Genomic DNA, 57671 nt, shown 5'->3' with positions numbered 1-57671 from the left:
TCGACCTGGTTGTCGATATAGGCCTTGTCGAACGATTCTTCGCGCCACTCGAGAATCATCTTCTTCACCTTGTCGGTCAGCGCCGCTTCGTCGGGTACGCTGATGTCCAGGGTTCGGGCGATATCGCCGAGTTGCTGGTTGGCCTGGGTGTGGTCGGTGACCATCTGCTGGGCGAACTGCCTGATGTCGGCATTCTGGCTTTTCTCTTTCGCCAGGTTGCCTGTCACCACTTCGGCGATACCCGCCTCGGTGGCCGCATCGACGAAATCATCGGAGGTGGCGGCCTGTACTTGCAGTGACGCCAGGCCCAGCAACAGCGTAAAGCCTGCGAGTATCAACAATGGCGGGTGCATGTCTTACCCCTTCGTACCGTTGGCGCGACGTCAATGTCGCAAGCGGTTGAGCCACGGCGGTGGGCGAAGGTTTAGTTTTTTTCGGCGCGATACGACGACCCGGCTTGACGTGAGCACGCCAGCTTCCAATTATCGGGCATACGCCAACGACGCCCCCGAGACGACCTGATGCTGATCGACGAAGAGCTGACACTGAAAAAGCTGGAGACCTTCCTGACCTTCATGCGCAGCGGCAACCTGGGCCGCGCGGCCGAGGACCTGCAAACCAGTGCTGTCAGCGTGCATCGGGCCATCCACTCGCTGGAGAACGCCTTGCGTTGCCCGCTGTTCAAGCACCAGGGGCGGCAGTTGATTCCCCTGGAAAGCGCCTATGTGCTCGAGAAGAAGGGCCGCCAGCTGATCCAGGATGCCCAGGAGATGGTGCGCCTGAGCCGCGAGGCGGCAGGGTTCTACGCGGACCGTTTTCGCCTTGGCGCGCTCTACTCGCTGACGGTGAAAACCGTGCCCAAGCTGGTGATGGGCCTGAAGATACGGCGCAGCGAGCTGAACATCGACCTGACCCTGGGCTCCAACGTCGAGCTGATGCAGCGCCTGAAGAACCATGAGCTGGACGCGGTCCTGGTGGCGCTGGATGACGCGGTGAAAGATTCGGCCTGCGAGCAGCTGCCATTGTTTTCCGATGACATCTTCCTGGCCGTGCCCACCGATTCGCCGTTCGCCCACCAGGCCTGCGTGGACCTGGCGGACCTTGCCGAATCCACCTTCATCACCCTGACCCAGGGCTTTGCGACCCACCGTGATGGCATGCACGTGTTCGAACAAGCGGGCTTCGAGCCCAAGGTGGCCATGCAGGTGAACGACATCTTCACGCTGCTGAGCATGGTCAGTTCGGGGGTCGGGTTTGCCTTGTTGCCGGGGCGTATCGCCGCGGTGTACGAGAACCGCGTGCGCCTGGTGCCGTTGCAGCCGCGCTACCGGCTGCAACAACACATTGGCGCGGTGTTCCTCAAGGCGCGCGAGCGCGAGCCGAATTTGCTGGCTCTGCTTGCCGAGTGCCGGATGTACAGCATGAACCTGGGCTGAATGCCTAATGCCCGGTCAGCTAGCCTGGGGCTGCTTTGCAAGCACACTGTAGGAGCGGGCTTGCCCGCGAATACCGCCATCAGTTGTGCGAGTTCAATTCCCGACGCAGCAGCGTGTCGACGGTATCGGCACGTGTGTGTTCCAGGGCCACCGCGCGGCCGTGTTCGAACACCCGACTGGCCAGGCCGCTCAATACCGAGCCAGGCGGCATTTCTACCTGCAACCGCACCCCGCGCTGGTAGGCGTTGAGCAGCATGGCCCGCCAGTCGACCCGGCGCGCCATGTTGGCGGCAAGGTCGTCACGCAGTTGCTGCGGGTCATGCAGCGCACGCGCCAGGCTGGCGCTCAGGTAGGTGATGCGTGGGCGCCCGACCGGCACCTCGGCAAACGCTTGGCGCAACTGCTCGGCGGGTGCGTCGAGCAAGGCGCAATGGGACGGGACGCTGACCGCCAGGCGCTGCGCCGCGACCCCGTGATGACGCCGCGACAAGGCCGCCACCTCGGCCATTGCCGCCTCGCTGCCGGCGATGACGATTTGCCTGTCGCTGTTGAGGTTGGCGACATGCACCGGCCCTGAGACCGCGCCAAGCAGTTGCTCGACCTGTTCCAGCTCGAGCCCATTGAGTGCCGTCATGCCGTAGCCACTGGGGTAGGCGGTCTGCATCAACTCACCACGCAGCGCCACCAGGCGCACGGCATCGGCGAACTCCAGGGCTCCGGCCACCACGGCTGCGGGGTAGGCGCCGATGGACAGCCCGGCCACATAATCCGGCTGCGGGCTGCGTTGCATCAGCCAGCGCGCCCAGGCAACGCCGCTCAGTAGCAGGCACAACTGCACCGCGCGGGTGGAACGCAAGGCGTCGGCGCTGTCCAGCGCCAGGACGTTCTGCTGGAGGCAGTCGCTGGCTTGTTCCACCAGCACGTTCGCCTCTTCGGGCAGGCGATGCAGCATGCCGGGCTGCTGGGCGCCTTGCCCGGGAAACACGAACAGGCTGCTCATGCGGCGTAGGCCTCGGCCAACCATGGGTGGCCGACCAGCCGTGCGCCTTGCGCCGTTTTCAGCAGTACCCTCGACGCGCCGCTGGCCCATTCGCGCAGGGCGATGGCGCCGGTGGGCGTTTGCAACTGGACATCCACCCGGCAGGGGGCGCCGTCGAGCTGCTTCAGCAAGGCCCGCGCCTGGCACCGGCTGAGCGGTTCGGGGGCGTGCAGCAGCAGGTCCAAATCGCTTGCCGCATGCAGCACCTCGACCCCGGTGGCGAGCTGGTAGCCCACGCCTCCTGTAGGGCCCCATGCCTGGCCGGTGGCGTCCAGCAGTGCGTGGACATACGCCAGCGCGCGCAGGGCCGGCCAGCCCTCGGCCTGGGTGCAGCGCAGCGCGGGCGGGCTGACCTTGCGGTTGACGCTCGCCAAGGCCATGTCGCAGGCCAGGCGTTGTTCGCGCAGCGCCCCGCGCACCCCGACCGGCACCTGCCCGGGCGCACAGCCTGCGCGGCGTACCACCACCGGCTGCCCACTGGCCAGCACCTCGCGCGCCCACTGTGGCGCATCGTTGGGCAATGCCGAGACGGGCATGCCCCAGAGCAGGTCGTGTGGCCTTGGCGTGTTCATCTCAGGCCCCCTGCCATTGGGCGCGCAGGCGTTCGCGCACCTCACGCGAGGCGCGGCGGTGCTCGCCAGCCAGGCGCGAGCGTAGGTCGCTCGACTGGCTGATATCCTGTACCGCTTCGGCCAGGCAGCGACGCACCTGCGCCAGGTCGGCAACGCTGGGCGCCTGCGCGTTGTCCACCGACAGCTTGCGCCACAGCAGGCCCAGGGAGGCGTAGCTGTCCAGGTCGTAGGCCATGGGCGCTACCTGCGCCGCCAGGGCTTCCAGCTCCTCGACGCTGCGCAAGGTGATACGCGCCGCTGCTGCCTTGCCCATGGCGTGCACCATGACCCCGCTGTCATCCAGGGCGATCAGGCGTTGCGCCTGGTAACCATGGGCGAGGAACGCCCCGGACATCGCCTTGCCCACCAGCAGCCCGATCACCGGGTGCCCGGCCAGCCGCGCCTGGGCATAGGCCTCGACCGCAGCGGCCAAGGCCTGATGAATACCCAGCGCTTCCTCGCGACGACCATAGGCCTGGCTAGGGACGTCGATCACCGCGACGATGGCGCGCTTCTCGCCGTTGCGGTCGGCTTCGATCGCTTCGCTGACCGCCTTGGCCAACCCCCAGCCCTCGAGCAGGCCGACTTCGCCGTTGCGCGCACGGGGGAAGGGGTTCTGCGCATCGGGCAGCACGGCGATGAAGCGCGCCATGCGGTTGTCCAGTTCACCGTCGATCACCCGCAGCGAGGCAGGAAAGCCTGCCAGCGGTTCGCCGTCGGCCAGGGCCGATAGCCAGTTCAGGGCACGGTTCATCAGGCATCTCCTTGGTACAGGGCGCGCACGCCGGCGGCATCCAGTTGCGAAACCTCGGCGCCCAAGCGCGACATCCGCTCGAGGTACCAGGCGTATCGGCTGGCGCGCTTGGCGCTGGGGGCGTCCAGCAGTTGCAGCAAGTGCTGGCGAATGTCGTCGACATCGTCGGCCACATAGCCGTCGACCAGGCCGCTGGCATGGCGTTGCTCGCCACCGGTCAGGCTCCAGATGAAGGGCCGGTCCTTGGCGTCGTATTCATCGATGCCGGCCTCCTGTTCGATCACCTGCGGGCCGTTCAGTCCCAGGCGCGCCTCGCGGGTCACCAGCAACTGGCTGCACAGCCCGGCGGCGATGGACATGCCACCGAAGCAGCCGACCGACCCTGCAATCAGCCCGATCACCGGCTGGTAGCCACGCAGTTCGACGATCGCCGCCTGGATCTCGGCAATCGCCGCCAGGCCCAGGTTGGCCTCTTGCAGGCGCACGCCACCGGTTTCCAGCAGCAGTACCGCGCAGGTAGGGATACCGTTGCGGTTGTCTTCGATAGCCAGTTCCAGGGCACCGGCGATCTTGGCACCGCCCACTTCGCCCATGCTGCCACCCTGGAACCCGCCTTCGATGGCGGCGATCACCGCTGGGCGGCCGCCCAGCGAGCCTTTGGCGATCACCACGCCGTCGTCGGCCTGGGGCACGATGCCTTGGCGCGGCAGCCACGGCGACATCAATCGGTGGAATGGGTCAAGCAGTTCGCGAAAGGTGCCACTGTCGAGCAAGGCCCGGGCACGCTGGCGGGCGCCCAGTTCGACGAAGCTGCGACATTGCAGCAAGTGCTGGGTGTCGGTCATGGGGCAATCTCCTCGAAGCCTTGCTCCAGGCGCAGGCGCACCACGCCGGGGGTGGCGCCGAAATCATGGATGTCGATGCGCACCGCAGGCAGCTCGCGGCCTTCGAACAGGCGCTGGAACAGCTGTGTCCAGCGCGCGCCACCGCCGTTGACCGAGGTGACCACCTGGATCTCCAGGCGATTGGCCGTGCCCGGCTCGATCAGCACCTCGAGGTCACCGGAACTGACGCAGCCCACCAGGGCGCGGCCACGCCCGGGCAGGGCGGCGGGGAATTGAAAGTTGAGGGTTTCCATGTCACAGGCTCCCGGCAGTGTCGAGGAACAGGCAGGCGGCCAGCAGATCGGCGGCGCCGCCCGGTGAGGCGTTGATCTCCAGCAGCTGGGCATCCAGCTGGCGCAGTTGGCGGCGCCCGGCGAGGGTGGCGCTGCCGCCGGCATCGAGCACCGCGCGGGCGCCTTGCTGGGTTGTGAGCAGGCCCTGTGGCCCGGCGCGCCAGAGCACGCAGGTATCGCCCAGGGTGGCCATGATCGCCAGCAAGGCATCCAGGCGCGCGTGGGCTTCGCTGGCGCCGGCGGCGCGGCTGCGGCGCAGTTGCGGCAGGCCATGGCCGACCGCTGCCGGGAAGCCTTGCTGTGCTTGTTCGCGGGCGCCACCGACCGCATGGCGGCGCAGCATCTGCTGGCCGTGGCTGTCCTGGGCGCGGGCGCCAGGGTCTTCTAGCAGTGCGATGCGCCCGGCGCGACTGGCCAGGGTCAGGGCATCGGCGCGAGGGGCCAGTGCACGGGCCGCCACCAGCAGGCCCAGGGCCCAGATCGCGCCGCGGTGGGTGTTGACCCCGCCCGTAGTGGCCAGCATGGCGGCTTCGCCATCGCGACCGATGCGGCCCAGGGCGGCGCGCAGCGGCAGGCCGATTTCGCCGTGGAACAGGGCGGCCTCGGCCATCTGCCGAAAGCACGGCCACAGCGACAAGGCCGAGGCATGCATCAGCGTCAGGGTCATGTCGCGGTGCGCGCCGCTGTCCCGCCGGTCCACCAGGCCTGGCTTGGGCGAGAGGTCGGCCTCGTCGATCAAGGCCTCCACGGCCAGGTCGGCCAGTTGGTCGGCCAGGGCAATACCGTGCACCTGCTGTTTCACCGGTGCTGGCGTGTACCCATGGGGATAGCGCGACCAACGCGCTTGCAGGTCGAGTTGTTCCATCACCAGCTCCTGAACCGTGCGGGCGGGTTGTACAGGCCGCCAGACCACTCCACCAACTCGGCGATGCTGCGCGCGGCCAGCAGTTCGCGGCTGGCGTCGGTGCGGCGAATGCCAAGGTCTTCCGGCAGCGCTACCAGCCCCTGCTGGCGCAGGCGTTGGGTGTCCTTGGGGTCGTGGCGCAGGCCGATGCTGGTGACCCCGGCCACCGCGGCGATCATCTGCTGGCGTTCCTCGAGGCTGCGCGCCTTGTACAGGTAGGCGATGCCTTCCTCGGTGAGCAGGTGGGTGACGTCGTCGCCATAGATCATTACCGGCGCCAGGGGCATGCCGGCTTTCTTCGCCACGGCGACGGCGTCGAGGGTGTCGACGAAGGTGGGCTTGCCGCCTTCCTGGAAGGTCTCGACCATCTGCACCACCAGCTTGCGGCCACGTTCGAGCAAGGTCTCGGGCACGGTCATGTCCAGCCAGGCCGGGGTGGCGTGGCGCCGCCCACGGGGGTCGTGGCCCATGTTCGGCGCCCCGCCGAAGCCGGCCAGGCGGCCGCGGGTGACGGTCGAGGAGTGGCCATCGCCGTCCACTTGCTAGGTGGCGCCGATGAACAGGTCCACGGCGTACTGCCCGGCCAGCTGGCACATCAGGCGGTTCGAGCGCATGGAACCGTCGCGGCCGGTGAAGAACACGTCCGGGCGCTGGGCGATGTAGTCCTCCATGCCCAGCTCTGTGCCGAAGCAGTGCACGCTCTCGACCCAACCGGACTCGATGGCCGGGATCAGCGTCGGGTGCGGGTTGAGGGTCCAGTTGCGGCAGATCTTGCCTTTCAGGCCCAGGGACTGGCCGTAGGTCGGCAGGATCAGCTCGATGGCGGCGGTGTTGAAACCGATGCCGTGGTTGAGCGACTGCACCTGGTGTTTTTCATAGATGCCGCGAATCGCCATCATCGCCATCAGCACGTGCACCGGCTTGATGTGGCGTGGGTCGCGGGTGAACAGCGGCTCGATGTAGAACGGCCGGTCGGCGACCACCACGAAGTCCACCCAGGAGGCCGGGATATCCACCCGTGGCAGGTCGTCGGTGCGTTCCACCAGCTGGTTGACCTGGGCTATCACCAGGCCGTTGCTGAAGGCGGCGGGTTCCACCAGCGCGGGGGTGTCCTCGGTGCTGGGGCCGGTGTAGAGGTTGCCCTCGCGGTCGGCCATGAAGCCGGCGACCAGGGTGACGTTGGGGATCAGGTCGACCAGCAGCCGTGAATAAAGCTCGATGTAGGTGTGGATCGCGCCGACTTCGAGCAGGCCGTCCTCCAGCAGTTGGCCGATGCGCAGGCTTTGCGGGCCGGCGAAGGAGAAGTCGAGTTTGCGCGCGATACCGCGCTCGAACAGGTCCAGGTGCTCGGCGCGGCTGACGCTGGGCATGATCATGTGCAGGTCGTGCAGGCGAGTGGGGTCGGCCTTGGCCAGGGCGCGGGAGAGGAAGTCGGCCTGCTTCTGGTTGTTGCCTTCGAGCACCACGCGGTCACAGGGCGCGATCAGCAGTTCCAGCGCTTCGACGATCCGCTCGGTGGGTAGCACCACGCCGTCGGCCAGGTGCCGGACCCGGTCGAGGCGGCGCTGCTTCTCGGCACGCCGCCGCGACCATTGCGGCGGTGGATTCTTTGTTGTGGTCATGCGTGACTCCACGGTTCGCTGTCGTGGAGTGATCCTAGGGGGCGTGTGGCGAGCCCATCAATCAAGGTCAGTACCGAATCGTTACGATCAGGGTAATGATTTGGGAAGGAGGAGGAATGGGCCACTTCGCGGCCCAAATCCGCCGTCAGAACAGCACCGGGACTGCGCAGGTCATGAAGCGTTGATCCAGATGGTCTTCAGCTCCGTGTATTGGTCATGGGCCCAGATCGACTTGTCGCGCCCACCGAAGCCAGACTCCTTGTAGCCCCCGAACGGCGTCGAGGCATCGCCTTCGCCGAAGCAGTTGACCGTGACCACGCCCGCACGAATTTCCCGCGACAGGCGCAGGGCATTGCGCAGGCTGCCGGTGTAGGCCGAGGCGGCCAGGCCGTAGACGGTGTCGTTGGCCAACTCGATGGCTTCATCGAGGGTCGTGAAGCTGGTCACACTGAGCACCGGGCCGAAGATCTCCTCGATGAACAGCTTGCTGTCGCGGGGGACGCCATCGACGAGGGTCGGCTGCACGAACACGCCTTGCTCGGTCTCGCCGCCGTGCACCACCTTGAGCCCCTGCTCGGCGGCGTGCGCCAGGTACGACCTGACCTTCTCGAAGTGCGCCTTGCTGACCATGGCGCCCAGGCGGTTGTCCGGGTCGAGCGGGTCGCCGAGTTTCCAGTCCTTGAGGTGCTTGGCAATCAGGCCGAGCAACTCGTCCTTCACGTCCTGGTGCACGATCAGGCGCGAGGACGCCGAGCAGTTCTCGCCCATGTTCCAGAACGCCCCGGCGGTGACGAACTGGGCCACTTCGTCGAGGTCTTCGCAGTCGTTCATCACCACCGCCGGGTTCTTGCCACCCAGCTCCAGGACGATGCGCTTGAGGTTGGACTCGGCAGCATATTTCAGGAACAGGCGGCCGGTGTCGGTGGAACCGGTGAAGCTGACCATGGGGATGTCCATGTGGCGGCCGATGGCTTCGCCCACTTCGCGGCCACCGCCAGGCACCAGGTTGAACACCCCGGCCGGAATGCCCGCCTGATGGGCAAGCTCCGCCACGCGCAGGGCGCTGAGGGTGGTTTCCTTGGCCGGCTTGACCACGATCGAACAACCGGCGGCCAGGGACGGGGCGATCTTCCAGGCCAGCATCAGCAGCGGGAAGTTCCACGGCAGTACCAGGCCGACCACGCCGATGGCTTCGCGCACCACCAGGGTCACGGCAGCATTGCCGGTAGGAGCGGTGGCGTCGTAGATCTTGTCGATCAGCTCGGCGTGCCAGCGAATCGTATGGATAGTTTCGGGCACATCGACGTTCTGGCACTCGCTGACCGGCTTACCGCTGTCCAGGCTTTCCAGCACCGCCAGTTCGTGGGCGTTGTCTTCGAGCAACTGGGCGAACTTCAGCAACACGTGCTTGCGCTCGCCGGGTTGCAGCTTCGACCATGAGCCGTCTTCGAACACGCGCTTGGCCGCGGCCACGGCGAGGTTGACGTCATTGACGTCGCAGGCGGCGACTTCGGCCAACGGCTTTCCGGTGGCGGGGTTGGTGGTGACGAAGGTATCGCCCGAAAGGGCATCACGGAACTCGCCGTCGATGAACGCCTGGGTACGCGGTTGCAGGTTGGCGGCGATGGCCGCGTATTGGGCCTTGCTCAGTAGTTCAGCCATGTTCAGACGCCTCCGGTGATCTGTGCGATGTTGCGCTTGAGTTCACTCACGACCTTTGCCAGCGCCGCTTTCTCGCTGGCGTCCAGGTCATGCAGCGGCTGGCGTACGCCACCGGTATGCAGGCCGTTGAGCGCACAGCCGTACTTGATCGACTGGACGAACTTGCCGCCTTCGAGCAAATCCATCAGCGGCATCATGGCGGCCATGATCTGCCTAGCCTTGTCTAAGTTCTTCTCGACCACGCAGGCTTCATACAGGGCCACGTGTTCGCGCGGGATGAAGTTGGAGCCGGCGCAGACCCAGCTCTTGGCGCCCCAGGCGAAAAACTCCAGGGCCTGGTCGTCCCAGCCGCACGACAGCTGGATGTGCGGGCGCTGGGTGGCCAGGCGGTGCAACTGGTTCATGTCGCCGGAGCTTTCCTTGATGGCGACAATATTGCGCACATCGGCCACGGCGTCGAAGAACGCTTCGCCCATGCTCACGCCCATGCGGGCAGGGTAGTTGTAGAGCATGATCGGCAGGTTGGCGGCGGCATCCACCGCCTTGACGTGCAGGGCGATTTCCTGCTCGGTCGGCAGCGCGTAGGGTGGGCTGCCGACCAGCAACGCGTCGGCCTTGATTTCCTTGGCGTGCTTGGCGAAAGCCACCGCGTCTTCGGTGCGTATGCCGCCGGTACCGACGATCAGTGGCAGGCGACCGTTCAGCACATCCTTGGCCTGGGCGGCCAGTTCGAGGCGCTCCTGGGTGGTATGGGCGTAGTACTCGCCGGTGGAGCCACCAATGATGACGCCGTGGACCTTCGACTCGACCAGATACTCGATCACTTCGCTGAACGCCGCCTTGTCGATCGAGCCGTCTGCGGCCAGCGGGGTGATTGCCGGGGTGTAGATGCCTTGGAATTTCACTTCTATCGCTCCTTGTACTGTCAGTAAGAAAAAACAGCGCCAGGGAAGGGCGCCACTGCGGTCTATGCCTCGCGGCCTGCCTTGAACTGCCCCCATTGCAAGTTGAGGTTCACCCCCACCGACACCAGCAGCGACGGTGGGTTGGCGTTGGGGCCGACGGCGCCCAGGACGAAATCGATCAGCTCGTTGCGTTCCCCTGCCAGCCATTCGCCCAGCAACTTGCCGGTGGCGGTGCCACGGGTGACGCCCAGGCCGTTGCAGCACAGGGCGCCGTAGACGTTGGGGCGCAGTTCGCCGAAATAGCCTTCATGGTTGCGTGACAGGGCCAGTGCGCCGCCCCAGGTGTAGTCGAACGGCACGCCCGGCAGCATGGGAAAGCGCCGCTCGAACGACGCCGCATGGCGCTTGACGAAACGCGCGAGGTACCTGGGGTCGCTACGCCCGTTCGGGTTGAAGCTGAAGCTGTTGCGCACCAGGATGCGGTTGTCGGGCGTGCGCCGCACCGTGGTGCCGAACGGGTGGGCGGGGATCAGCCCCCAGTACGGCTTGCCGCCCAGCCGGGCTTGTTCCTCGGCGGTGAGTGGGCGGGTGAGGCTGGCGTAGGTGAACACCGGCAGCATGCGCCCCTTGAGAAAGCCGAAGCTCATGGCGAAGGCGTTGTTGGTGAGGATCAGCTTGTCGGCGGTGATCGAGCCATGGGCGTGCTTGAGAACGCTCTTGCGGCCGTATTCCACCGAGGTGATGGGGGTGTTCTCGAACAGGCTGACATTGCCGGGCAGGGTGTCTGCCAGGCCTTTGACCAGCGCCGATGGCTGCACCAGCGACGTGCCGGGGGTGAACAGCGCCTTGCGGTAGAAGTGGGTGCCGATGTGCGCGGGCAGGTCTTGGGCCTCGAGCATTTCGTAGGGCTGCTCCAGCTTGTCGAGGCCGCTGCGATAGGCGTCGAGTATGGCGATGCCCTTGGGCTCTATGGCGGCTTGGTATTTCCCGCAGTGCTTGAGCTGGCAGTCGATGGCGTGGCGCTGCACCAATTCTTTGAGGTAGGCCTGGCCGCTGAGGTTGAGCTTGAGGGTCTTCTTGGCAATGGTGATGTCGCCGATATAGTCGGGCGCGCCGATGTCGTGGGGCAGGTCGATGGCGAAGCCTGCGTTGCGCCCGGAGGTGCCGAAGCCCACTTCCTGGGCATCGACCAGGATGATGACCTGGTCGGGGAACCGGGTCGCCAGTTCACGTGCCGCTGCCAGCCCCGTGAAGCCGGCACCGACGATCACCCAGGGCGCCTGGCTGTGGCCGCGATGAGCGGCAGTGGGCTGGCGCTGCTGGCTCAGGTGGTACCAGCCACACGAGTTGTCGTCGGCAGGCAATGAAGTGACTGAAGTCATTTGAATGATCCTGGTGTTATCCAAACTTTCGGCAAAGCGCTAACTACCCACGGGTTAAAGGTCATGGCGTAATTCCCGTGACGGTGGATGCCCGAAAAGTGCGTGATAAGTTCGGCTGAAATGGCTGCTGGAAACAAAACCGCAGGCCAAGGCTGCTTCGACGATTGAAAGATTGGAGTTTTGAATCAGGCGCCGCGCTTCGATCATTCGCAAGTGCAAGTAATGTTTTTGCGGCGAGGTGGAAAGTTTATGTCGGAACAGCCGTTCCATTTGCCGCCGAGACAGGCCGGCATAGTGCGCCAGCTGGTCGAGGTCGAGTGGGTCTTCCAGGTTCGACTCCATCAACAGGATGGCTTCGCGCAGCGGGCCGTGCAGGTGGCTGGCATGGGTGCCGCGAAGGCGGGTGCGGTCGTAGTCGAGCACCTCGGCAACCGCGTTGGCCAGCGTGCGGCCAGCGCAGGTTTCCAGCCACTTGAGCATCATCCTGAAGGCCCCGGCGGGGGTGGCGGCGGTGAGGCGGTCACCGTCGAATACCACAGTGTCGAACGACACCTGGGTGCCTGGCGCCTGCTCGCACAGCGCCGTGCGCTGTTCGGGGTGAATAGTGCAGCGGTAGCCGTCCAGCAGGCCGGCCTTGCCCAGGTACCAGGCGCCATTCCACAACCCACCCAAAGCCATGGGCAGCTTGGCCAGGCGGCCCAGCAGGCTGCTCAGCCAGGCCGGCACGGCTCTTGGGCTGCGCAGCCCGCCGCAGATGACCAGCAAGTCCAGGTTGGCCAGGCGAATATCGGTCAGCGGGGTGTCCGGGCGGATCGGGATGGACAGGTCGCTCATCACTTCGGCATGGGTATGGCTGAAGGTATGCACCTGCACGCTGCCGGGAGTGATCAGGTTGGCCGTGACCAGCACGTCGAGTGACTGCGTGAAACAGGGCAATGAAAAATGATCGAGCAACAGAAAGCCGACATGCGAAGTACGGGCCTGGACACTAACGTGCCCTGGCAGTGCGGGTTTTCGAGCGGCGAAAGTTGTACTGATGGTGTTCGTCATATTCTTCATGTTGTCACTCTGCCGCGCAGGCTCGACCGCTCGCTTGAACTTGGCAAGTTGTCGATAAGTTATTGTTCTTGCCCGTGATAGTTGGTGGCGGGCTTGAACAGAATTTATGGCCGGGCGATGGGAGCGTCCAGCAACATTTCCGGGTGCGAATGGATAACCCGGTGTTATCCGTTATTCGAAGAGTCAGTCTTTAAGGAAGCTGTCCTCGAAGGGGTAATGCGTCAGTAATTCATAACCGTTGTAGGTCACCAGCAGTTGGTTTTCCAGCTTGATACCGTCTCGGCCTCCCACCTCACCGACATACGCTTCGACGCACAAGGCCATGCCCGCTTGCAGTTCGCCGTCATAGCCATAGGCCTGGAGGTCTTCCGGGTAGCGGATGCTCGGGTATTCGTCGCACAGCCCCACACCGTGGAAGATGATGCCGTAGCGCTGTGCCCGGTAAGGTTCCGGCAGCCGGTGGGCGAGGGCGGTCATGTCACTGAAGCGCACACCGGGCTTGACCAGCTCGATGTTGTGGGTGATGTGCTGGTGGGCGATGCGGTACAGGTGCTTCTGCTGCGCCGTGGGTTGCAGCCCGCCGCAGATCCAACTGCGGGACATGTCGACGCACATGCCATAGACGCCGATCAGGTCGGTGTCGAACGACACCAGGTCTCCATCGCTCAACACCCGTGGGCCAGACTCCTGGAACCAGGGGTTGGTGCGCGGGCCGGAGTTGAGGATGCGCGTCTCGATCCACTCGCCGCCACGGCGTATGTTGCCCGCATGTAGCACCGACCAGATGTCGTTCTCGGTCAGGCCGGCGCGCATCGCCTGCTGCATCTCGGCCACCGACGCCTCGCAGGACGCCACCGCGCAGCGCATCGCCTTGATTTCATCGGGCCCCTTGATGGCCCGAGCCAGCTCGGTAACCGCCTGGCCACTGCACAGCTCGATACCCAGCGCATCGAGTGCGCGCACCCCGGCCAGCTCGATACGGTCGACCGCCAGGCGCCGGTTGGCCCCGGCATGCTTGCGCAGCAGCTCATCGACTTGGCCGGCGAAGCGGCGCGCATGCTCATCGGTACGCTCGCCGGTTTCGAAGTAGAAGAACGAGGCGCCGCTGCGCAGTTCGCTGACCAAGGGCAGGTGTGCGCTCAGGTGGTCGCAGCCATGGAAGTCCCACAGCACCACGTGGCCGCTGGCGGCGACGAAGCAGGCGCGGGCCGGGTTGTGGGTGGTCCACAGCTGCATGTTGGTGGTGTCGGTGGCGTAGCGGATGTTCAGTGGATCGAACAGCAGCAGGCCGCCCAGGTCGCGTGCCACCAGCTGCTGCTTGAGGCGTTCGAGGCGGTACTCGCGCATCGTCGGCAGGTGCGGTGGTTGCAGGCCCAGGTGTTGCCATTCCGAGAACGCCAGGGGCGTGGGGCCGATTTCGGCACGGTCGTTGTCGTCCACCGAACCATCGGGCTTGAGCGCGCTGGCGCGGCGGCGTGCGGGGTCGATCCGCCGGGCATCGGCGGGTATCGAGTACGGCGATGAATTCATGGCTTCGGCACTCTCACCGGTTGAGCGGGGGCACTTTCGTGCCCCCTGGCGACGGGGCGTTCAGTTGGACTACTCGGCGGCCGAGCGTGCGGCTTGCAGCCATTGGTCGAACTGCTGGCGGTGGGCGGCGACCCACTCCTTGGCGTGGCGCTCGATGTCGGCCGGCTTTTTCTCGCCGTTCTGCATCTTCAGGTTCTGCTCGCTCTCATCCTGGGTGCTGATTTGCACCAGCGACAGGAACTTGACCGCCGCCGGGTTCTTCTCGGCGAAGTCCTTGTTCAGCGCCGCCACGATCTTGTCGATGGCAAAGCCCAGGTTCTTGCCCTGGTACATCGTGTTGACCGTGTTGTCGCCGCCTGGAAGGTCGGTTTTCGGCACTTCCAGCCAGACCACGTCGCGGCCTTCCACCAGCACGCTGGCGATCCACTGCGGGACCCAGGTGAAGTAGAGGATCGGCTTGCCTTCCTTGTAGCGGGCGATGGTGTCGGCCATCAGGGCGAAGTAGGAGCCTTGGTTGACCTGGATGCTTTTCTCCAGGTCATAGGCCTTCATGTGGTGGGCGATCGCCAGTTCGCAGCCCCAGCCGGGGTTGCAGCCGGTCAGGTCGGCCTTGCCGTCGCCGTTGGTGTCGAACAGCTTGGCGATCTCGGGTTTCTTCAGGTCGGTGATGTACTTGATGTTGTATTGCTCGGCGGTCTTCTTGTCGATCAGGTAGCCCTGGAGCACGCCGGGCAGGATCTCGCCGACCTTGACCATCACCTCGTCGCCACCGGCCTGCTGGTAGAACTTGGCGTGCAGGTTCTCCCACAGGTGCACGGTGAAGTCAGCGTCACCATTGGCCAGGGCGACCATCATCACGCCATATTCGGTTTCCTTCGGCTCCTGGACCTTGTAGCCGAGCTCGCGCAGGCCAGCCATGGCCACCTCGCCACGGAAGCGCTCCTCGGCAATGGACGGGAAGATCGGCGTCACCTTGGTGCCTTCGCCGGGGCGCTCGGGCGAGGCGTGGGCGAGCAGGGCGCTGGTTGCCAGGGTGAGTGCAACGAGGCTTTTCAGGAAACGCTGTGGGACAGTGAGCTTTGACATCGTTCGGGCCTTGTCTTCTAGAGGGAGGGAATACGGCGAATCGATTGCTTCAGTGTCAGGAAATCTTGCGGCGCGGCACCTGCGGTTGTGCGCCGAACAGGCGCCACACGGCGCCGACGGGGCCGGTGTGGTACCAGCGCAGGCTGGGGTCGGCGCTGCTGCGGTCGCCCATGGCCTGAGTCAGGCGGTCGAGGAAGATGGCCAGCAACACCAGGCCGACGCCGCCGACGGTGGCCAGCCCCATGTCGAGGCGGCCGATGCCGCGCAATACCATCTGGCCCAGGCCGCCGACGGAAATCATCGAGGCGATCACCACCATCGACAGCGACAGCATCAGGGTTTGGTTGAGCCCGGCCATGATGGTCGAGGTGGCCAGGGGCAGTTGTACCCGCGACAGCATTTGCCACGGGGTGCAGCCAAAGGCGCGGGCCGCTTCGATCTTGTCCTCGGGCACTTGGCGGATACCCAGGTTGGTCAGGCGTACCAACGGCGGCAGGGCGAACACGATGGTCACCAGCACGCCGGGTACGTTGCCGATGCCGAACAGCATCACCACCGGTACCAGGTAGACGAACGCAGGCAGCGTCTGCATGGCATCGAGCAGCGGGCGCACCACCCGTTCCAGGCCGTCGCTGCGGGCGCAGAGGATGCCCAGCGGAATGCCGAGCACCGCGCAGAAGAACACCGAGGTCAGCACCAGCGCGAGGGTGGTCATCGACTCGGACCACACGCCGATCAGGCCCAGCAGGGTCAGGGTAACGAAGCACAGCAGCGCCATGCGCTTGCCCGCCAACTGCCAGCCGAACAGGGTCGAGAGCAGGATACCGATGCTCGGCGGGATGCTCTGCAAGGTGAATTCGATGCCGTTGAGCACCTGGTCGATGGGCCAGCGAATGGCGCGGAACACATCGCGGAAGTTATGCACCAGGAACTCGAGGGTGCTGGTGACCCAATCGCCCAACGGGATGCTGGCGGACTGGAACGGGTCGAGAAGGCTGAACTCGGACATTGCAGGTAACCTCTTCATCGATCGACGCGCAGGGCGCCGAAGCGCAACGGGCGGCGGGCGCGATCAGTTGCGGCTCAGGGTCTGTAGCAGACGGTTCTTGGACAGCGCGCCCTTGAGGGCGCCCTCTCGATCGAGCACGGGCACGGGGTAGGGAAGTGCCGCGGCGATATCCAGGACTTCGTGCAGCGGCGTGTCGGTATAGACCGGCTGCTGTTCGTGCAGGAAGTAGTGGTGGGAGGGCGCCTGGCCCTTGCTGGCGGTGTCGACCACGCTGAGCAGGTGGCCGCGTTCGTCGATCAGGAAATCGAACTCGTCGCAGGCCTTGAAGCGCGGCGCTTTTGCATCGGCCCGGCAGTACTGCTCGGGGGAGCACTGGGCGACGTCGCCGGCCTTGAGGATGCGCGAGCTGTCGAAGCCCTTGAAGAAGGTGCGCACATAGTCGTTGGCGGGCTGGTTGATCAACTCTTGGGGCGTGCCGATCTGCACCACTCGGCCACCTTCCATGATCGCGATGCGATGGCCGATGCGAATGGCTTCTTCAATGTCGTGGGAAATGAAGATGATGGTGCGTTGCTGCTCGGCTTGCAGGCGAATCAGCTCGCCTTGCATCTCGCTGCGGATCAGCGGGTCCAGTGCGGAAAAGGCCTCGTCCATCAGCAGGATGGTCGGATCGTTCGCCAGCGCCCGTGCCAGGCCGACGCGTTGCTGCATGCCGCCGGAAAGCTGGTGAGGGTAGCTGTGCTGGTGTTCGGCCAGGCCCACCTGGGCCAACGCTTCGCGGGCCCGGGCGTGGCGCTCGGACTCCTTGACGCCAGAAACTTCCAGGCCGAAGGCGGTGTTTTCCAGCACGCTCATGTGCGGCATGAGTGCGAACGACTGGAACACCATGCCCATTTCCTTGCGCCGCACATCCAGCAAGGCTTTGTCGCCAAGGCCGGTGATCTCGCGGCCGTTGAGGTAGATGCTGCCGGAGGTCGGTTCGATCAGGCGATTGAACAGGCGCACCATCGTCGACTTGCCCGAGCCCGACAGGCCCATGATGACGAAGATCTCGCCACGCTTTACCGAGAAACTGGCATCGAACACGCCAATGACGTGGCCGGTTTTCTCGAAGACTTCACTTTTGCTGGCGCCCGAGCGCAGCAGGTCCATGGCCAGGCGCGGTTGTGGGCCAAAGACTTTATAGATGTTTTTGACGGAAAGAATTTCATCGGAGTTGGTCATGTTCGCCCACCTGTTTTTATCGGAAGCGACTGTCGCGCGCTTCGGCTTTCAAAATCGGGGCAGTAAAACCAGAAGTGATATGCATGAGGGTACCTTCTTATTGTTGTTGCCCGCGTTGGGGCTTTCTTAAAATCTATAGCCATCGGCGGGCGCTGTTCCAACGACATTTCCGAAGGGTCACGGATAACCTGAGGTTATGTCTGGCCTGGGCACGACGCTATGGCGTGCGCTGCGACACGCTCGCTGGTGAGGCTGCAAGCGCTGGTTTACCCTCGAAGGCAGACAAGCAGAACGTAAGGACACCACGTATGTTGGGTAAACACGCCGATCCAGACACCTTGCTGCTGCGCATGCCGTCGCTGCGGGCCGTAAAGGCTTTCGTGGCCGCCGCCAAATACGAAAGCTTCACCCGCGCCGCCGAAGCCTTGTGCGTGACCCAGGCGGCGATCAGTCGGCAGATTCGCGAGCTGGAGGCGTTCCTGGGTGCGCAGTTGTTCGTGCGGGTGGGCAGGGCGGTGGAACTCACCCCCGCAGGGGCGATTTTCTTCGAGGCCGCGCAGATGTCGTTCGTCAACATTGCCCAGGCAGCGGACCGCATCCGCAGCACGCCGGTGCACAAGCATGTGTTGACCCTGTGCTGCTCACCGGCCTTTTCCGCATTCTGGCTGTCCCATCACCTGCCCGAGTTTCGCGCCAACAACCCGGACATCGACTTGAACCTGGTGGCTACGCAGAACTTCGTCAACATGGAGCCGGGCGTGGAGCCGGACATCATCATTTCCAAGATTCCCAAGGTCGCGGAAGGCTACAAGAGCTACCCGCTGTGCCATGACGTCATCTACCCCATCTGCACGCCGCTGTTTCTCGAGCAGCACCCGGATATCAACACCCTTGAAGGCATTCGCGACGCGGCGCTGTTGAACCTCAGCCCCATCGGCCGTTCCGGGGTGGCCGAGCACGTGGACTGGGGCGTGTGGTTCGCGTTCCAGAACATCGACCTGGACGAACGCCCCGCTTGCGCCCCACCGATTCTCAACGCCAACGACTACAGCCTGATCATCAACATGGTGCTGAGCCATCAGGGTATCGCCCTGGGTTGGAACCAACTGGTAGAGGGCATGCTCGAGCGGGGTGTGCTGGTGCAGCCCGTGAAGCAGCAGATGACCCTGCGCAACAGCCTGCATTACCTGGCGTGCCGCGAAAACGCGGTGGATGACGAGGTGGGTAGCAGGGTGAGGGACTGGATACTGTCCAAGTTCGAGCGCTGAGCGCTTGGCTGTTTGCCTCTCGATTAATAACGTCGGCTTATCCATTTGCACGTGAAAAAGTCGTTTGTCGCTGTTGCGCCACTTCCCTAGCCTTGGGAAAAAAATCGCAAAGCCCGTATTGCGAATAGCCCTACAACAATGACCAAGGCAAACGACCATCGACCCTGTGCCTGAAGGGGGATGAGTGGAGGATGACAATGAGCGGCAAGCTTTCCGTAGTCGACCTGATCCGCAAGCGCAAGGCACGCCATGCCTTGCCGCGTGAGCTGTACATGGACCCTGAAGTGTATCGCCAGGACCTCGAACAGCTCTGGCACAAGGACTGGGTGTTCGCCGGGCATACCTTCGAAATCGAGAAGCCGGGGCAGTACTTCACCTTGCAGGTTGGCGATTACCCGGTGGCAGTGGTCATGGGCAAGGATGGGCAGGTGCGGGCGTTCCACAATGCCTGCCGTCATCGCGGCGCCAAGGTGTGCGAGCACGCCCAGGGCAAGGTCGCGAAAATGGTCTGCCCTTATCACAAGTGGACGTTCGAGCTGGATGGCTCGCTGCTGTTCGCCGGCAACATGGGCGCGAACTTCGACAAGACCCAATACAACCTCAAGACCGTGCACTGCGAGATCGTGCATACCTACATCTATGTCTGTGTCGCCGAGCGCGCCCCGGACTTCGAGCGTTTCAGAAATGCAGTAAGCCCCTTCATTGCGCCGCACAAGCTTGAAAACTGCAAGGTGGCCTTCGAGTCGAACCTGATCGAGAAGGGCAACTGGAAGCTGGTGTTCGAGAACAACCGCGAATGTTTCCACTGCGATGGCACCCACCCCGAGTTGATGAATTCTTTCGTCGAGAACCTGTCGGTGGCCGGTGTAGGCGGGGAAGAAGACCCGGAACTGGCAGGGCACTGGGCGCGCTGTGAAGCGGCAGGCATGCCCAGCCGCCTGGTCATGGACCCTGACGGGCGCTATCGCATGACGCGCATTCCGCTGTCGGCGGGCGCGGTGAGCTACACCATGGACGGCAAGCCTGCGGTCGCCGGGCGACTCGACGACAGTGGCGAGCCCGATATCGGCGCACTGCTGTACTTCAACTACCCCTCTACCTGGAACCACTTCCTCGGCGACCACGCCCTGAGCTTCCGGGTGTTGCCCATTGGCCCCGGTGAAACCCTGGTGACCACCAAGTGGCTGGTGCCCAAGGACGCCAAGGAAGGGGTCGACTACGACCTTGAGCGCCTGACCAAGGTCTGGCTGGCCACCAACGACCAGGACCGCCAGCTGGTCGAGGGCACCCAGGCGGGTATTTCCTCACCCACCTATGAGCCGGGGCCCTTCTCGGAGATTGCCGAAAACGGCGTCTGCCAGTTCGATGACTGGTACTGCGAAACGCTGCTCACGCGACTGCAAGGGCCGATCCCGCTCAAATCGGTAATCTGACAGACCACGGGTTTCGTAGTATCTTCCTTCGCCCGTTTTCCGAGGCCTGGCGATGATAAGCAGTGCGCGTGGCGCCACGATGTGTGGTTTGTTGGCGATCTCCATGTGGAGCATGTCGATTGCGTTGATCCGCAGTATCAGCTCCACCTTCGGCCCGGCCGGTGGTGCGGCGATGATCTACTCGCTAGGCACGCTCTTGCTGCTTGTCGTGCTCGGCAAGCCGCGCTTGCGCTCGGCGCCCATACCTTACCTGCTGATGGGCGGTGCGCTGTTCGTGACCTATGACGTGAGCATGTCACTGGCCCTGGGCTATGCCAGCAGCGACACCCAGGCGGTGGAGGTGAGCGTGGTCAACTACCTGTGGCCGGCGCTTACGGTGTTGCTGTCGATCTGGATCAACGGCCAGCGCGCCCGCTGGATGATCGTGCCGGGGTCGCTGCTGGCGCTGTTCGGCATCCTCTGGGTGGTGGCCGGTGACGGGCTTTCGCTCGAGCGCCTGGTCACCAGCGTCAGCGCCAACCCCCTGGCATTCGGGCTGGCATTCGTCTGTGCGCTGAGCTTCTCGCTGTACTGCAATGTCACCCGGCGCTACGCCGGGGCCGGCAACCAAGTGGCGTTCTTCTTCATCCTCACCACCTGCGCCCTGTGGACCAAGTACGCCTTGAGCGACGAGCAGATCCACGGCTTCACCCTCGCCAGCAGCCTGGAGCTGGTCGTGGCGGCCGTGGCGGTGGGCGGCGGGTATGGCTTGTGGAACATCGGCATCACCCGCGGCAACCTGACCTTGCTGGCGACCGCATCGTATTTCGCTCCGGTGGTGTCTGCTGCATTTGCCATGGTCTGGCTGGGGGCGGCGTTGACCCCGCAGTTCTGGCAAGGCGCCGTGCTGGTGACGGTCGGTTCGCTGCTGTGCTGGTATGCGACCCGCGAGGTGGCGCCCCGGGCGCAGTCATGTGTAAAGCAGCAGTAGGCTCCTGAATTGTTCTGCATGAGCGGCTGGCAGTGAGTCAGTCGCAGTGAACGCAATCAAAATCTGAATTGTTATGGTATAACGTGCCGAAATTGAGCGGGCATAGACCTGCGCAAGGCACTTTCCAGTTCAGGAGCGTTCATGAGAATTACCCCCGCATCCCTCGCCGTATTCACCGCACTGGTCTCTTCCGAGCTGCTCGCCGACCAGGCGGGCAACTCGGTCATCACCCTGGGCGAGGTGAACATCACCCATAAGGCCGGCGTTGCGCTGAGCACGGAAAATGTGCTGACTTCGGTGGATGTGTTGGGGGGCGACCAGGTCGAGGACAAGAACGTGATGAACAGCTGGCAGCTGCTGGGGCAGATGCCAGGCATCCAGCTGACCGAGACCGGCCAGGGCGCCGAGTCGGGCAAGGTGACCTTCCGGGCGTTCAACGGCGAAGGCTATATCAACGGCATCAAGACCCTGATCGACGGCATCCCGAGCAACGTCAACAGTGGCAACCAGCGCTTCATCGACATGGTCTTCCCGCTGGACATCAGCCACATCGAGGTGGTGCGCGGCACCAACGACCCCCGCTACGGCCTGCACAACATCGGCGGCAACATCAACTTCCAGACCCGCCAGGGCGGCAACTACGTCGACAGCCGCCTGACCTACGGCAGCTTCGATACCCGGGAAGTGCAACTGGCGGTTGGGCATGAGGAGGGCAACTTCGCCCAGAACTACATCCTCGCCAAGCAGGACAGCAACGGCTTTCGCGACCACAGCGAGTCGAACAAGTACATGCTCGGTGGCAAGTGGTTCGTCAGCAATGACGACCAGGACTTTCGCATTGGCCTGATCGCGCGGCTGTACCACCACCAGGCCGAGGAATCGGGCTTCCTCACCCGAGCGCAGATGCGCGACAGCCGCACCCAGTCGCCGGACAAGAACGCCAACGACGGCGATGACCGCGACATGAAGCACTTGAGCCTGCATGCCGACTGGCAGATCAACGACGACCTGAACCTGAGCAACAAGCTGTACTACAACGGCTACAACGACGACCGCACCATTACCTTCACCGACTACCAGCCGGGCAATGCGCCACGTCAGCGCCGCCAGTGGGACGAGCAGCAGACCGGTATCCTCAGCAACCTCACCTGGCGTGCCAACGACCTGCTGACCCTCGACGGTGGCCTCAACTACGAGGAGCAGGACAACAGCTACCGCCGCCTGCGCTACAACTATGGCGTGCCGACCGACTTCGACGTCACCCCGGCGCGGGTGCAGAACGACGACAGCTATACCTTGCGCAATATCGGCGGCTACGTGCAGGCGATCATCCAGCCGACCGAGTCGCTGAAGATCATCCCCGCCATGCGGGTAGACAAGTTCTCCGGCAACACTGAACTGCAAGATGGCAGCAAGGCGTCGTTGCAGGACTACGGCTGGATTCGCCAGCCGAAGCTGAGCGTGGTCTACAGCCTGACCCCGGAAGTCGACCTGTACGCCAACTGGGGGCGTACCTTCCAGATTCTTACCGGCTCCAACGCTCCGGCCTACATGAGCGCCGGGCAGGCCTCGTTCGACCCCTCGATCAACACGGGGAAGGAGGTCGGGGTCAAGTTCCGGCCATTCGAAGGCGCCCAGGCCCGCATCGCGGTGTGGCAGCAGGACGCCACCGATGAAGTGGCCAACATGCCCAGCACGGGCACCACGGTGGGCCTGGGTGAAACCCGTCGACGCGGCGTGGACATGCAGCTCACGGCGCAGTTGAACGAGCAGTGGACGGTCTGGGGCTCCCACGCGATCCAGGAAGCCAAGGTGCAGAAGGCCTTCACCGCCTCCGGCCAATCGCTGTCGGGCAAGGAAGTGTTTTCCACGCCGCGCTATATCAGCAACATCGGCGTCGACTACCGCTACAACGACGATTGGAAGTTCGGTGTACAAGGGCGTGCGCAAGGCAGCTACTACATCGATGAGCTGAACGAGCAAGGCAAGTACGACGGTTTCGTGGTGGTCGATGCCAGTGCCAGCTACCGCTTGAGCAGCTCCACCACGGTGGACTTGCAAGTGAAGAACCTGCTGGACCGTGAGTATGAATACGTGTGGTACGACAATTTCTTCTGGGGCGGTGACGACCAGCCGATGTTCTCGCCGGCGCCTGGGCGCTCGGCCTATGTGTCATTGAACATGAAGCTGTAGGTAAGCTGCAGGGTTAGTGATGAGGGTGTGGCCTTGAAGCACTGCGTGGCCGCCTCCATCTTCCAGGCACCGTCGAATAACGAGACACGCCCCGATGACCCTGCATATCAATACGCCCCTGATCGAATCGCCTGCCTTGAGCGCCGCAGCTCACTGCACCGTCCACCTCAAGCTCGATGCCCTGCAACCCTGCGGCTCGTTCAAGCTGCGCGGTGTCGGCCATGCCTGCGAGGTGCACCGTGCCAAGGGCGCCCAGCGGTTTGTATCGTCCTCGGGCGGCAATGCAGGGCTGGCAGTGGCCTATGCCGGGCGCAAGTTGGGCGTGCCGGTCGTGGTGGTGGTGCCGCAGACCACCACTGCACGGGCCAAGGAGTTGCTGGAGATGGACGGCGCGCAGGTGATCGTGCATGGCGGCTCCTGGCAGGAAGCCAACGAGTTGGCGCAGACGCTGGTCGGCCCTGACGATGCCTTTATTCACCCGTTCAACGACCCGCTGCTCTGGACCGGGCACGCGACGATGATCGACGAGGTGGCCAGCACCGGCTACAAGCCCGATGCCGTGGTGTTGTCGGTGGGCGGAGGCGGGCTGCTGAGCGGGGTGGTCGAGGGCTTGCAGCGCAATGGCTGGCAGGATGTACCGGTGATCGCCGTGGAAACCCAGGGGGCGGCGTCGTTCCATGCCGCCATCGTGGCGGGCAAGCCGGTGGCCCTGGAGGCGATTACCTCGGTTGCCACTTCCCTTGGCGCAAAGCAGGTGTGCGATCAGGCCTTCGCGTATGCGCAGACGCATCCTATCGAAAGCCTGGTGGTCAGTGACCAGCAAGCGCTCCAGGCCTGCGAGCGTTTCCTGCACGATCAGCGCATCCTGGTCGAGCCGGCCTGCGGCGCGGCGCTGGCCGTGGCCTACCAGGGCGAGGCGCTGTCACGCTATAAAGATGTGCTGATGGTCGTGTGCGGCGGGGCGACGGCCTCCCATGAGCAGATCAAGGCATGGTTGGCGCAGCCGTGAGCGCCAGGTCTCAGTAGACCTGCGGCACCATGATTTCCCGGGGCGTCGGGCTGCGCGTGTAGTCTTCCTGGCGCACGCGCTGGGGCAGCTCGACCCTCGGCACCTCCACCTCCTCGTAGGGCATCTGGGCGAGCAGGTGGTGGATGCAGTTGAGGCGGGCCTTCTTCTTGTCGTCGGCTTGCACCACCCACCAGGGCGCCTCGGCGATGTGGGTGCGTTCGAGCATGATCTCCTTGGCCTTGGTGTAGGCCTCCCAGCGCCGACGCGACTCCAGGTCCATGGGGCTGAGCTTCCACTGCTTCAGCGGGTCGTGCAGGCGGCTGAGAAAGCGCAGGTGCTGTTCCTGGTCGGAAATGGAGAACCAGTACTTGATCAGCTGGATGCCGGAGCGCGCCAGCATGCGTTCGAATTCCGGCACGGTGCGGAAGAATTCCTCGTACTGGTCGTCGTTGCAGAACCCCATGACCTTCTCCACGCCGGCGCGGTTGTACCAGCTGCGGTCGAACAGCACAATCTCGCCGGCCGCGGGCAGGTGCGAGACATAACGCTGGAAATACCACTGGGTGCGTTCACGGTCGTTGGGCGCGGGCAGGGCGGCCACGCGGCAAACCCTGGGGTTCAGGCGCTGGGTGATGCGCTTGATCACGCCACCCTTGCCGGCGGCATCGCGGCCTTCGAACAGGATCACCACCTTGTGGCCGGTCTTGACCACCCAGCTCTGCAATTTCACCAACTCGCCTTGCAGGCGGAACAGTTCACGAAAGTAGGTGCGCCGCGCAGCTTTGTCGCTGCAGTCCTCGACATGTTCGTCGAACAGGGCGTCCAGGGCGTGGTTATCCTCGGCAAGCTCCAGCTCCAGCTCTTCATCACTGTGGTCGAGCAGCTCGCGGTGGATTCGGTGTATCAGGTTGTGTTCGGTCGACGACATCGGCGCGGCTCGCTGTAGGACTATGGCTAATTGATAGCTTTTTTTCATTACCAGCAAGTGACATGATCATTGCCGGAACCCTGTCCTAGAGGGGCAGAGCAGGCAAAATGCCTGCTCGCCATGTAACGTTCATAAAGTTGTAATGAAGCTGCTGCAAAGTGTCTCGGCCAACACACGGAGCGCTTTTCCATGATACGCCTGATGAAATCTGCCGCACTCGCCGTTACGGTTTCTCTTTGCGCCACCTCTGCCTTCGCAGAGAACGTCCGCCTGACCGGTTCCGGTGCCAGCTTCCCAGCACCGATCTACCTCACCTGGTTCAAGGACTTCAGCAAGAACACCGCCGGTGTGACCGTTGACTACCAATCTAAAGGTAGCGGCGCGGGTGTCCAGGACTTCCTGAACAAGACCGTCGACTTCGCCGCAAGCGACTCGGCGATGAAACCAGAAGAAATTGCCAAGGTCGGCGAAGGCGTGCAGCTGCTGCCGATGACCGCTGGCGAAATCGTCCTGGCCTACAACCTGCCGGGCAACCCGAAAGGCCTGAAGCTGTCCCGTGAAGTCTACTCGGACATCTTCCTGGGCAAGATCACCCAGTGGAACGACCCGAAGATCGTTGCTTCCAACCCTGATCTGAAGCTGCCGGCTACCCCGATCACCGTCGTTGTACGTGCCGACTCCAGCGGTACCACCGCTGTCTTCACCAAGCACCTGTCGGCCATCAACGCCGACTTCAAGAAAGAGCTGGGCGAAGGCAACACCGTCAACTGGCCTGCCAGCGACAAGTTCATCAAGTCGCCGAAGAACGATGGCATCACCGCCACCGTCCGTCAGACCCCGGGTTCGATCGGCTACATCGAATACGGCTTCGCCAAGCTGGCCAAGGTCGACTTCGCCGTACTGCAGAACAAGGCCGGCCAATACGTCGTACCTAACGCCGAAAGCGGTGCAGAAGCCCTGGCTGCGGTGAAGATGCCAGCCGACCTGGTGGCCTGGCTGCCTGATCCGGAAGGCGCCAAGTCCTACCCGATCACCACCTACACCTGGATGATCTTCCGCAAGGACAACGGCAACCCAGCCAAGGCCAAGGCCATGCGCGACATGATCGAGTACAGCCTGACCGAAGGTCAGAAGATTGCCGACTCGATGGGCTACATCCCGCTGCCGCCGTCGGTTGTTGCCGAAGTGCGTAAAGCAGCTCAAAACATCCAGTAATACCTTTAGGCGCTCCCGGTGGTGATCTGCAGTCACCCCGGGGGTGTTTTTCCTTTGTTCCGGAATTAGCCAATGAACACTCCTTTTGCCATACCGGATAATCCAGACTCCGCTTGCCAGCCGCCGTCCAGGAAGGATTTCCTGGTTGATCGCACGTTCCGTGCGCTTGCGCGTATCGGCGTGGTATTGGTGCTGGCGCTGGTCTTCGCGCTGATCTACGAAGTAGGGCACAAGGCACTCCCTGGCATGGAAAAGCACGGCTTCGACGTGCTGTTCGGTAGTGTGTGGGACGTCAACCAGGGCAAGTACGGTATCTTGCCTGCCATCTGGGGCACGCTGTACAGCGCCCTGATCGCCTTGTTGATCGCAGGTTTCTTCGGCGTCAGCATGGCCATTTTCCTGACCCAGGATTTCCTCCCGGCAAAACTTGCCGCCGTATTCCGTACCATCGTCGAGTTGCTCGCCGCCATCCCTAGCGTGGTGTACGGCCTGTGGGGCATCTATGTGGTGATCCCGGCGATTCGACCGCTGACCACCTGGCTCAACACTGAGCTGGGCTGGATTCCTTTCTTCGGCACCTCCCTGGCCGGGCCTGGCCTGCTGCCGGCGGCGCTGGTACTGGCGATCATGATTCTGCCGACCATCGCTGCCGTGTCCCAGGACGCCCTCACCAGCGTACCGATGAAGACCAAGCAGGCCGCCTACGGCATGGGCACCACCCACTGGGAAGCCATCCTGCGGGTAATGGTGCCCTCGGCCGCCACTGGCATCTTCGGCTCCCTGGTACTGGGCCTGGGCCGTGCACTGGGTGAAACCATGGCACTGGCCATGCTGGTGGGCAACGCCAACACCATCACCGTTTCGTTGTTCGCCCCGGCCAACACCCTGGCAGCCTTGCTCGCGCTGAACTTCCCGGAAGCCGGGCCAAGCGAGATCGAGGTGCTGATGTATGCCGCACTGGTGCTGATGTTCATCACCCTGCTGGTGAACGTGCTCGGCTCGATGATCATGCTCTACGCCCAACGGGGTCACAAATAATGAGCGAACTCACTACCCCGGCGACCGTTGTGCCCAACCTCACTGCTCCGGCAGAGGAAATGCCCAGCCTGCAGCGCCGCTTCGAAGGCCGTTCGCTGCGTAGCCTGCTGTTGACCAGCATGGTCTGGTGCGTGGCCTTGCTGGCCAGCGTGCCGCTGATTTCCGTGCTGTACATGCTGATCACCCGCGGCGGCGCGCGCCTGAGCCTGGAAGTGTTCACCGAGCTGCCGCCCACTGGCTTCGAGATGGGCGGGGGCTTCGGCAACGCCATGGTCGGTACCTTCGTGATGGTCGGTATCGCGGCGGCCATCGCCGTGCCGGTCGGTATCCTGGCGGCAATCTTCCTCTCCGAACTCGGCCCGGACAGCAAGCTGGCCAACGCCGCGCGCTTTGCCGCCAAGATGCTCACCGGCCTGCCGTCGATCCTGGCGGGTGTATTCGCCTACGCCCTGGTGGTCATGACCACCGGTACCTACTCGGCGCCGGCAGGCGGCGTGGCACTGGCCGTGCTGATGCTGCCGATCGTGGTGCTGACCGCCGAAGAGGCGATGAAGATGGTGCCCAAGGTCATGAAGGACGCGGCCTACGGCATGGGCTGCACCCGCGCCCAGGTGGTCTGGAAGATCATCCTGCCCACCGGCCTGCCGGCCATCCTGACTGGTGTGATGCTGGCCGTGGCTCGTGCTGCAGGCGAAACCGCGCCGCTGCTGTTCACCGCGCTGTTCAGCAACTACTGGATCTACCACGACAACAGCCTTGAGGTGATGAACCCCACGGCATCGCTCGCGGTATTGATCTACAACTTCTCCGGCATGCCTTTTGACAACCAGATCGAGCTCGCATGGGCGGCCTCGCTGGTACTGGTGATGATCGTGCTGGTCGTAAACATTTTGAGCCGTATTTTCGGCAAGCCCAAGTATTGAGAAGGGAGCATACGAACTTGAACGTATCCACTGCGCAACGAACCGCTCCCGAGGCTAGCGAAGTGCCAGTCGTCATGGACTGCAAGCTGGACAAGATCTTCTACGGCAACTTCATGGCTGTTCGCGACAGCCATGTGCCGATCCGCAAGAACGAGATCACCGGCTTCATCGGCCCGTCCGGCTGCGGCAAGAGTACCGTGCTGCGTAGCCTGAACCGCATGAACGACCTGGTGAAGGGCTTCCGCTTCGAAGGCCATGTGCATTTCCTCGGCCAGGATGTCTACGGCAAGGGCGTCGACCCAGTCGTTGTCCGCCGCTACATCGGCATGGTGTTCCAGCAGCCGAACCCGTTCTCGATGAGCATCTTCGACAACGTCGCGTTCGGCCTGCGCCTGAACCGCTACAAAGGCGACCTGGGCGACCGCGTCAAGCACGCCCTGCAAGGCGCGGCACTGTGGGATGAAGTGAAGGACAAGCTCAAGGTCAGCGGCCTGTCGCTGTCCGGCGGCCAACAGCAGCGTCTGTGCATCGCCCGCGCCATCGCCACCGAGCCTGAAGTGCTGCTGCTCGACGAGCCTTGCTCGGCGCTGGACCCCATCGCTACCCGTCGGGTGGAAGAGCTGATGGTCGAACTGAAGAAGGACTACACCATCGCCCTGGTGACTCACAACATGCAGCAGGCGATTCGTGTGGCCGACACCACGGCGTTCTTCTCGGTCGATATCTCCCAGGGTTCGCGTACCGGCTACCTGGTCGAAATGGGCCCGACCGCGCAGATCTTCCAGAACCCACGTGAGCAACTGACCTCCGACTACATCAGCGGTAAGTTCAGCTGAACCCACCCTGCACAAGGTGGCCGGATGCTTCAGCCAGGATGGCTGAAACGTCCGGCCACATTACTTTTTGACAAAGTGTTTCTCGGGATTACCAATGCGCGTGACACGTCGTCTCGATATTCCAGCTGTAGAGCGCGCACTGCGCGAAGTTCAAAGCCGTTTTGCCGAACTTAGCCAGCAGTTCACCGAGCCACGCGACCCGTTCACCGATGAGGTGTTGCTGAATGTGGTTGAAGGTTACGCGCTGATTGACGAATATGTCGCGCGTGGCGTCGACCTGTTCAATTTGCAGCAGTTGGACAAGATGCTGGAAATCAACGCCACGGTACTGTGCGGCACCGACCCGGCACGCCGTCGGGAGTTCGCCCAGCACCTGGAAGCGACCGAGGCACACTTTTTCAATAACGTGGAAGGTGGCATCAAGGATCTCTACAACTGGTACTGCTCGTACGGCAGCGATTCGATCTGGAAGCGCGCGGCGGGTGTGTACGTACGGATCCTCAGCAAACCGCAACTGTTCATCGAAGGCAACAACCGCACCGGGTCGCTCATCGTCAGCTACCTGCTGATGCGCGCAGGGCTGCCACCGTTCGTGCTGACGCTGGATAACGCCGAGGGTTACTTCAACCCGTCCTCGGTCATCCGCAACTCGGCCAAGCACGGTGTGAAGGCGTTGTACGAATTACCCAAGATCAAGAAAAAGTACGCGGCCTTCCTGGAAGCGAAGGCGCCTGAAACCGACAAATTCTTCCTGGGCGACACGCTCGCACCGGTCAGCCAGGGGAGCCACTGATGGAAAGGTTCGCAATGTTGAAGCAAGGAAGGGCCAGCGGGCGACGCGCCTGGCAAGCCATCGAGCACAAGTTCAAGCGCCCACGCCTGCGTATTTCGTTCGATGTCGACGATACGCTCGCTTGCTTGCCTCACCATGCCGAAGCCGAAGACAGCAAGCTGCCGGACTGCGTCCATCGCTGGCTGGGTGAGCCGCTGCGCCAGGGCACGCGCTCGTTGATGCGCGACCTGCGCCGCCAGGGCTGCAGCATCTGGATCTACACCTCATCCGGGCGTACCCCGGCCTACATTCGCCGCTGGCTGATGCTCTACGGCATTCATGTCGACGGCGTGGTCAACAGTGTTCGTCACCAGAAGGTGGTGGATGTACGTGGGCTTGCCAACACGCCATCGAAGTACCCGCCGGCATTCGATATCGACCTGCACGTGGACGATTCCGAAGGCGTCGGGATCGAGGGCGACGACCATGGCTTCCGTGTTGTGGTGGTAGACCCGCAAGACGAAAGCTGGGTACATAAGGTCATGGAGGCCGCAACCAACGCCCAGGCCCAGCTGGCGTGGCAGCAATCGTTCAAGCACCCGGCACCGGTATGCCCGCGTGCTGCGCAGGCACTGACCTCCTGATCGTTCGCCCTCGCCATGAACGGCGAGGGCGATTTTACGACAGTGCCGCATCGCCTCCAGCCCATGATTGCGCTCGCTGATGGCGAACTCATGATATGACACGTCGATCTCAAGAGAGCGCCTGAAGGGCGCCGCCGATTATCGTTTCCCCATCAGTTCGGGATAACGACAATCATGCAGCCCTCGACCGACATCATCGATAGCCACGTTCATTTCTACACGACCGACGACCTGCAACGCGTCGCCGGGAGCCTGCCTTATGCACTGCCTGAGCCGCACCCGCTCAGTGCCTATCTGGACCGGCTGATCGATGCCGGGCTTACGCCGAACCTTCTCAACAACGTTCACCTGAGCATCCTGCCGGACTCGGAGAATGTCTTCGCCTCGTTCGTCGAACTGCAAAGCCTCCAGGCCCGCAACCCGGCGCGCTACGGCGCAGTTCGTCTGGTCGGCACGATCAAGGCCGACCCCGACTACGCAACCCATGAACGCCTAGCCCACCCGCAGGTGATCGGCGCCCGTATCGTGCTGCACGACGCCGCGCCGCACACCGTTGGGCAAGGGCGCTTCAGCGATGCCCACTGGCAGGCGTTCTACGCACGCCTGCGTCCTCATCAGCACCTGCACGTGTATGCCAAGGAGGCTGAAACCAACCTGCGGGTGCTGCGCCAGATCCCGGCTGCCATCAAGGTGGTCATCGACCACCTGGGCAGTTGCCACGGCGAGCGCGGCGTGAACGAGCCGGCCTATGTCGAATTGCTGACACTGGCCCGCCAGCGCGGCAATGTCTGGTTCAAAGGCCCCGGCTATCGCACCAGCACCGATCCCGAAACCTGCGCCAGGTTCGCCGCGCAGATCGTGCGCCAGGTCGGCGCCGAGCGCCTGCTGCTCGAGGCTAGCGACGCTCCCCACGTCGGCAGCGCCGCCGATGGCACCCCTTACCACAACCTGTTCGACCCGCGTGAAGCCCTGCGCTTCACCGACCAGGTCGCCCGGCACGTCAGTGCCGCCACCCAGATTCCTGCTTGCCAGCTGCTCCGTGGAGCCTCCGGCCTGCTGGCGGTTTGACCCCTAACCACGCTCCAACCTAGAGAACGCACCATGACGGACATCATTACAAAAGCAATCGAGTTCGCCGTTGAATTCGCCGACCAGACCCTGAACCTCAACGCCACGGTATTCGAGCCGGCGCAGCGCGATGCGGCCGCTGCCAAGTTGCCGCCGGTGGTCTTCAACTCCGGTTTCACCGGTGGTGTGAGCATGTACGGCCAGCTGTTCGGTCGCGCCCTGGCCGCTCGCGGCTATCGCGTCATGACCTACGACGTGGCCGGTTTCTTCTCCAACAAGCTGTTGCGCAACACCCACCGCGACGGTGACAAGCTGGTCACCAACGTCAGCCTGCAAGACCAGCAGGACGAAGTGCTGGGCGCCGTGAAATGGGCCCGCGAACACTTCGGCGAAATGCCTGCTGTCGCCTCCTGGGCCATGGGCTCGGTGGCGAGCCTGGGCGCCATCGCCAAGTTGGCCGCCGCCGGTGGCGAGCAGGTGCGCTTCTGGGTGCCGATGAGCTACACCCGCATCCGCAACCTGCAAGGCCTGCGTGCCGATGTAGCGGGCGCCGATGCGGCCATCCGCGCCTTGGCCGGCGATGCGCCGATCCCACCGTTCGACACCGGCACCGAGGCCACCCGCCTGGGCTACTACCCGCTCGACCCGGCCACCCAGGCCTACGTCGACGAACAGCTGGGTGCCTACACCGAAGCCGGTGGCGCCGACCGCTGGCCGGGCTGCACCCACGTCACGGCCAAGTCGTACACCTCCTACGTGGCCTTCGACCCGGAGCAGGCCATTGAAGGCGCCAGCGGTTTCCCGCCCGCGCTGATCATCCATGGCGCCGACAACACCCTGCACATGCCGGCCGAGTCCGAGCGCCTGCACCGCCTGTACCCCGGTGACGCCGGCCCCGCCGCGTTGATCCTCGCGAACATGCAGCATGGCCAGCAGAACCAGGTGGAAAGCCCGGTGTTCCAGCGCATGATCCAGAGCATCGACGAAGCGATCCGCGCCCGCGCCTGACTGGCCGTCGAAATGGCCAGGTCCTAAGATGGGGCATGTCGAGCCGCCTTTTCGCGGCTCGCACCCCTCGAACAAGGACCTGCACTGAATGACCAGCCCCGGTGAATCCATGGCGGTAATGCGCATCGGGCTGTTGATCCTGCCCCAGTTCTCGATGATGGCCCTGGCCGGCGCCAGCGAACCGCTGCGCGCCGCCAACCGGCTGTCAGGCAAGACTCTCTACGAATGGAGCCTGCTGTCGGAAAACGGCGGCATGGTCAGCTCCAGCAGCGGCTTCGAGATCCAGACCCTGCCCATCGACCAAGCACCGGACATCGACCGGGTGTTCGTGCTGGCGAGCCTGGACATCGAACACCAGAAGCCGCCGAAGATGCTGCGTTTCCTGCAACGCGCCGCTGCCCAGGGGCGCATCGTCGGCGCCCTCAGCACCGGCACCTTCATCCTGGCCCGCGCCGGGCTGCTCGAAGGCCGACGCTGCACCTTGCACTGGGAGTCGATCAACCAGTTTTCCGAAGAGTTCCCCGGCATCGAGGTGACCCGCGAGCTGTACGTGAACCACGACAAGCGCTGGACCTGCGCCGGCGGCACTGCGGCCATCGACCTGATGCTCGCCCAGGTGGCGCTGGACTTCGGCAACCCGCTGGCGACCAGCGTCGCCGAGCAGTTCCTGCATGCGCGGATCAGGGCGCCGGAAGAACACCAGCGCATGTCGATCCAGTGGCGCTTCGGGATTCACGACAAGCGCCTGACGGCTGCCATCGCGGCCATGGAAGACAACCTCGAGAAGGTCATCGGCATCGAGGCAATCGCCGAGCGCTGCAACCTTTCCCAACGCCAGCTGGAGCGCCTCTGGCACCAGCATTTCGGCATGACCGCGCAGCGCTTCTACCTGGAGCTGCGCCTTGGCGAGGCACGCCGACTGCTGCGTGAAAGCAGCCAGCCGATCGCCTCCATTGCCTACAGCTGCGGCTTCGTCTCGGCGTCGCACCTCGGCAGTGCCTACCGACGCGTGTGGGGCTGCACGCCTGGCGAGGAGCGGCGGAAATTTGATGAAGAACACTCCTGACGCCAGGCCCCAGCCCACGGCCAAGCCAATAGCAAGCTAATGACCTGACGACGTGGTCTGCCCAGGCTCTGCGCCATGCATTTGCTTGGGCTTTGCCGAAGCTGTCCGTCGGTCACTTGGGCGTATCGAATGTCGATGTTTTGATAGAGATCGTCGAACCTTAAGCGCAGCCGCAGTCTTGCGGCGCGGTATCGTTCTTTCCAAGCCCGGCATCCACTCCCAGATGCAGAACCGGGTACCGAATAAAAATCACGTGGAGAAGGCACACGCACAATGGAAACCTTGAGTTTCATCCTGGAAAACGGCGGCCTGATAGGCCAGCTGCTCGGCCAGCACCTGCTGATCGTGATGACCGCGGTGGGGCTGGCGATCTTGACCGGGGTGCCGGTCGGCATCGCGATCTCCCAGCATCCACGCACGGGCCGAGTGGTTCTGGCTTTTGCCGCCGTGTTGATGACCATCCCCTCGGCCGCACTGTTCGGCCTTATGATCCCGGTGCTCTCGCTGATCGGCCATGGCATCGGCGTGGTGCCTGCGGTGATCGCGCTGTTCCTCTATTCCCAACTGCCCATCATCCGCAACACCACCACGGCCATCTCCAACGTCGACCCCGCCTTGCGCGAGGCAGCACGGGGCATGGGCATGTCCACCTGGCAGCGCCTGTTCAAGGTCGAGCTACCCCTGGCAGTGCCATTGATCATGGCCGGGGTGCGGGTAGCGACGGTGATCAATATCGGCATTGCCGCCATTGCCGCCTATATCGGCGCCGGCGGCCTGGGCAGCCTGATCATCCGCGGCATCGCCCAGTCCGACACCCGCCAGCTGTTGGCCGGTGCCATCGTCATCAGCATCATCGCCATCGCCGCCGACTACGCCCTGTACGCCTTGCAGCGCCTGCTGACGCCCAAAGGCCTGAACAAGTCGACCCTTGGCCCATTGAAGGAAGTCACGCCGTGATCCAGATCGAGCATTTGAACAAGCAATTCGGCGCCATCACCGCCGTGGAAGATGTTTCCTTCAAGGTCGAGGAAGGGCAGATCTGTGTACTGCTGGGGCCATCGGGCTGCGGCAAGACCACCACCCTGAAGATGATCAACCGGCTGATCGCGCCGACCTCCGGCAGCATCCGCATCGGCGGCAAGGACACCGCCGAGATGGACACCGTGACCCTGCGTCGCTCCATTGGCTACGTGATCCAGCAGGTCGGCCTGTTCCCCAACATGACCGTGGAAGAGAACATCTGCGTGGTGCCCGACCTGCTGGGTTGGGACAAGGCCAAGAGCCGTCGCCGCGCCGCCGAACTGCTGGAAGTGGTGGCGCTGGAACCCTCGCATTTTCTCAAGCGCTACCCGTGCGAGCTGTCCGGCGGCCAGCAGCAGCGTGTGGGCGTGGCCCGGGCGCTGGCTGCCGACCCGCCGGTGATGCTGATGGACGAGCCGTTCGGCGCCATCGACCCGATCAACCGCGACGTGATCCAGGACGAGTTCATGCGCATCCAGCGCCAGGTCGGCAAGACCGTGCTGTTCGTCAGCCACGATATCGACGAGGCGGTGAAGATGGCCGACTGCGTGGCGCTGTTCCATGCCGGGCGCATCGAGCAGTTCGGCAGCCCCGACGACCTGCTGGCGCGCCCCAAGAGCGAGTTCGTCGCCAACTTCATGGGCGGTGACCGCATCATGAAGCGCCTGCGCCTGCTGCGGGTCGCCGATATCGCCAGCAAGACCCCGCCACGCGAGCACATGCAGGTGGTGGGCGGGCACAGCGGTGTCGCCAGCGGCTCGCCGCTGGTCGTGGCGCCCGCCGACGACCTGCGCCACGTGCTCTCGCAGTTGCTCGGCCAGGGCAAGGACTGGGCGGTGTGCAACGACGCCGAAGGGCGCTTCCTGGGCTACGTGCACCAGGCCGATATCCTGGCGCGGCTGGTGGAAAACACCACACCAGTGGGGCACTGACCATGGGCGAACTGTTCGGTAGTTTCTGGGAAGGGCTGCAATTCTACTGGGGCGATATCAGCTACCTGTCGGTGCAGCACCTGCGCATCGTTGCCATCAGCGGCCTGCTGGCACTGCTTGTCGCGCTGCCGCTGGGCGTGTGGATGAGCCGCCCGGCCAACCAGCGCTATGCGATGGTGGTGATGCAGGGACTGAACATCGGCCAGGCGATTCCGAAGCTGGCGCTGCTGGCATTGGCCATGAGCCTGCTGGGCGTGGGCGGTGGGGCGGCGATCTTCGGCCTCTGGGTGGCCACCTTGCTGCCGGTGTGCGTGAACACCTACGAAGGCCTGCGCGCGGTGCCGCCACACCTGCTGGAGGCAGCTCAGGCCATGGGCATGACGCCCCGGGAAACGCTGTGGAAGGTGGAGTTGCCCAATGCGATGAACGTGATTTTCGCGGGCATTCGCACGGCCTTGGCGATCAACGTCGGCACCGCGCCGCTGGCCTTCCTGGTCGGCGGTGGCGGGTTGGGCGAGCTGATCTTCACCGGTATCGACCTGAACGACTTCGGGATGATGGTTGCAGGTGCTGCCGCCACCGCACTGCTGGCCATCGCTGTCGACCTGGGCTGCGGTGTGGTGCAGGGCCTGGTGGTCTCCCGTGGAGTGAAACTGGCGGCACGCTGAGGGATCGGCACGTTTCGTAAAACGCTCAACCGATAAAACCAACAATACGAGGTGCACCATGCTTCATCGAGTCTTCACCTGCCTGGCCCTGACCTTGGGGCTCGCCACTGCGGTGACCGGCCCGGCCACGGCCGCGGACAAGATCGTCGTCGGTGGCAAGAAATTCACCGAGCAGCAGCTGGTTTCGGAGATGACCGCGCAACTGCTGCGGGCCAACGGTTTCAGTGTGGACAAGCGCCCCGACCTGGGCTCCTCGGTGCTGCGCGCCGCCCAGGAAAACGGCCAGGTGGACGTGTACTGGGAGTACACCGGCACATCCTTGGTGATCTACAACAAGGTCACCGAGCGCCTGTCGCCCGAAGAAACCTACGCGCGCATCAAGACCCTCGATGCGCAGAAGGGCATCACCTGGCTGAACCCCTCGAAGGCCAACAACACCTACGCCCTGGCGATGCGCAAGGAGGAGGCCGGCAAGGAAGGCATCGCCTCGATCAGCGACCTGTCCAAACAGCTCAATGCGCACAAGCCCTACAAGTTCGCCTCCAATGCCGAGTTCTTCTCCCGCCCCGATGGCCTGCGCCCGTTGCAGGACATGTACGGCTTCGAGTTCGAGCGCAAGAACATCGTGCGCATGGACGGCGGCCTGACCTACCAGGCGCTCAAGGATGGCCAGGTCAACGTGGCCCTGGTGCTGTCCACCGACGGGCGCATCCCGGCCTTCGACTTCATCGTGCTGCAGGACGACAAGGCGTTCTTCCCCAGCTACGCGCTGACCCCGGTGGTGCGCACCCCGGTGCTGGAGGCCAACCCCAAGCTGGGCGAGCTTCTCAACACCCTGTCGTCGCAGCTGGATAACGACACCATCGCCAAGCTCAACTCCCGGGTCGACGTCGGCCGCGAGTCGATCGAAGGCGTGGCCAAGGACTTCCTGACCCAGCACAAGCTGATCTGACCCCGCGGCCCATGGCCGACTGACCCGGTCGGCCCACCCAACCCATCCATTGCCTTGCCGTGGCCATACCCTGGCCGCGCGGGCTCGGCTGCGCGTTGGGTCAGGCCCCAGGGCAAGCAAGACCCTCTGTCACACAACAACAAGAAGATCATCGGAGCGTTCAATGCTGAATATCCAATCCAACCGGGCTGGCGCCGTCGCCTGCCTGCCGCTGCTGGCACTCGCCTGCGGCGCCGTACAGGCCGGCCAGGCCGACTCGAAGGGCTTTATCGAAGACAGCAAGCTGTCGCTGCTGGTACGCAACTACTACTTCAACACCGACCGTGGCGAAGGGCGCAGCAACCAGAAGGACTGGTCCCAGGCGTTCATCGCCAACTACCAGTCCGGCTTCACCCAGGGCCTGGTCGGCTTCGGTGTCGATGCGTTCGGCTACTGGGGCCTGAAGCTCGATGCCGGCAGTGGCCGTACCGGCACCGGCAACCTGCCGGTGGGCGATGATGGTGACCCCGACGACAGCTATGGCCGAGCGGGCGGGGCAGTGAAGATGCGGGTGTCCAATACCGTGCTCAAGTACGGCACGATGACACCCTCGGCACCGGTGTTCGCCCAGAGCGTCAGCCGCCTGATGCCGCAGACCGCCACCGGCTTCAACCTGCTGAGCAGCGACATCGACAACCTGTCGATCGACGCCGGGCACTTCACCTCCGGCACCGACCAGGTCAACACCAACCGCGATGGTGAACTGTGGGCCAACTACGCCCATGTCACCACGCCGACGGTGGATTACGCAGGGGGCAAGTACACATTCAACGAGCGGCTCAGCCTGTCGCTGTACGCCAGCCGTTTCGAGGACATCTGGAACCAGTACTACGGCAACGTGAACTGGGCCTTGCCGATCGACAAGGACCAGGCGCTGACCTTCGACCTGAACATCTACCGCACCCTGGACAGCGGCCAGGCCAAGGCCGGGGACATCGACACCACGGCGTCCGGGCTATCGGCGGCCTACCGCTTCAGCGCCCATACCCTGACCCTGGCGTTCCAGCAGGTGCATGGCGACCAGCCGTTCGACTATGTGGGCTTCGGCGACACCGGGCGCAGCGGCGGGTCGGTGTTCCTGCCCAACTCGGTGCAGTACTCGGACTTTAACGGGCCGGGGGAGAAGTCCTGGCAGCTGCGCTATGACCTGAACATGGCCGCCTATGGCGTGCCGGGCTTGAGCTTCATGGTCCGCCACCTGCGCGGCTACGACATCGACGGCACCCAGGTCACGACCGGGGCCTACGCCAACAAGTACGGCCGCGACGACAAGGAGTTCGAAACCAACGCCGAGGCGCGCTACGTGGTGCAGAGCGGGCCGGCGAAGAACCTGTCGGTGCGCCTGCGCACGGCCTGGCACCGGGGGGACTTGAGCACGGGCGGTACGCAGAACCAGTTCCGCGTGATTACCGATTACCCGATCAATATCTTCTGATGTGATGTAAGGGGGGGCGTCGACAGCTATCGAACGGTTTTTGATGGCTGTCGACGTTTTCTGGCTCAGCACTTGCGCAAAAGCCATACGCTTAACATGAGTGGAATTACTGTTCAGTACAAATAAAATGAGTTTGTCTCATTAGCTCAGGTTCTTGACAATCCTCCCATCGAATTTCCCCTACAGACGGCATGCCGCTGGATCTGGGTTGCGCAGGGGAAAGAAAATCAGGGATCAGGTGTCACCGCCAATGAGCAACGACTTCGCATTTACCATCAAGCGTACGCACTTCGACGAGCACTATCGCCCCTCGGACAACACGCGTATCACCACCAACTTCGCCAACCTGGCCCGGGGCACCAGCCGCCAGGAGAACCTGCGCAATACCTTGAAGATGATCGACAATCGCTTCAATGCCTTGGCGCATTGGGACAACCCCAAGGGCGACCGCTATACGCTCGAGTTGGAAATCATTTCCGTGGCGTTGCAGGTCGATGCCGAGCACAGTGCCCAAGCGCTGCCCTTGATCGAAATCTTGAAAACCACGGTGGTCGATCGAGAAACCCACGAGCGTGTCGACGGCATCGTCGGCAATAACTTCTCTTCCTATGTGCGCGATTACGACTTCAGTGTGCTGCTGCTTGGGCACAACAAAGGGCAACGCGAATTCAGCACGCCTGAAGGCTTCGGCGAGTTGCACGGAAAGTTGTTCAAGAGCTTCGTCAATTCGAGTGCCTATAAAGAACACTTTGCCAAGCCGCCGGTGATCTGCCTGAGCGTTTCGAGCAGCAAGACCTACCACCGCACCGAAAACCAGCACCCGGTGCTGGGTGTCGAGTACCAGCAGGATGAATACTCGCTGACCGACGACTACTTCCAGAAGATGGGGCTGAAGGTTCGCTACTTCATGCCGCCCAACAGTGCTGCGCCCTTGGCGTTCTATTTCGCCGGCGACCTGCTGGGTGACTACACCAACCTCGAGCTGATTAGCACCGTCAGCACGATGGATACCTTCCAGAAGATCTACCGGCCGGAAATCTATAACGCCAACTCGGCAGCCGGAAAATGCTACCAGCCCAGCTTGCAGCACCAGGACTACTCGCTGACGCGCATCGTCTACGACCGCGCAGAACGCAGCCGCCTGGCCATCGAGCAGGGGCAGTTCGCCGAAGCGTTCTTCATCAAGCCCTACCAGGCTGTTCTCGAACAATGGTCCGCGCGCTGCGGGCTCTAAAGCATTGGAAGTACAAGGTCACTCATGATGAAAAAACTATTGCCTACCTCAACCGCTGGCAGCCTGCCCAAACCCTCCTGGCTGGCACAGCCCGAGACGCTGTGGTCACCCTGGAAACTGCAAGACGAGGCGTTGCTCGAGGGCAAGCAGGATGCGTTGCGTTTGTCGCTGCACGAACAGCAGCAGGCGGGTATCGACATCGTCAGCGACGGCGAACAAACCCGCCAGCACTTCGTCACCACGTTCATCGAGCACCTCGACGGCGTTGATTTCGAGAAGCGCGAGACCGTGAGAATTCGCGACCGCTACGATGCCAGCGTACCGACCGTGGTAGGCGCCGTTGCGCGGCGCAAGCCGGTGTTCGTCGAAGATGCCAGGTTCCTGCGCCAGCAAACTTCGCAGCCGATCAAGTGGGCATTGCCTGGGCCCATGACCATGATCGACACGCTCTACGACGCTCACTACAAAAGCCGTGAAAAACTGGCCTGGGAATTTGCCAAGATCCTCAACCAGGAAGCCCGGGAACTGGAAGCGGCGGGCGTTGATGTCATTCAGTTCGATGAGCCGGCCTTCAATGTCTTCTTCGATGAAGTGAACGACTGGGGCGTTGCCACCCTGGAAAGGGCCATCGAAGGGCTCAAGTGCGAAACGGCCGTGCATATCTGCTATGGCTACGGCATCAAGGCCAATACCGATTGGAAGAAGACCCTGGGTTCGGAGTGGCGCCAGTACGAAGAAGCCTTCCCCAAGTTGCAGAAGTCCAGCATCGATATCGTTTCGCTGGAGTGCCACAACTCCCATGTGCCCATGGACCTGATCGAGCTGATCCGTGGCAAGAAAGTGATGGTCGGCGCCATCGACGTGGCGAACCATGCCATCGAAACCCCCGAGGAAGTGGCCAACACCCTGCGCAAGGCACTTCAGTTCGTCGACGCCGACAAACTCTACCCGTGCACCAACTGCGGCATGGCGCCGTTGCCTCGTGCGGTGGCCAGCGGCAAGTTGAGGGCGTTGAGTGCAGGCGCGCAAATCGTTCGTAGAGAGCTTTGATCGATGCCACTTCCCAGCACCGCCATCGAACCGCTGAGCTTTCGCGAGGCACTTGGGCACTATGCATCCGGTATCACGGTGATCACATCGCACCTCGATGGTGAACTGCTGGGCTTTACCTGCCAGTCGTTCTATAGCGTGTCGATGAGCCCACCCTTGGTGTCGTTCAGCGTCATGGCCAACTCGGCCAGCTACCCGAAGATTCGCCAGGCCGGACGGTTCGCGGTCAATATCCTCTCGGGCGAGCAGGTTGGCATTTCCAACCAGTTCGCCCAACGCGGCGCAGATAAATGGCAGGGCGTGCAGTGGCAGGACTCGCCCCTGGGCAACCCGGTGATTGCGGGCAGCCTGCACTGGCTGGATTGCGAGATCCACGCTGAATACGCTGCCGGTGATCACTTGATCGTGATTGGTGAAGTGAAGGCGCTGGACGTGCAAGAGGCTGCTGTGGCGCAGCCCTTGCTGTATTTCAAAGGCCAGTATCGCAACTTGAGCGTTTAGCGCTTCAGCCAAGCAACCCGGCGGCAATGTTGATGGTGAAGCCAAGAATCGCCGTGTTGAACACGAACCCCACCAGCGAATGGGCCAGCACCACCCGGCGCATGGCCCGCCCGCCAACCCCCACGTCCGATGTCTGCACAGCCACGCTGAGGGTGAAGGCGAAGTAGTGGAAGTCCCAATAGTCGGGGTTGCGCTCGCCATCGGCGAAGCGCAGCAGCGGCTCGTCACCGCTGCCGGTATAGAACAGGCGCGCGTAGTGCAGGCTGAAGATGCAGCCGATCAAAAGCCACGAGCCGGCCACGGTCAGGCCGGTGTAGAGGTAGTGCAAGGTCAGGGCACTGCCGTGCAGGCCACGGCTAGCGGCCAGTTGCAGGGTGACCGCGACGAGGCTGGCGATGGCGGCGAGCGATACCGTGAACAGCACCAGGCCGGCGTTTTCGTCTTCCACTTCGGCGACGTTGCGCACCTTGTCGGGCGTCGCTCGGTAGGTCAGCCAGAGGATCAGCGCCAGGTACAGCCATACCCCCAGGTTCCAGCCGGCCAGCAGGTGCTGCGTCCATTCGCTGGCGGGAATCAGCCAGCCGCCTGCCAGGCCTACCAGGGTGGCGAGGCTAAGGCGAGGGTGGGTGCGGGTCAGGCGGTGGAATGCCATGGGGGGCCAAGAGAGTGGCTAGGGTGCCATTGACTGTAGTTCAGCACCGACAGAGTTATGCGAATAACGCATTTCTACAGGGTCGGCCTCCTATGTTCGGACGCACGTTTCTGCCCCCAAGATAATGAGCGCCTAGCTTCGTGGGATTGAGTCACTACGCTTGATCATGGCAATCTCCTGCTTCAATCGTTGTTGAGATGCTGCGGAGAAAACAGGGTAGTCCGAAATTAGAATAGGAAAATAAATCTGAACTATTTGTTGATAACGAAAATTTTAACAGGATCAAAGATTGATGAGCTTCAATTTGCATGTCGGGCGAGATGAGGTTGTGTTAGCCGCTGAAAAAGTTGTGGCTTGTAGTATTGAGCTTGGTGAGGAGAAGGAGCGGTTTTTCATTCCGGTAGAATACTGGTCGAGGGAGAAGTATATTGAGGAGTGGAAGCGCTCCTTTAAACAAGGGTTTGAGGCGTGTCGGCATTCTGCACTTATAGTATCAATGCGAAATGCTGAGTATCTTAACTTTGTGGCTGTGTGGGTTCTATATTTTGAGGCGGATGTGGTTGTTGTTCAGAATCAGATAGTTTTTCTTGATGAGCTTGTAGAGGGGTTTGATTATAATAAAATAAATTCTTATATTGGTGCTAGGGAAAGTTTTAACGAGGATGGTGAGAAGATATCGGAGTGGGTGGTGCCGTTGGTAGATGTGATTGATTGTTTTCAGCGCTTGAATTAGTCGGGGATTTAGTTTTTGGAGGGAAAAATAGGAAAAAAGGTGACAGTGGGCCTGTCCCGTGACAACGGACGCCAAGAAACAGCCGCTCTTTTCTGCCCATAACCCTTCAGGCTCAGCGATTGTCAGCGTGCCAAGGTATGCTATGCGCACCTCGCCCCCGCCAGAGTGAACCATGAACCGCCAGAAAAAGATCAAGCAACTGCTCAAGGCCCATGCCAAGAAAGCTAGCGCCAAGCTAGCGCCGCGCAGCAACAAGCCCAAGTACATCAGCAAGGCCGATCGGGAGAAGCTGGCCGCGCAGGCGGTGAGTGAAGTGAGCTCGGACCTCGAGTGAGGCTTGGCGAGTTGTTCAATGCATCTTGTCGAAAACCGATGGCATTGCACCCATGATCAGCAAATAGACTGAACCCCTCCACCCGCTTATCTACTAATGGTAGGTACTCAGCCAAAAGCTCAGGAGTCCTTACCATGTCCCAAGCCCCAATCTTGCTGTTGGGCGGCACCGGCGCCATAGGCCACCGCACGATCACCGCTCTGCGCGCCACCCACCCTGAAATTCCGCTGCTGCTCGCCAGTCGCGATATCGCCAAGGCCCACAAGGCCGCCGAGGAAGTCGGTAACGCACAAGGCGTAGTGATCGATACATCCGCCGATGACCTGGGTCTCGGCGACCAGCCTGTCAGCGCCGTCCTGGTGCTCTACATGGACCACACGCTCGCCAGCCTGCGCTTCAGTCAGTCCCGTGGCATACCGCACCTGAGCATTTCCTCCGGCGTGTTCGAAATCGCCCCGGAAATCGCGCTGTTCATGCACAAGCCCAATCGCTCTGCCATCGTGCTCGGCTATGAGTGGATGGTGGGCGCGACCACCGTGGCCACGCTGGAAATCGCCAAGGCGTATCGCAAGGTTCACGACATCCGCATCCACGCGCTGGTCGATGACCAGGACACCGGCGGCCCCACCGTGGCCACCGATTTCGAGCACCTCAATAAAATGCTGCCAGCCGCTCTTACGCGGCGAGATAGCGCCTTCATCTGGCGTGAAGGCGAGGATGCGAAGGTCAGTTTTCATGCGGTGGATGGCACCGAGATCAGCGCCAGCGGGTTCTCCTCCATCGACGTTACAGGCCTGGCCGCTGCGACAAACGCCGAAAATGTGCAATTCAACATGGCCATCGATGTGAGCTCGACGCGCCGCAGCGGCTTGCCGATGTCGACTGAAATACTGATCGAGGTCGAGGGTGAAGGTGCGAACGGCGAGCCCAAGGCGAGCCGTCATGCGCTGATTCATCCGGCGGGGGCCGCAGCGTTGACGGGGCTGAGTATTGCGATGCTGCTGGAGCGCTTGATTGGCCTGGATGGGCAGCCGGCACCTGCTGCCGGGCTCTATTTCCCTTACCAATTGCTGGATGCCGCGACGTATCTGCAACGTTTGGCGGAGGAGGGTGGTGAGCTACGCGAACTTGAACCTGTTCGTGCTGCTGGGGTGGAAGGGCGTTAGAGCAATGCCTGTCAGTTGAAGCAAATTGGGGCCGCAAAGCGACCCCAATGCTTGATCAAGCAGCTACCTGGGCAACCTCACACGCTCAAGCACAGGTACTTGATCTCCAGGTAATCCTCGATCCCGTACTTGGAGCCCTCACGCCCCAAGCCTGAGGCCTTCATACCGCCGAACGGCGCCACTTCGTTGGACACCAGGCCTGTGTTCACACCGACCATGCCGTAGTCCAAGGCTTCCGCCACACGGAATACCCGCCCCAGATCGCGCGCATAGAAGTACGACGCCAGGCCGAACTCGGTATCGTTGGCCATGGCGATCACTTCGGCTTCATCCTTGAAGCGGAACAGCGGCGCCAGCGGTCCGAAGGTTTCCTCCTTGGCCACGGCCGCGTTGTTCGGCACGTTGACCAGGATGGTCGGCTCGAAGAAGGTGCCTTCCAGCCCCTGGCCGCCAGCCAGCACGCGGGCACCTTTGCCAACCGCGTCGGCAATGTGCTCCTTGACCTTGGCCACGGCTTTCTCGTCGATCAGTGGGCCGGTGGTAACGCCCGCTTCCAGACCGTTGCCGATCTTGAGCTTGGCCACCGCCACCTTCAACTTCGCGGCGAAGGCTTCGTAGACACCGTCCTGGATGTACAGCCGGTTGGCGCACACGCAGGTCTGGCCGTTGTTGCGGTACTTGGAAATGATCGCGCCTTCGACAGCCTGGTCCAGGTCCGCGTCGTCGAACACGATGAAGGGCGCATTGCCGCCCAGTTCCAGCGAGACTTTCTTGATGTCCTTGGCGCACTCGGCCATCAACTGGCGGCCGATTTCCGTGGAGCCGGTAAAGGACAGCTTGCGCACGATGGGGTTGCCGGTCAGCTCGGCACCGATCTCGCCGGCACTGCCGCTGACCACGTTGAAGACGCCGGCCGGAATGCCGGCACGCCGTGCCAGTTCAGCCAAGGCGAAGGCGGTGAAGGGCGTTTGCGAAGCGGGCTTGAGCACCATGGTGCAGCCGGCGGCCAGGGCCGGGCCGGCTTTGCGGGTGATCATCGCGGCGGGGAAGTTCCATGGGGTGATGGCCGCAGTGACACCGATCGGCTGCTTGATCACGATCAGGCGCTTGTCGGGTTGGTGGCCTGGGATCACGTCGCCGTAGATGCGCTTGGCCTCTTCGGCGAACCATTCGATGAACGAGGCGGCGTAGACGATCTCGCCCTTGGCTTCGGCCAGGGGCTTGCCTTGTTCCAGGGTCATCAGGCGGGCCAGGTCGTCCTGGTGTTCGATCATCAGGTCGAACCAGCGGCGCAGCGTATTGCCACGTTCCTTGGCGGTCAGTGCGCGCCAGGCGGGCAGGGCTTTGTCGGCGGCTTCGATGGCGCGGCGGGTTTCGGCGGCGCCCATTTTCGGCACGCTGCCGAGGATTTCGCCCGTTGCCGGGTTGTTGACCTTGATCGTCTGGCCACTGTCCGCGTCGACCCAGTTGCCGTCGATGAAGGCTTGCTGGCGAAACAGATAGTCGTCTTTGAGTTGCATGATGAACTCCACTTTCTTCTTATAAGGGTTGGCGGCAGCGCGCTGCCGCCTTTGAGACGAGCGATCAGACCAGGGCGCTGCGGCGCTTGATTTCACTGTTGAGGATGAAATCGTTTTCCGAGTAGTCCACCGGGCAGTCGATCACATGCACGCCCGGCTCGCCGAGGCAGCGCTGCAACAGCGGCAGGAAGCCCTCGGCGCTTTCCACCCGATGGCCCTTGGCGCCGTAGCTTTGCGCATACATCACGAAGTCCGGGTTGCCGTAGTCCAGGCCAAAGTCGGTGAAGCCCATGTTCGACTGTTTCCAGCGGATCATGCCGTAGCCGTCGTCGCGCAGGATGATGACCGTCAGGTTCATCTTCAGGCGCACGGCGGTTTCCAGCTCCTGGCTGTTCATCATGAAGCCGCCGTCACCGCACACCGCGACCACGGGGCGGTCCGGGCACACCAAGTGCGCGGCCATCGCCGAGGGCAGGCCGGCGCCCATGGTCGCCAGGGCGTTGTCCAGCAGCACGGTGTTGGGCTTGTGGGCCTTGTAGTTGCGCGCGAACCAGATCTTGTAGATGCCGTTGTCCAGTGCCACGACGCCATCGGAGGGCAGGGCGCGGCGCACGTCGGCGACGAAGCGCTGCGGGTAGATCGGGAAGCGGTTGTCGTCCGCGCCCTCGATGATCTGCGCCTCGTTGGCCTCGCGGATCGCCATCAACCGGCTGAAGTCCCAGTGCTCCTGAACTTGCAGCGCTTCGCCGATCTGCCACACGGCGTTGGCGATATCGCCGACCACTTCGATTTGCGGGAAGTACACCGGGTCCACTTCGGCGGAGCGGAAGTTGATGTGGACCACTTCGGTACCGCCGCGCACCATGAAGAACGGCGGCTTTTCGATCACATCGTGGCCGATGTTGACGATCAGGTCGGCGGCCTCCACGGCGCGGTGCACGAAGTCACCCGCCGACAGCGCGGCATTGCCGAGAAAGCGCGGGTGGCGCTCATCGACCACACCCTTGCCCATCTGCGTGGTGACGAAGGGGATGCCGGTGTTGTCGATCAGCTGCTTGAGTACCTTGGCGGTCATCTTGCGGTTGGCGCCAGCGCCAATCACCAGGATCGGGCTGCGTGCAGCCTGAAGCTTCTGCACCGCTGCGGCGATCGCCTTGTGCTCGGCCAGGGGTCGACGGTGCAGGCTGGGCGGCACCGGCATGCTTTCGGTCTGTTCGGCAGCGATGTCCTCAGGCAGCTCCAGGTGCACCGCGCCAGGCTTTTCTTCTTCCGCCAGGCGGAAGGCCTCGCGCACCCGCGAGGGAATGTTGTCGGCGGAGGCCAACTGGTGGGTGTATTTGGTCAGGGGTTGCATCATGCCGACCACATCCAGGATCTGGAAACGACCCTGCTTGGACTTCTTGATCGGCTTTTGGCCGGTGATCATCAGCATCGGCATGCCGCCCAGGTACGCATAGGCACCGGCGGTCACCAGGTTGGTCGCACCCGGGCCCAAGGTCGACAGGCTCACGCCGGTCTTGCCGGTCAGCCGGCCATAAGTAGCTGCCATGAACCCTGCGGACTGTTCATGGCGCGTGAGTACAAGCTTGATGCTGGAGCGGCGCAATGACTCCAGCAGGTCGAGGTTTTCTTCACCGGGAATACCGAATACATACTCGACACCTTCGTTCTCCAGGCATTGCACAACGACATCAGCGGCCTTGGCCATTTCTTCACCTCACTGTTTGTGCAAATGAGCGACTACGCGCTTACTTGTTGCCTGGATTTGCCTCGGGGGCGACCGCAATCGCGATTTTCCCGCGCAGGCCGTTATTCGGCGTTTCCAGCAGGGCATGAGCCTTTCCGAGATCCGCCAGCGAGTAGACCGCGCCAACGTGTGGCCGCAGTTGGCCGCGTTCGACCAAGGCGCTCAGGTCATCAAGCTTGCCCCGGTTCTGACGTGTAAAAACGAAGTGGTAGCTGGCGTTCTTGCCCCAGGCCTGGATGACGTTCTGCGGCTTGGCAATGTCGACGATGGAGACCACGCGGCCCAGTTGGGCGAGCACATCGGGGCTGCGCGACAAGGTGTCGCCGCCAATGGTGTCGAACACCACATCCACGCCCTTGCCATCGCTCTCGCGCAGCACCGCCTCGACATAGTCCTCCTGCTCGTAGTCGATGACCACGTCTGCACCCAGGCTGCGGACGAACTCGAACTGCTCTTGGCGCGCCGTGGTGAACACCTTGGCGCCGATGGCCTTGGCCAGTTGGATCGTCACATGGCCTACACCGCCCGCACCGCCATGGATCAGGATGCTTTCACCCACCCGCAGCTGCGCACGCACCACCAACGCTTCCCATGCCGTGCCACCGACCAGGGTCAGGGTGGCGGCTTCGAGGTGGCTCAGCGCTGCGGGTTTCTTGCCGATGATGCTTTCGGACGCCACGTGGTACTCGGCATAGCTGCCGTCGCCATCGAAGATTTGCGGGGTGTACCACACCTCGTCGCCTGGCACGAAGCTGGTCACGCCCGGGCCGACCGCCTCGACCACGCCGGAGACGTCATGCCCGGTAATGGCCGGCAGGGGCACGTAGTCAGCGTAGTCGCCGCGGCGTACCTGGTAATCCAGCGGGTTGATGGAGGTGGCGTACACCTTCACCAGCACTTGGCCTGCCTGCGGCACCGGTTTGGGCACATCGCAGAGCTCGAACGATTGCGGGCCGCCGAATGATTTGAGTAGTTGCGCTTTCATAAAAACCTCTGGTCTAGAAACAGATATCGGTATATTTCGATATCGTGCGGTGTTCAACGTGCGGGTCAATCAAGGGATTGCAGGGACTCAGGCAGCACTTGGCCGCCGTCGATAATCAGGCTTTGCCCGGTGATGTAGCCGGCTTCGCGGCTGGCGAAGAACATCACGGCGCTGGCGACGTCTTCGGGGGTGCCCAGGCGCTTGGCCGGAATGGAAGCGGCCACACCCGCCTGGTACTCGGCATCCACGTCCAGGAAACCGGCGGTGACGATGTTGCCGGGCAGCACCGCATTGACGGTGATGCCGTCCTTGGCCAACTCGATGGCTGCGGTGCGCATGAAGCCCAGCTGCGCCGCCTTGCTCGCGCCGTAGTGGACCCAGCCGGGCGAGCCGGTAACCGGGCCGGTGATCGAGGACGTGAGGATTACCCGCCCGTATTCAGCGTTACGCAGCAGGGGCAGGGCGGCTTGCACGCTGAGGAACGTGCCCTTGGTGTTCGTGGCCAGTACTCGGTCCCAATCGGCTTCGGTCAGGTTTTCCAGAGTAGAGTTGGGGAAGATGCCGGCATTGCAGCACAGCACATCCAGGCCGCCATGCAGCTCTTGCACGGTGTTCATCATCGCCACCACGGACGCTATATCCGCCACATCGGCCGCCAGCCCATGAACGTGCAGCCCCTCTGCACGCAGCTGGGCAGCGACCGCTTCGATCTTGTCCGCGCTGCGAGCGGTAATCAGCACCTTCGCGCCCTGCAAAGCGAACTGCCGGGCAATGCCAAGGCCGATGCCAGTGCTGGCACCGGTAACCAGGACACTCTTGCCTTCTAACGACGAGAACATCTGCGCAGCTCCTATCAAATGAGGGGAAATTCGATAGTCCGCCAAGCGTTCACCGTCGACTTGACCGGCGGGCACGTTTTTGTGCCCAGCGGTCAAGACGGCAACGGAAAAAGGCTTTAGTTTGTGCTCACAGGTCAACGACTTGTCGTGCGTGGTCAGGCATTGCGTTGGTTGCTTGACATCCTTGACAGGGCGTTCATTCAATGGGCTGCCTATGCAATGGAAAACTGCCCCATCAGCCACTCTGTGAGAGGTTGCCATGCAACTTGCCACTACCCGGCAACTCGCCGACCAGCTTCAATCCATCGGAGTGCTCAGTTCGGCCGCAACCGGCCTTACCGAGTTCATTCAGCACAAAGGTGGCGATGCAGACCGCATCTTCGGTCATGCAGGTTTCAACCCGGAGCATTTGCAACATCCCACCCTGAGCCTGGACCTCAAGCAGTACTGCGCGGTGTTCGAAGAGGCTGCCCGGCAAACCCAGGATGACAACTTCGGCTTGCGCTACGGCAGCCAGTTCAGGCCCGACGGCTTAGGCATGCTCGGCTATGTCGGCATCTGCTCGGACACCCTGGGCGATGCGTTGCGCAACGTGGTGAAGGTGTTTCCCATCCATCAGCAAGGCAGCCTGCTGCGCCTCGAGGTGGGTAGCGAATGGTGCCGGCTCGATTACCAGGTGCAGTACGGCGCCATTTTCCGCAAGCGCCAGGACGCCGAGTTGTCGATGGGCATGTTCACCAACATGATGCGTCATGCCTTGGGGCAGAAGTGGGCACCTGAGCGGGTGCATTTCGAGCACCCCCAGCCCGAGGCCTGGCATGAGCACTGCAAAGCCTTCGATGCGCCGGTGTTCTTTGGCCAGCCGTGCAATTCGCTGGTGTTCAGGCGAAGTGCGCTGGAGAAAACCATGCCCGACCGTGACAGCCGTCTGCTGGCCATTATCATGGAAAGCATGGACTTGCTGGCGCGCCAAGGCGGCGAGCGCCATGGCGGGCATGGCGTCATCAACGATGTCCAGGCGCAGATCCGTCTTCAGTTGGCTGATGGCGAGCCTAGCCTCGAACAAGTCGCCGACCTGTTGCATATCACCAGTTGGAGCTTGCAGCGCCGGCTGGCCGAGAAGGGTTTGAATTTCTCTGGGCTGGTCGAGAAAGTGCGCCAGGAGTTGGCCCAGTATTACTTGACTCGCACCAGCCTGCCGATTTCGGAGCTGGCACTGCTGCTGGGGTATTCGGAGACCAGTGCGTTTTCGCGCGCGTTCCGCAGGTGGCATGGGGCGAGTCCGAAACAGTGGCGTAAGTCCTGATGCCAGTGAATTAAATGAGATCGGGGCTGCAACGCAGCCCCAATGACGCGTTATCTCGTCACCACCTGTGCAAGGTCGTGCCTCAAGTAGCGCTTGCACAGCTCGACACTCTGCTTCGCCCAGTTCGCCCCGAGATTACGCACTTGCTGGGTCTCGGCATGGGTTCCAGTCCAGGCCAGCAACTGGATGCGCCGCTGGATGATAAAGGTCGGAATCATCGCGATGTCATGCGCACTCAAGCGAGTAACCGCCGCATAACCGGCCAGCCAGTGTTCGATCCAGTCGTTGAGCCGCTCGTGGTGTTCGTAGAAGCTCAGGGCCGATGCCAGGTCATGCAGGTACCAGCCAAAACCGCAGTCATCGAAATCGATGACATGGGTGCGCTCTCGGTCGACCAGCAGGTTGGCCAAGCGCAGGTCGGCATGAATCAAGCCGTAGCGCTTGCCATCCTGGCCATAGCTCGCCAGCTCGCCCTGCACCCGTTGCAACACCTCCTCGATCACGCCAAAGGCGCTGCTGTCCAGGTTGACCGCATTGCGCCAGTCGCCCCAATGCCCGTTGGCACCGACCATGCTTTGGTGGTCCCAGACAATCCGCGAGAAATTGGCCGGACGCTGCCATTGCTGGCTGTGCTGGTGCAGTTTCGCGGTAATCGCGCCGAGGCGCATGAAGGCGCTGACGTCGACATCGGCGGTAGGTTCGGCGCCGCTCACCCAATTGAACAGCACCACGTTGATTTCCTGGCCGGCCCCCACCTGGGTGCTCTGCACATGACGCCCATCGAGGCCTGCGACCGGGCGCGGCACTTCAATGCCTGAAGCTTGCAGCGCATTCAGCCAGTCCAGCTCGTTATCGATATCGGCCTTGCGGTGATAACCCAGCTTGTGCACGCGCAAGGCATAGCGTTGTCCGCCCGGTGTATCGACGCGGTAGGTCGCATTCTCGGAGTGACACAGTAGCGTGACCTGCCCTTGCACCTGGGCGGGGTAGCAATCGGCGAGTGTGCGGGCGGCCACTTCGTGCAGGGTCTGAAGGCCGATTTCTTCTTGTTGTGTCGCGCTCATGAGTCAGCTCCCGAGTGTTCTGATGAAAAGTCAGGCTCAGGATGGAGCGACTGCGGGGGGATGCGCTTGACCTTGGAACCAGTGAATCTGACTGCAGAAGACAATTAGCGGAACCGGGGCCGGAAGTTGACCGCAGGGCAGACAACCCATCCACCAAGGTCAAGTCAGACGCAGAAACCAGCGGCACTATTTCCAACAAGCATCTGATATGCCGATGACGCTTCCCGTACTTTTTTCGCACGCCTAGCGAGGCCGGTCCCCATGTTGAAAACCAACGCTTTTTCCGAGGAAAACAGTAACGCCCTGTCGCCGCGTACCCGCGAGATGATCGAGCGTCGGCGGCGTTTGCTCGGCCCGGGCTACCAATTGTTCTACCAGAACCCGCTGCATCTGGTGCGTGGCGAAGGTGTCTGGGTCTACGACGTCGACGGGCAGCGTTACCTGGACGTCTATAACAATGTGCCGTCCGTTGGCCACTGCCACCCGCATGTGGTCGATGCCCTGTGCCGCCAGGCGCGTCTGCTCAACACCCACACCCGCTACCTGGACGACAACATCCTGGATTTCGCGGAAAAACTGCTGGGCACCATGCCTGCCGAATTGAGCCAGGCGACCTTCACCTGCACCGGCAGCGAGGCCAACGACCTGGCCATACGCATCGCCCGTGAATACACCGGCGGTACCGGTGTGATCGTCACCCAGTACGCCTACCACGGGCTCACAGCCAGCATTGCCGAGCTGTCCTCTTCGCAGTTTTCGCAGATCGCCGCGAGCCCGCATGTGCGCACGGTGGCGGCGCCGGTCCATAACCCGCACAACCCCGAGGAAGTCGGCCGACGCTTTGCCGCCGACGTACGTGCAGCCCTGGCCGACATGCAGCGTCACGGCATCAAGCCAGCGGCGTTGTTGCTGGATTCGTTCTTCACCAGCGATGGTGCGTTCTTCGAGCCGCAAGGTTTCCTGCGCGAAGCCGTGGCGGCCGTGCGAGAGGCCGGTGGCCTGTATATCGCCGATGAAGTACAGCCAGGCTACGGGCGCTCGGGGCGCTACATGTGGGGCTTCCAATGCCACGGCCTGGTGCCGGACCTCGTCACCTTGGGCAAGCCAATGGGTAACGGTCACCCAACGGCGGGCATCACCGCCAAACCGCATATCCTGCAACGTTTCGCCAACGAGTCCGGCTATTTCAACACCTTCGCCGGCAACCCGGTCTCGTCCGCAGTCGGGCTGGCGGTGCTGGAAGTGATCGAGCAGGAAAACCTCATCGCCAACGCCCATGAGTCCGGCAAGTTGATGCTCGATGGGCTCGAGCGCCTGGCCAAGCAATACCCGGTGATTGGCGACGTGCGTGGTATGGGGCTGTACCTGGGCGTTGATTTCACCACCCCGGATGGCGCGCCCGATGCCGAGACCGCAGCCAAGGTGGTCAACGGCCTGCGCGAGGAACATGTGCTGATTGGCGCGGCCGGCCCCCACGTCAATACCCTGAAGATTCGCCCACCGCTGATGTTCCAGCGCGAGCACGTGGACATCTTCCTGAGCAGCCTGGAGCGTGTGCTCGAACGAGTCTGACCGGCGCAGCCGCACTGCGCTCGACAACCACAAGAACAATGTCACGGAGAACACCATGATCTACGCAAAACCTGGCACACCCAATGCCGTCCTCAAGCTCCAGCTGCGCTATGGCAACTACATCGGCGGTGAATTCGTCGCGCCGGTCAAAGGCCAGTACTTCACCAATACCAGCCCGGTCGATGGCTCGTTGATTGGCGAGTTCCCACGCTCGGGCAGCGAAGATATCGAGCTTGCTCTTGACGCTGCTCATGCCGCCGCCGACGCCTGGGGCAAGACCTCGGTGCAGGACCGCGCGCTGGTGCTGCTGGACATTGCCGACCGCATCGAAGCCAACCTCGAACTGCTGGCCGTGGCCGAAACCTGGGACAACGGCAAGGCCGTGCGCGAAACCCTGAATGCCGACGTGCCCCTGGCTGCCGACCACTTCCGCTACTACGCCGGCTGCATTCGTGCCCAAGAGGGCAGCGTTGCCGAGATCAACGAACACACCGCGGCCTACCACTTCCACGAGCCGTTGGGCGTGGTCGGGCAGATCATCCCGTGGAACTTCCCGCTGCTGATGGCGGCCTGGAAACTCGCACCCGCCCTGGCCGCCGGTAACTGTGTGATCTTGAAACCTGCCGAGCAGACGCCGCTGTCGATCAGCATATTGATGGAGCTGATTGGCGACCTTCTGCCCAAAGGCGTGCTCAACGTGGTGCAAGGCTATGGCCGCGAGGCGGGTGAAGCCCTGGCCACCAGCAAGCGCATCGCCAAGATCGCCTTTACCGGCTCCACCCCGGTGGGCTCGCACATCCTCAAGTGCGCGGCCGAGAACATCATTCCGTCGACCGTGGAGTTAGGCGGCAAGTCGCCGAACGTGTACTTCGAAGACATCATGCAGGCCGAGCCGAGCTTTATCGACAAGGCCGCCGAAGGCATGGTGCTGGCGTTCTTCAACCAAGGCGAGGTGTGCACCTGCCCGTCGCGCGCACTGGTGCAGGAGTCGATCTACCCGCAGTTCATGGAAGTGGTGATGAAGAAGGTGCTGCAGATCAAGCGCGGCGACCCGCTGGACACCGACACCATGGTCGGCGCCCAGGCCTCGCAGCAGCAGTTCGAGAAGATCCTGTCGTACCTGGACATCGCCCAGAAGGAAGGCGCCGAGCTGCTGACCGGCGGCAAGGTGGAGAAGCTCGAAGGTTCGCTCGCCACCGGCTACTACATCCAGCCGACCCTGCTCAAGGGCAACAACAAAATGCGCGTGTTCCAGGAAGAGATTTTCGGCCCAGTGGTCAGCGTCACCACCTTCAAGGACGAAGCCGAGGCCCTGGCGATTGCCAACGACACCGAGTTCGGCCTGGGCGCCGGCGTATGGACCCGCGACATCAACCGCGCCTACCGCATGGGCCGCGGCATCAAGGCGGGCCGCGTGTGGACCAACTGCTACCACCTGTACCCGGCGCATGCCGCGTTCGGCGGCTACAAGAAGTCCGGCGTCGGCCGTGAAACCCACAAAATGATGCTCGACCATTATCAGCAGACCAAGAACCTGCTGGTGAGCTACGACATCAACCCGCTGGGCTTCTTCTAGCCCTCCAGGTTCTGGGGCTGTGGAGCGGCCCCAGAGCCTCTGGCTCGCTTCCTGCAATGCGAATCACCAAGGGCCGGAAACCCTTCCGGCCACCTTAGAAAAAGAACAGGTGAACACTATGCCAAGCGATCACACCGGCAGCGCGCCGGCAGGTTCTTCCGTCGATTTCGAAAAGGTCGGTTCCGACTACTTCCAGCAACGTGAACTGAAAAAAGGCGCCGCAGGCTGGGTGCTGCTGGTGGGCCTTGGGGTGGCCTACGTGATTTCCGGCGACTACGCCGGCTGGAACTTCGGCCTGGCCCAAGGCGGCTGGGGTGGAATGTTTCTCGCCACGCTGCTGATGGCCACCATGTACCTGTGCATGTGCTTCTCGCTGGCCGAGCTGTCCTCGATGATCCCCACCGCTGGCGGCGGCTATGGCTTTGCCCGCAGCGCCTTCGGGCCTTGGGGCGGGTTCCTCACCGGCACGGCGATCCTCATCGAGTACGCCATCGCCCCCGCCGCCATCGCCGTGTTCATCGGCGCCTACTGCGAATCGCTGTTCGGCATCGGCGGCTGGATGATCTACCTGGCCTTCTACATCGTGTTCATCGGTATTCACATCTTCGGCGTGGGCGAGGCGCTCAAGCTGATGTTCATCATCACCGCCGTGGCCGCCATTGCGCTGGTGGTGTTCCTGATCGGCATGCTGCCCCATTTCGATGCAGCGAACCTGTTCGACATCGCGCCAAGCACCGCAGTGGGCGCCAGTAGCTTCCTGCCATTCGGCTATGTCGGCGTGTGGGCGGCGATTCCCTTCGCGATCTGGTTCTTCCTGGCGGTAGAAGGCGTGCCGTTGGCCGCCGAGGAAACCAAGAACCCACGCCGTGACCTGCCACGCGGCCTGATCGGCGCCATGCTGGTGCTGCTGGCCTTCGCCCTGTTGATTCTGGTGATCGGCCCTGGCGGCGCGGGCTCCGAGGCGTTGAAGGCCTCGGGTAACCCGCTGGTCGAGGCATTGTCCAAGGCCTACGGCGGCTCCACCTGGATGGGCGGGTTCGTCAACCTGGTGGGCCTGGCCGGCCTGATCGCCAGCTTCTTCTCGATCATCTACGCCTATTCGCGGCAGATCTTCGCGCTGTCCCGCGCTGGCTACCTGCCGCGCAAACTCTCCGAGACCAACAAGAGCAAGGCGCCGGTGCTGGCCTTGGTGATCCCCGGCATCATCGGTTTCGCGCTGTCGCTGACCGGCCAGGGCGATTTGCTGATCCTGGTGGCGGTATTCGGTGCCACGCTGTCATATGTGTTCATGATGGCGGCGCACATCACCCTGCGTATCCGTCGGCCGAAGATGGAACGCCCCTACCGCACCCCAGGCGGCATCTTCACCTCGGGCGTAGCCCTGGTGCTGGCCTGCATCGCCGTGGTCGCCGGGTTCCTGGTCGACCCACGCGTACTGATTGGCGCGGCGGTGATCTATGGGGTATTAATTGCCTACTTTGCTTTCTATAGCCGCCACCACCTGGTGGCCGGGACGCCGGAAGAGGAATTCGCCGCGATCCAGAAGGCCGAAGAGGCCCTGCACTGATCGCCGACACACGCCGCGGGCCTGGCCCGCGGCGCTCTGGAGAGTCTGCATGGCAAGTTTTGTTCACACCGTAGGCAACCTGGTCTATCGCTTCGACAGCCTCAAAGAGGTGATGGCCAAGGCCAGCCCCGCCCGCTCGGGCGACTTTCTCGCCGGTATCGCCGCCAGCAACGATGGCGAGCGGGTCGCGGCGCAGATGGCACTGGCCGACATTCCCCTCAGCCATTTTCTCAATGAAGCGCTGATTCCCTACGAGCAGGACGAGATCACCCGGCTGATCGTCGATACCCACGACCGCGACGCCTTCGCCCCGGTCAGCCATCTCACCGTGGGCGGGCTGCGCGACTGGCTGCTGAGCGACCAGGCCAACGAAGACAGCCTGCGCGCCCTGGCCCCCGGCCTGACGCCGGAAATGGCCGCAGCGGTTTCCAAGATCATGCGGGTGCAGGACCTGGTGCTGGTGGCGCAGAAGATCCGCGTGGTCACGGCCTTTCGCGGCACCATGGGCCTGCGCGGGCGCCTGTCCACGCGCCTGCAACCCAACCACCCCACCGACGAGCCCGCCGGCATCGCCGCGAGCATTCTCGACGGCCTGTTGTATGGCAACGGCGATGCGATGATCGGCATCAACCCGGCCACCGACAGCATTGCCTCGATCTGCGCGCTGCTGGAAATGCTCGATGCCATCATCCAGCGCTACCAGATTCCCACCCAGGCCTGCGTGCTCACTCACGTCACCACCTCGATCGAGGCGATCAACCGCGGCGTGCCGCTGGACCTGGTGTTCCAGTCGATTGCCGGCACCGAGGCGGCCAACGCCGGTTTCGGCATCAACCTCAACGTGTTGCAGGAAGGCTACGAGGCCGGGCTTTCCCTCAAGCGCGGTACGCTCGGGCAGAACCTGATGTATTTCGGATCACGTTGAAATCTTGCTGCAGGCGCTCGGCCATGGCCGGGGTGATACGGCTGAAGGCCAGGACGGTCTTTTTCATCGGGCTACTTCTCTGC

Annotated in this window: 52 protein-coding genes and 2 pseudogenes (1 of these 54 running past the window's edge); 31 read left to right on the top strand and 23 right to left on the bottom strand. The window is 62.9% G+C overall.

Annotated elements, in window-relative coordinates; translation table 11 throughout:
• Positions 1-353 carry the 5' portion of a DUF4142 domain-containing protein gene (locus ACQKPE_RS05685; RefSeq protein ID WP_427663950.1) on the bottom strand. It extends 148 nt beyond the left edge of the window, so only the first 353 of its 501 coding nucleotides appear in the window; its start codon is at positions 351-353; its stop codon lies beyond the left edge, outside the window.
• A 168-nt stretch (positions 354-521) separates the two neighbouring features.
• Between ACQKPE_RS05685 and ACQKPE_RS05680 the strand changes: the two genes are divergently transcribed.
• Positions 522-1436, top strand: a complete 915-nt coding sequence (locus ACQKPE_RS05680) for a LysR family transcriptional regulator (protein ID WP_427663949.1) — start codon at positions 522-524, stop codon at positions 1434-1436.
• A gap of 79 nt (positions 1437-1515) precedes the next feature.
• Here ACQKPE_RS05680 and mdcH read toward each other — a convergent pair whose 3' ends face one another.
• From mdcH to ACQKPE_RS05605, 15 genes and pseudogenes are all read right to left on the bottom strand, one after another.
• Positions 1516-2436, bottom strand: coding sequence for a malonate decarboxylase subunit epsilon (gene mdcH, locus ACQKPE_RS05675; RefSeq protein WP_427663948.1), 921 nt, complete (start codon positions 2434-2436; stop codon positions 1516-1518).
• On the bottom strand, positions 2433-3047 hold the full coding sequence (locus ACQKPE_RS05670; protein ID WP_427663947.1) for a malonate decarboxylase holo-ACP synthase: 615 nt from the start codon (positions 3045-3047) through the stop codon (positions 2433-2435). Before ACQKPE_RS05670 ends, mdcH begins: the two co-directional genes overlap by 4 nt.
• A 1-nt stretch (position 3048) precedes the next feature.
• A complete protein-coding gene (gene mdcE / locus ACQKPE_RS05665) occupies positions 3049-3840 on the bottom strand; it encodes a biotin-independent malonate decarboxylase subunit gamma (RefSeq protein WP_427663945.1) in 792 nt (263 codons plus the stop codon).
• Positions 3840-4685, bottom strand: coding sequence for a biotin-independent malonate decarboxylase subunit beta (locus ACQKPE_RS05660; RefSeq protein ID WP_427663943.1), 846 nt, complete (start codon positions 4683-4685; stop codon positions 3840-3842). Before ACQKPE_RS05660 ends, mdcE begins: the two co-directional genes overlap by 1 nt.
• On the bottom strand, positions 4682-4978 hold the full coding sequence (locus ACQKPE_RS05655) for a malonate decarboxylase subunit delta (protein ID WP_427663941.1): 297 nt from the start codon (positions 4976-4978) through the stop codon (positions 4682-4684). The genes ACQKPE_RS05660 and ACQKPE_RS05655 overlap by 4 nt, the downstream gene beginning before the upstream one ends.
• Position 4979: 1 nt before the next feature.
• Entirely contained in the window at positions 4980-5882 is a 903-nt protein-coding gene (locus ACQKPE_RS05650) for a triphosphoribosyl-dephospho-CoA synthase (RefSeq protein WP_427663940.1), read from the bottom strand.
• A pseudogene (mdcA, locus tag ACQKPE_RS05645) lies at positions 5882-7543 on the bottom strand (malonate decarboxylase subunit alpha). The gene ACQKPE_RS05650 and the pseudogene mdcA overlap by 1 nt, the downstream one beginning before the upstream one ends.
• 171 nt (positions 7544-7714) lie before the next feature.
• Entirely contained in the window at positions 7715-9205 is a 1491-nt protein-coding gene (locus ACQKPE_RS05640; RefSeq protein ID WP_427663938.1) for an aldehyde dehydrogenase, read from the bottom strand.
• A gap of 2 nt (positions 9206-9207) precedes the next feature.
• Complete coding sequence (locus ACQKPE_RS05635; protein ID WP_427663936.1) at positions 9208-10110, bottom strand: dihydrodipicolinate synthase family protein; 903 nt, start codon at positions 10108-10110, stop codon at positions 9208-9210.
• Between the two features lie 62 nt (positions 10111-10172).
• Positions 10173-11492, bottom strand: a complete 1320-nt coding sequence (locus tag ACQKPE_RS05630) for an NAD(P)/FAD-dependent oxidoreductase (protein WP_427663934.1) — start codon at positions 11490-11492, stop codon at positions 10173-10175.
• 54 nt (positions 11493-11546) lie between these two features.
• Positions 11547-12428 (bottom strand): GlxA family transcriptional regulator, encoded by an 882-nt coding sequence (locus ACQKPE_RS05625; protein ID WP_427663932.1) that lies wholly within the window; start codon positions 12426-12428, stop codon positions 11547-11549.
• Positions 12429-12734: 306 nt separating this feature from the next.
• The gene (gene dddP / locus ACQKPE_RS05620; protein ID WP_427663930.1) at positions 12735-14081 is read right to left on the bottom strand and encodes a dimethylsulfonioproprionate lyase DddP; all 1347 of its coding nucleotides are present in this window, start codon (positions 14079-14081) and stop codon (positions 12735-12737) included.
• Between the two features lie 69 nt (positions 14082-14150).
• Positions 14151-15167, bottom strand: a complete 1017-nt coding sequence (gene proX, locus ACQKPE_RS05615; protein WP_427663929.1) for a glycine betaine/L-proline ABC transporter substrate-binding protein ProX — start codon at positions 15165-15167, stop codon at positions 14151-14153.
• A gap of 55 nt (positions 15168-15222) precedes the next feature.
• Positions 15223-16176, bottom strand: a complete 954-nt coding sequence (gene proW, locus ACQKPE_RS05610; RefSeq protein WP_427663927.1) for a glycine betaine/L-proline ABC transporter permease ProW — start codon at positions 16174-16176, stop codon at positions 15223-15225.
• 63 nt (positions 16177-16239) lie between these two features.
• Complete coding sequence (locus ACQKPE_RS05605; RefSeq protein ID WP_427663925.1) at positions 16240-17400, bottom strand: quaternary amine ABC transporter ATP-binding protein; 1161 nt, start codon at positions 17398-17400, stop codon at positions 16240-16242.
• A 311-nt stretch (positions 17401-17711) separates the two neighbouring features.
• Between ACQKPE_RS05605 and ACQKPE_RS05600 the strand changes: the two genes are divergently transcribed.
• The 5 genes from ACQKPE_RS05600 (at position 17712) to ACQKPE_RS05580 (ending at position 24273) form a co-directional block, all read left to right on the top strand.
• The gene (locus ACQKPE_RS05600) at positions 17712-18668 is read left to right on the top strand and encodes a LysR family transcriptional regulator (RefSeq protein ID WP_427664000.1); all 957 of its coding nucleotides are present in this window, start codon (positions 17712-17714) and stop codon (positions 18666-18668) included.
• A gap of 197 nt (positions 18669-18865) precedes the next feature.
• A complete protein-coding gene (locus tag ACQKPE_RS05595; RefSeq protein WP_427663924.1) occupies positions 18866-20101 on the top strand; it encodes an aromatic ring-hydroxylating oxygenase subunit alpha in 1236 nt (411 codons plus the stop codon).
• 52 nt (positions 20102-20153) lie between these two features.
• Positions 20154-21071, top strand: coding sequence for an aromatic amino acid DMT transporter YddG (yddG, locus tag ACQKPE_RS05590; RefSeq protein WP_427663923.1), 918 nt, complete (start codon positions 20154-20156; stop codon positions 21069-21071).
• Between the two features lie 141 nt (positions 21072-21212).
• The gene (locus tag ACQKPE_RS05585) at positions 21213-23264 is read left to right on the top strand and encodes a TonB-dependent receptor (RefSeq protein ID WP_427663922.1); all 2052 of its coding nucleotides are present in this window, start codon (positions 21213-21215) and stop codon (positions 23262-23264) included.
• Between the two features lie 94 nt (positions 23265-23358).
• A complete protein-coding gene (locus ACQKPE_RS05580) occupies positions 23359-24273 on the top strand; it encodes a pyridoxal-phosphate dependent enzyme (RefSeq protein WP_427663921.1) in 915 nt (304 codons plus the stop codon).
• Between the two features lie 10 nt (positions 24274-24283).
• On the opposite strand, the gene ppk2 is transcribed toward ACQKPE_RS05580, so the two are convergent.
• Entirely contained in the window at positions 24284-25201 is a 918-nt protein-coding gene (gene ppk2, locus ACQKPE_RS05575; RefSeq protein WP_427663919.1) for a polyphosphate kinase 2, read from the bottom strand.
• 189 nt (positions 25202-25390) lie between these two features.
• On the opposite strand from ppk2, the gene pstS reads away from it, so the two are divergent.
• The 17 genes from pstS (at position 25391) to ACQKPE_RS05490 (ending at position 41602) form a co-directional block, all read left to right on the top strand.
• Complete coding sequence (gene pstS / locus ACQKPE_RS05570) at positions 25391-26416, top strand: phosphate ABC transporter substrate-binding protein PstS (RefSeq protein WP_427663918.1); 1026 nt, start codon at positions 25391-25393, stop codon at positions 26414-26416.
• A gap of 72 nt (positions 26417-26488) precedes the next feature.
• Entirely contained in the window at positions 26489-27454 is a 966-nt protein-coding gene (gene pstC, locus ACQKPE_RS05565; RefSeq protein WP_427663916.1) for a phosphate ABC transporter permease subunit PstC, read from the top strand.
• Between the two features lie 29 nt (positions 27455-27483).
• Entirely contained in the window at positions 27484-28377 is an 894-nt protein-coding gene (pstA, locus tag ACQKPE_RS05560) for a phosphate ABC transporter permease PstA (RefSeq protein ID WP_427663999.1), read from the top strand.
• A gap of 74 nt (positions 28378-28451) precedes the next feature.
• A complete protein-coding gene (gene pstB, locus ACQKPE_RS05555) occupies positions 28452-29213 on the top strand; it encodes a phosphate ABC transporter ATP-binding protein PstB (RefSeq protein WP_218187278.1) in 762 nt (253 codons plus the stop codon).
• A gap of 94 nt (positions 29214-29307) precedes the next feature.
• On the top strand, positions 29308-30006 hold the full coding sequence (locus ACQKPE_RS05550; RefSeq protein ID WP_427663914.1) for a hypothetical protein: 699 nt from the start codon (positions 29308-29310) through the stop codon (positions 30004-30006).
• Complete coding sequence (locus tag ACQKPE_RS05545; protein ID WP_427663912.1) at positions 30006-30629, top strand: hypothetical protein; 624 nt, start codon at positions 30006-30008, stop codon at positions 30627-30629. The genes ACQKPE_RS05550 and ACQKPE_RS05545 overlap by 1 nt, the downstream gene beginning before the upstream one ends.
• Positions 30630-30803: 174 nt before the next feature.
• The gene (locus ACQKPE_RS05540; protein WP_427663910.1) at positions 30804-31697 is read left to right on the top strand and encodes an amidohydrolase family protein; all 894 of its coding nucleotides are present in this window, start codon (positions 30804-30806) and stop codon (positions 31695-31697) included.
• 33 nt (positions 31698-31730) lie between these two features.
• Complete coding sequence (locus ACQKPE_RS05535; RefSeq protein ID WP_427663908.1) at positions 31731-32705, top strand: alpha/beta hydrolase family protein; 975 nt, start codon at positions 31731-31733, stop codon at positions 32703-32705.
• A gap of 88 nt (positions 32706-32793) precedes the next feature.
• A complete protein-coding gene (locus ACQKPE_RS05530; RefSeq protein WP_427663906.1) occupies positions 32794-33771 on the top strand; it encodes a GlxA family transcriptional regulator in 978 nt (325 codons plus the stop codon).
• Positions 33772-34044: 273 nt separating this feature from the next.
• Positions 34045-34728, top strand: a complete 684-nt coding sequence (locus ACQKPE_RS05525; RefSeq protein ID WP_427663904.1) for an ABC transporter permease — start codon at positions 34045-34047, stop codon at positions 34726-34728.
• A complete protein-coding gene (locus ACQKPE_RS05520; protein WP_427663902.1) occupies positions 34725-35723 on the top strand; it encodes an ABC transporter ATP-binding protein in 999 nt (332 codons plus the stop codon). The genes ACQKPE_RS05525 and ACQKPE_RS05520 overlap by 4 nt, the downstream gene beginning before the upstream one ends.
• A gap of 2 nt (positions 35724-35725) precedes the next feature.
• Complete coding sequence (locus tag ACQKPE_RS05515; RefSeq protein ID WP_427663900.1) at positions 35726-36391, top strand: ABC transporter permease; 666 nt, start codon at positions 35726-35728, stop codon at positions 36389-36391.
• Between the two features lie 58 nt (positions 36392-36449).
• Entirely contained in the window at positions 36450-37343 is an 894-nt protein-coding gene (locus tag ACQKPE_RS05510) for a glycine betaine ABC transporter substrate-binding protein (protein ID WP_427663899.1), read from the top strand.
• Positions 37344-37506: 163 nt separating this feature from the next.
• Positions 37507-38817: an OprD family porin gene (locus ACQKPE_RS05505; protein ID WP_427663897.1), complete on the top strand. Its 1311-nt coding sequence runs from the start codon at positions 37507-37509 to the stop codon at positions 38815-38817.
• Positions 38818-39067: 250 nt separating this feature from the next.
• On the top strand, positions 39068-40051 hold the full coding sequence (locus ACQKPE_RS05500; protein ID WP_427663895.1) for a DUF1852 domain-containing protein: 984 nt from the start codon (positions 39068-39070) through the stop codon (positions 40049-40051).
• Positions 40052-40078: 27 nt separating this feature from the next.
• Positions 40079-41101, top strand: a complete 1023-nt coding sequence (locus tag ACQKPE_RS05495) for a methionine synthase (protein WP_427663893.1) — start codon at positions 40079-40081, stop codon at positions 41099-41101.
• A gap of 3 nt (positions 41102-41104) precedes the next feature.
• A complete protein-coding gene (locus ACQKPE_RS05490) occupies positions 41105-41602 on the top strand; it encodes a flavin reductase family protein (protein WP_427663892.1) in 498 nt (165 codons plus the stop codon).
• A gap of 4 nt (positions 41603-41606) precedes the next feature.
• Here the strand turns inward: ACQKPE_RS05490 and ACQKPE_RS05485 are convergent, their stop codons facing one another.
• Positions 41607-42254, bottom strand: a complete 648-nt coding sequence (locus ACQKPE_RS05485) for a DUF1345 domain-containing protein (protein WP_427663890.1) — start codon at positions 42252-42254, stop codon at positions 41607-41609.
• Between the two features lie 292 nt (positions 42255-42546).
• Between ACQKPE_RS05485 and ACQKPE_RS05480 the strand changes: the two genes are divergently transcribed.
• From ACQKPE_RS05480 to ACQKPE_RS05470, 3 genes are all read left to right on the top strand, one after another.
• A complete protein-coding gene (locus ACQKPE_RS05480; RefSeq protein WP_427663888.1) occupies positions 42547-42987 on the top strand; it encodes a hypothetical protein in 441 nt (146 codons plus the stop codon).
• A 172-nt stretch (positions 42988-43159) separates the two neighbouring features.
• Positions 43160-43321 (top strand): DUF2986 domain-containing protein, encoded by a 162-nt coding sequence (locus ACQKPE_RS05475; protein ID WP_427663886.1) that lies wholly within the window; start codon positions 43160-43162, stop codon positions 43319-43321.
• 134 nt (positions 43322-43455) lie between these two features.
• A complete protein-coding gene (locus ACQKPE_RS05470) occupies positions 43456-44487 on the top strand; it encodes an NAD(P)-dependent oxidoreductase (RefSeq protein ID WP_427663884.1) in 1032 nt (343 codons plus the stop codon).
• Between the two features lie 77 nt (positions 44488-44564).
• Here ACQKPE_RS05470 and gabD read toward each other — a convergent pair whose 3' ends face one another.
• From gabD to fabG, 4 genes are all read right to left on the bottom strand, one after another.
• A complete protein-coding gene (gabD, locus tag ACQKPE_RS05465; protein ID WP_427663883.1) occupies positions 44565-46007 on the bottom strand; it encodes an NADP-dependent succinate-semialdehyde dehydrogenase in 1443 nt (480 codons plus the stop codon).
• A gap of 64 nt (positions 46008-46071) precedes the next feature.
• Positions 46072-47715: an acetolactate synthase large subunit gene (locus ACQKPE_RS05460; protein ID WP_427663881.1), complete on the bottom strand. Its 1644-nt coding sequence runs from the start codon at positions 47713-47715 to the stop codon at positions 46072-46074.
• A 40-nt stretch (positions 47716-47755) separates the two neighbouring features.
• Positions 47756-48739, bottom strand: coding sequence for a zinc-dependent alcohol dehydrogenase family protein (locus tag ACQKPE_RS05455; RefSeq protein ID WP_427663880.1), 984 nt, complete (start codon positions 48737-48739; stop codon positions 47756-47758).
• Positions 48740-48804: 65 nt separating this feature from the next.
• Positions 48805-49578 (bottom strand): 3-oxoacyl-ACP reductase FabG, encoded by a 774-nt coding sequence (gene fabG, locus ACQKPE_RS05450; protein WP_427663878.1) that lies wholly within the window; start codon positions 49576-49578, stop codon positions 48805-48807.
• Between the two features lie 259 nt (positions 49579-49837).
• On the opposite strand from fabG, the gene qhpR reads away from it, so the two are divergent.
• Complete coding sequence (gene qhpR, locus ACQKPE_RS05445; RefSeq protein ID WP_427663876.1) at positions 49838-50884, top strand: AraC-like transcriptional regulator QhpR; 1047 nt, start codon at positions 49838-49840, stop codon at positions 50882-50884.
• Positions 50885-50934: 50 nt separating this feature from the next.
• On the opposite strand, the gene ACQKPE_RS05440 is transcribed toward qhpR, so the two are convergent.
• Complete coding sequence (locus ACQKPE_RS05440) at positions 50935-51948, bottom strand: phosphotransferase enzyme family protein (protein ID WP_427663874.1); 1014 nt, start codon at positions 51946-51948, stop codon at positions 50935-50937.
• A 261-nt stretch (positions 51949-52209) separates the two neighbouring features.
• Here ACQKPE_RS05440 and ACQKPE_RS05435 point away from each other — a divergent pair, with 261 nt between their 5' ends.
• From ACQKPE_RS05435 to eutB, 4 genes and pseudogenes are all read left to right on the top strand, one after another.
• Positions 52210-53520 carry an aspartate aminotransferase family protein gene (locus tag ACQKPE_RS05435; protein WP_427663873.1) on the top strand — a complete coding sequence of 437 codons (1311 nt, stop codon included), beginning with the start codon at positions 52210-52212 and terminating at the stop codon, positions 53518-53520.
• A 55-nt stretch (positions 53521-53575) separates the two neighbouring features.
• On the top strand, positions 53576-55096 hold the full coding sequence (gene exaC, locus ACQKPE_RS05430) for an acetaldehyde dehydrogenase ExaC (RefSeq protein WP_427663871.1): 1521 nt from the start codon (positions 53576-53578) through the stop codon (positions 55094-55096).
• A 118-nt stretch (positions 55097-55214) separates the two neighbouring features.
• The gene (gene eat / locus ACQKPE_RS05425; RefSeq protein ID WP_427663870.1) at positions 55215-56663 is read left to right on the top strand and encodes an ethanolamine permease; all 1449 of its coding nucleotides are present in this window, start codon (positions 55215-55217) and stop codon (positions 56661-56663) included.
• 49 nt (positions 56664-56712) lie between these two features.
• Positions 56713-57576 (top strand): annotated as a pseudogene (eutB, locus tag ACQKPE_RS05420) (ethanolamine ammonia-lyase subunit EutB); the annotation flags it as partial.
• Between the last annotated feature and the right edge of the window lie 95 nt (positions 57577-57671).

Source organism: Pseudomonas sp. NPDC089554, assembly GCF_050280645.1.
In the GTDB taxonomy this organism is placed as follows: Bacteria; Pseudomonadota; Gammaproteobacteria; order Pseudomonadales; family Pseudomonadaceae; genus Aquipseudomonas.
Note: the sequence above shows the minus strand (reverse complement) of the source record. Positions and strands in the feature narration are given on the sequence as shown.

Coding starts and splice junctions, on each gene's coding strand:
- ACQKPE_RS05680 (WP_427663949.1), top strand. CDS start 522: ATGCTGATCGACGAAGAGCTGACACTGAAAAAGCTGGAGACCTTCCTG.
- mdcH (WP_427663948.1), bottom strand. CDS start 2,436: ATGAGCAGCCTGTTCGTGTTTCCCGGGCAAGGCGCCCAGCAGCCCGGC.
- ACQKPE_RS05670 (WP_427663947.1), bottom strand. CDS start 3,047: ATGAACACGCCAAGGCCACACGACCTGCTCTGGGGCATGCCCGTCTCG.
- mdcE (WP_427663945.1), bottom strand. CDS start 3,840: ATGAACCGTGCCCTGAACTGGCTATCGGCCCTGGCCGACGGCGAACCG.
- ACQKPE_RS05660 (WP_427663943.1), bottom strand. CDS start 4,685: ATGACCGACACCCAGCACTTGCTGCAATGTCGCAGCTTCGTCGAACTG.
- ACQKPE_RS05655 (WP_427663941.1), bottom strand. CDS start 4,978: ATGGAAACCCTCAACTTTCAATTCCCCGCCGCCCTGCCCGGGCGTGGC.
- ACQKPE_RS05650 (WP_427663940.1), bottom strand. CDS start 5,882: ATGGAACAACTCGACCTGCAAGCGCGTTGGTCGCGCTATCCCCATGGG.
- ACQKPE_RS05640 (WP_427663938.1), bottom strand. CDS start 9,205: ATGGCTGAACTACTGAGCAAGGCCCAATACGCGGCCATCGCCGCCAAC.
- ACQKPE_RS05630 (WP_427663934.1), bottom strand. CDS start 11,492: ATGACTTCAGTCACTTCATTGCCTGCCGACGACAACTCGTGTGGCTGG.
- dddP (WP_427663930.1), bottom strand. CDS start 14,081: ATGAATTCATCGCCGTACTCGATACCCGCCGATGCCCGGCGGATCGAC.
- proX (WP_427663929.1), bottom strand. CDS start 15,167: ATGTCAAAGCTCACTGTCCCACAGCGTTTCCTGAAAAGCCTCGTTGCA.
- proW (WP_427663927.1), bottom strand. CDS start 16,176: ATGTCCGAGTTCAGCCTTCTCGACCCGTTCCAGTCCGCCAGCATCCCG.
- ACQKPE_RS05605 (WP_427663925.1), bottom strand. CDS start 17,400: ATGACCAACTCCGATGAAATTCTTTCCGTCAAAAACATCTATAAAGTC.
- ACQKPE_RS05595 (WP_427663924.1), top strand. CDS start 18,866: ATGAGCGGCAAGCTTTCCGTAGTCGACCTGATCCGCAAGCGCAAGGCA.
- yddG (WP_427663923.1), top strand. CDS start 20,154: ATGATAAGCAGTGCGCGTGGCGCCACGATGTGTGGTTTGTTGGCGATC.
- ACQKPE_RS05585 (WP_427663922.1), top strand. CDS start 21,213: ATGAGAATTACCCCCGCATCCCTCGCCGTATTCACCGCACTGGTCTCT.
- ACQKPE_RS05580 (WP_427663921.1), top strand. CDS start 23,359: ATGACCCTGCATATCAATACGCCCCTGATCGAATCGCCTGCCTTGAGC.
- ppk2 (WP_427663919.1), bottom strand. CDS start 25,201: ATGTCGTCGACCGAACACAACCTGATACACCGAATCCACCGCGAGCTG.
- pstS (WP_427663918.1), top strand. CDS start 25,391: ATGATACGCCTGATGAAATCTGCCGCACTCGCCGTTACGGTTTCTCTT.
- pstC (WP_427663916.1), top strand. CDS start 26,489: ATGAACACTCCTTTTGCCATACCGGATAATCCAGACTCCGCTTGCCAG.
- pstB (WP_218187278.1), top strand. CDS start 28,452: ATGGACTGCAAGCTGGACAAGATCTTCTACGGCAACTTCATGGCTGTT.
- ACQKPE_RS05550 (WP_427663914.1), top strand. CDS start 29,308: ATGCGCGTGACACGTCGTCTCGATATTCCAGCTGTAGAGCGCGCACTG.
- ACQKPE_RS05545 (WP_427663912.1), top strand. CDS start 30,006: ATGGAAAGGTTCGCAATGTTGAAGCAAGGAAGGGCCAGCGGGCGACGC.
- ACQKPE_RS05540 (WP_427663910.1), top strand. CDS start 30,804: ATGCAGCCCTCGACCGACATCATCGATAGCCACGTTCATTTCTACACG.
- ACQKPE_RS05535 (WP_427663908.1), top strand. CDS start 31,731: ATGACGGACATCATTACAAAAGCAATCGAGTTCGCCGTTGAATTCGCC.
- ACQKPE_RS05530 (WP_427663906.1), top strand. CDS start 32,794: ATGACCAGCCCCGGTGAATCCATGGCGGTAATGCGCATCGGGCTGTTG.
- ACQKPE_RS05525 (WP_427663904.1), top strand. CDS start 34,045: ATGGAAACCTTGAGTTTCATCCTGGAAAACGGCGGCCTGATAGGCCAG.
- ACQKPE_RS05515 (WP_427663900.1), top strand. CDS start 35,726: ATGGGCGAACTGTTCGGTAGTTTCTGGGAAGGGCTGCAATTCTACTGG.
- ACQKPE_RS05510 (WP_427663899.1), top strand. CDS start 36,450: ATGCTTCATCGAGTCTTCACCTGCCTGGCCCTGACCTTGGGGCTCGCC.
- ACQKPE_RS05505 (WP_427663897.1), top strand. CDS start 37,507: ATGCTGAATATCCAATCCAACCGGGCTGGCGCCGTCGCCTGCCTGCCG.
- ACQKPE_RS05500 (WP_427663895.1), top strand. CDS start 39,068: ATGAGCAACGACTTCGCATTTACCATCAAGCGTACGCACTTCGACGAG.
- ACQKPE_RS05495 (WP_427663893.1), top strand. CDS start 40,079: ATGAAAAAACTATTGCCTACCTCAACCGCTGGCAGCCTGCCCAAACCC.
- ACQKPE_RS05490 (WP_427663892.1), top strand. CDS start 41,105: ATGCCACTTCCCAGCACCGCCATCGAACCGCTGAGCTTTCGCGAGGCA.
- ACQKPE_RS05485 (WP_427663890.1), bottom strand. CDS start 42,254: ATGGCATTCCACCGCCTGACCCGCACCCACCCTCGCCTTAGCCTCGCC.
- ACQKPE_RS05480 (WP_427663888.1), top strand. CDS start 42,547: ATGAGCTTCAATTTGCATGTCGGGCGAGATGAGGTTGTGTTAGCCGCT.
- ACQKPE_RS05475 (WP_427663886.1), top strand. CDS start 43,160: ATGAACCGCCAGAAAAAGATCAAGCAACTGCTCAAGGCCCATGCCAAG.
- ACQKPE_RS05470 (WP_427663884.1), top strand. CDS start 43,456: ATGTCCCAAGCCCCAATCTTGCTGTTGGGCGGCACCGGCGCCATAGGC.
- gabD (WP_427663883.1), bottom strand. CDS start 46,007: ATGCAACTCAAAGACGACTATCTGTTTCGCCAGCAAGCCTTCATCGAC.
- ACQKPE_RS05460 (WP_427663881.1), bottom strand. CDS start 47,715: ATGGCCAAGGCCGCTGATGTCGTTGTGCAATGCCTGGAGAACGAAGGT.
- ACQKPE_RS05455 (WP_427663880.1), bottom strand. CDS start 48,739: ATGAAAGCGCAACTACTCAAATCATTCGGCGGCCCGCAATCGTTCGAG.
- fabG (WP_427663878.1), bottom strand. CDS start 49,578: ATGTTCTCGTCGTTAGAAGGCAAGAGTGTCCTGGTTACCGGTGCCAGC.
- qhpR (WP_427663876.1), top strand. CDS start 49,838: ATGCAACTTGCCACTACCCGGCAACTCGCCGACCAGCTTCAATCCATC.
- ACQKPE_RS05440 (WP_427663874.1), bottom strand. CDS start 51,948: ATGAGCGCGACACAACAAGAAGAAATCGGCCTTCAGACCCTGCACGAA.
- ACQKPE_RS05435 (WP_427663873.1), top strand. CDS start 52,210: ATGTTGAAAACCAACGCTTTTTCCGAGGAAAACAGTAACGCCCTGTCG.
- exaC (WP_427663871.1), top strand. CDS start 53,576: ATGATCTACGCAAAACCTGGCACACCCAATGCCGTCCTCAAGCTCCAG.
- eat (WP_427663870.1), top strand. CDS start 55,215: ATGCCAAGCGATCACACCGGCAGCGCGCCGGCAGGTTCTTCCGTCGAT.